The following is a 57,671-nucleotide window of genomic DNA, read 5'->3' as shown; positions in this document are numbered from 1 at the left end:
CGCTTCGGGTTGGTCGAGCCCATAAAAACGCCCTGGATCCGGCGCTGGGTCCCGATGGTCTGGATGGTGTTCACCGTGAATTCGCCGGTCAGGCTGGACGCGCCGATCAGGTACAGGCCGCCGCCCGGGGCTGTCATCTGCAGGCCCTGGCCGGTCACCTCCGGGGCGCCGACGAAGTCGAACACGGCGTCGGCACCGGTACCTGTGATCTCCAAGACCGCGGCGACCGGGTCCTGGACCGAGGAGTTGATAACGTCTGTCGCCCCGAATTCCCGGGCCTTCTTCAGCTTCTCGTCGGTGAGGTCGACGGCGATGATCGTGGTGGCACCGGCCAGCACGGCCCCGGTGACCGCGTTCAGGCCGACGCCGCCGGCACCGATGACGACGACGGCGTCGCCCGGCTGTACGCCAGCCGTGTTCAGCACGGCACCGGCCCCGGTGACTGCCCCGCAGCCAAGCAGCGCGGCCTGAGGGAACGGCACCGTGTCAGGGACCTTCACCAGTTGGTTCTCGTGGATCAGTGCACGTTCCGCGAATCCGCCGAGTCCGAAGCCCTGCGCGACGGCTTCGCCGCTCCTTGAGATGCGCGGCGGCTGGCTCTCGGCCCGCAGCGTAGCCTCGCGGTTCAGGCACTGGTACGGCCTGCCGGACAGGCACTTGCGGCACGCGCCGCAGTACTGGACCAGGCAGCCGACCACGTGGTCGCCGATAGCCAGTCCGGTGGCCTCCGGGCCGGCTGCCACGACCACGCCGGCCACTTCGTGGCCGAGTACGCAAGGTGCCGGATAGCCCAGCCCGGTCTTCGCATAAGTCAGGTCGGTGTGGCACAACCCCGAGGCCTTGACCTCGATCAGCACTTCCCGTCCGGCGGGATTGGCCAGTTCAACTTCGTCCAGTTCAAATCCACCGCCGATGGCGTTGACAACTGCTGCTTTCAAGATGCACTCCGATCTGCGGCCGCACCGGCCGGTGTAAAGGCAACGGGAACGGCCCGGGGGCCGCGGTTGGTCAGGGAGTTATCGCCAATGGCCACATCCGCCGCGATGCCATAGTCGGGGATGCGGTTCAGCACCTCTTCGATGACGATGGACATTTCCAGCCGGGCCAGATGTTCGCCGATGCACCGGTGGACGCCGTGTCCGAAGGCCAGGTGGGCCGCACCGCTGCGGTTTAGCTGGAATGCGTCCGGCTCGTCGAAAGTGTCCTCGTCATGGTTGCCAGCGCCGAACATCAAGGCCACCCTGTCGCCGGCCTTCAACTGTGCACCACCGAACTCGGTGTCTTGGGCGACCGTGCGGGCCATCATGGATACGGGTGATTCGATCCGGAGCGTCTCCTCCACGGCAGCCGGGATCAGGCCCGGATCAGCCAGCAGCTGGTCCTTGACCTGTGGATGCTTCCCAATCATCCACAGGGCGCTGGCGATGCCGTTGACCGTTGTTTCATGGCCGGCCACGACCAGCACCAGGACCATGCCCATGGCCGCTTCGCGGCTGATCGGCTCCCCATCGATTACCGCATTGGCGACCACCGAGAGCAGGCTGTCATCTGCCGTGGCACGGCACCTGGCCACCTGTTCCTCGATGTACTTCATCAAGGCGCCGGCCGCTGCCATATTGGCTTCCCGGTCGCCCCTCGCCGCGGCCATCAGCATGGTACGCGTCCAGCCCACGAACTTCCCGACGTCGTCTGCCGGCAGCCCGAGGATCCGGGCAATAATGCTCGGCGGGACGATGGCGGCCAGTTCTGCCTTGAGGTCGGCAGTCCCCCTGTCTGCAAACCGGTCAATGCATTCGGTAGTAACGGCCCGGATATCACCGGCCCACTGATTGACCTGATCCGGCCGCAATGCCGGAACCAGGACTTTCCGGTAGGCCCGATGTGCCGGCGGGTCCAGTTCCAGTGGGTAGGCCGGAAGCGGATTGCCGAAGACCGGGATAGTGACTCCCTGTGCGGAGGAGAACTTTTCGGTGTCGGTGGCCGCCTCCCTGACGGCGTCGTAGCTGAGCAGTGTCCAGAATCCGCCGTACTCCTCGCTTCGGGCGAGAGACCCGTTCCGCTGTATCTGCCGGTACCGGGCCCAGCCATTGAGGTCGGCGTTCAACGCGCCGACGGTGATGGCTGGACTCTGAGTTGTTTCGGTCATGGGTCTCCTTCGACTCAGTGACCTGCGCGACCGCGCAGTCATGGCAAACTTGCCAGTGTGTCGCTAATCTTTACGAAAAATCGAATGATCGTCAATGCTTGTGTTATGCATTCTCGGATCTATGGCAGCCAGACGTCCATACGGCAGTTTTTACTATCAACGTTTTTTCGCGATTAATTCCGAAAATACGTTGTGAGTTGTCTCATCTGCAACTAGGTTTGGGTTACCCGGGCTCCCAAGCCAAAGCTGCACGGGCCCGGAGTCATTCCATCCGGCAGACTGGAGTTACAACGTGGTGATATCCGAGAACAGCCTTTTCATCGGAGGAAAATGGGTGGCCCCGCAGGACGGGGAAGAATTGGTGGTCCGTTCCCCAGCGACCGAAGAAGTCATCGGGACCGTGGCCACAGCAGGCATTGCGGACATGCAGGCTGCCATCCGCACCGGCCGGGAGTTCTTCGACAGCGGCTCTTGGCAGGCGCTGACCCCGGTGGCCCGGGCCGAAAAAATCCGTCCGCTGGCCGCGGAGTTCCTGGCCCGCACAGGAGAGCTGGCCGAACTCATGACGCGGGAGATGGGCTGTCCCATCACGTATTCCCGAGGCGCGCAGGTGCCCGGGGCGGCCCTGATGACCGACTTCTTTGTCTCCCAGGCCGAAAAGATTGTCTGGACGGATGAGCGTTCCGGGCCGCTGGGCACCACCCTTGTGGTCCGGGAGCCTGTGGGCCTGGTGGCTGCAGTGGTGCCGTGGAACATCCCGTACATGTCGATTCTGGTCAAGCTCATTCCGGCCCTGATCTCGGGGTGCTCCGTTATTGTCAAGGCAGCGCCGGAGATCGCCCTGACCGCCATGGAGACGGCCCGCATGATCGAACGCCTCGGGCTGCCCGAGGGACTGGTGAGCGTCGTCGTCGCCGACCGGCAGGCCAGCGAGTACCTGGTGAGCCAGCCGGAGATCGACAAGGTGGCCTTCACCGGCAGCACCGCCACCGGTAAGCGGATCCAGGAGATCTGCGGCCCCGCCCTGCGGCGCACCACGCTGGAACTGGGCGGCAAGTCCGCGGCCATCGTCTTGGACGACGTGGACGTCGACACCACGGCGCAGGGCGTGATCAACGGCGCTTTGACCATGAACGGCCAAATGTGCATCGCCCAGCAGCGGGTCCTGGTGCCCGAAGCGCTCTACCCCCGTCTCAGGGACGCCATTACCGACCGGGTCAAGGCGCTGCGGACGGGTGACCCCCTCGACGAGGCTACGTACATCGGCCCGTTGGTGGCGCAGCGCCAGCGGGACAGGGTCGAGAAGATGCTGCTGACGGCACAGGAACAGGGCGCTAAGGTCCTGACCGGCGGCGGCCGACCTGCCGGCCTCGACAAGGGCTGGTTTATCGAACCGACGGTGTTCGAGAACGTCACCCCCGAAATGCAGATTGCCCGCGATGAGGTGTTCGGCCCGGTCATCTGCCTGATGCCCGTCAGGGACGAAACGGAGGCCCTCCGGATCGCCAATGACACCGAATACGGCCTCTCCGGAGCTGTCTGGAGTGCTGACACCGGCCGTGCCCTCAAGGTGGCGCGGGGAATCCGGTCCGGGATCCTGGCCATCAACGGCGCCGGAACAAACTTTTCCGCGCCCTTCGGGGGATTCAAGCAGTCGGGGCTGGGCCGCGAGCTCGGCTCCGAAGGCTTTGATGCTTTCACCGAATACAAGTCCATCGGGATGCCTGCTCAGCCCTGACCCTGACCCTGACCCATGGCGTTGCACGGGAGTCCCCGGCGGAGTACCTCCGCCGGGGACTCGCGTGCTCCGTCCAGTCCCTAAGTGCTGCGTTCCTCAAAGGAGATATGGAGTATCAGGGCCTGGAGGCGCTTCGCGACCGGTCGATCCCCGGGCGGCCACCCCGGCTGCGCGCCGGGACGGCCGGTCGGCGTAGCCGCCGGAGAACCGGGGACCACCGACAAGGACGGGCCGCCCGAGTGGACCTTGGACTTCCGCACCGAGGTGGCCCGCGCCCAGGGCATCGACATCCACCGCAGGCAGGTCCGCCAGGTCCTGCTGCAGGAAGGGGTGCGCTGGCGGCGGACTCGGCCCGATGGTTCCGCGCACCGTGTGCCCGCGCCGGGCGGGTCCCCGGACGGGCACCGGGGCAAAAGCGAGCTTGACTACGGCCGCGGCCCGGAGAAGACCCGGGTCTGTGGCGTACTGCGGCCGGCCGGGAGGACACCATGACCACTGCCTTCCGTGACAGCGTCAATTACTAGCAGTTCCGGCAGACCGTGGAGGCGGCCAATCCGCATTGGAACATCGTGGTCATCACCGACAACCTCTCATCCCATACCAGGTTCAGAGTCACCCCGGATCCGCCACGCATTCATCCACGTCGGCGCCCACCGGCCGAACCTGCAGGAAGGCTGATGACGCCTGCTCCGCAAGGCCGCCTTGGCAGGCCGATCCTTCGCCGGCCCCGGCGAAATCGAACCTGCGTCGCCGCTTTGCGTACCTCCTTACCAGCGGTAGGGCAATGTGACCATTGACACAGATTGACGACACGCCGTAGCATCTCATGAAATGTCGCAAGCGTCGGCCCGAACGACCCCTCTGCGTTACGTCCTCTTCTTTTGAGCCTCTTTTGAGCCAATGCAACCCGAATCGGCGAGGGCAGTCGCCCCTCGCCCGTCAACATCACGTACGGACCCGAACGTCAAATGCCCGCCCATCGCCGTTCCGCATGCACTGTCGCACAGGAACAGTCAGACCGCACAGGAGAGACCATGAAAACCATACCGACTGCTCCATCCGCATCGGAGACCGGGGTCGCCGCCGCCGTCGCCTCGACCCTGCAGCAGCAGCTGGGAGCCTTGGCCCCAGCCATCCCTGATCCGGCACTAGCTGGCCCCCTGGCGTACTTCGCGGCGGCTTCGGGGTGGGCCGCGAGCGCCCTCGAAGCACCTCAGCGCGCCATCAACCTTGGACCCGTCCTCGACAGCCTGCGCGCCGATGCCCGCGCACTGCTGCGCGCCAGCGATCCCGATGCTGCGACGAGCTCCGACGACGCCGCTCTGATCGGCGAACTCGCGGCCGCGGCTGCGCACGGTGTACCCGAGGCTCAGAACCTGCTGGCCGAGTTTGTCGCCGCGCTCCGCGTGCTTGAGGACGGCCCGCTGGACGCACCGGACCTTGACGCCGGAGGCGTCCAGGTCGGCGTCGACGCTGTCTCGGCCTATCTGCGCCAATACCACGCGGATCCCAATGCAACCGCTCACGAAGTCAACTACTTGCCTGGCGGGTTCTCCAAGACCACTATCCTGGTCTCAGCCACGATCCGTGGCGAGCGCCGGGAATTGGTCCTGCGCCAGGTACCCGATGGACTGGGCGAGCACACACTCGCCCAGGAGTATGCAGTGCTGTCGGCGGTCGCCCACACCGATCTCCCGATTCCCAAGCCACTGTGGATCGAGGAAACTCCCAACAGCCTCGGCGGATCTTTCTTCGCCTGCACGCGTGTCCCGGGAGCGGCACTGGGCAATGTCTTCGGCGTCGAGGACAACATTCCGCAGTCCTTCGCACAGGACCTGGCCGAGGCGCTGGCACGGTTACACACCGTCGCCCCCTCCACTATCACCGCCGCGCCGCGCTCGCCGATGCGGAACCCCGCCGAGATCCAAGCGGCAATCGACGCTCTGGAAACCCTGGCCATTCGGGCTGCAGGCCCGCTCAGCCCACGTGTCGCCGCGCTGCTGGAATGGCTGCGAGCAAATATCCCCACCGGTGACCGTCCTACCGCTCTCCTGCACGGCGACATGTCGCTTCACAATGTCCTGGCTCACGAGGGTCGACTCACCGCGCTGCTTGACTGGGAACTTAGCCATCTCGGCGATCCCGCCGAAGACCTGGCCTTTCTGCGCCAGTCCCTGGAGCCGGCGTTTCCGTGGGAGGACTTCGTCGATCGATACGTCACGGCTGGCGGCGTGCGGCCCGACCCCGCCGCAGAACACTTCTACACCGTCTGGCAGGAGACGTGGCGGCACATCTATTGCCTCAACCATCGACACATCTTTCTCGGGAACCGCAGCGTTCCCTACATGGTTGCCGGCGTCGTCTTCAGCTCCCGGTTCCTCGACTCCGCGATCGCCGCGGCATTCGGCGTGCGCTCCGGGCACTCGGAACCCAAGTCCCTGATACCTGCCCCCGCGGCCGAAACACGATGAGCAACGATACGAAAGAAGGAAACCATGAGCAACGACACCCGGCTTGAGTGGACCACGTCCGGACAGTTCAAGGGATTCGGTACATTCAGCGACGCGGACGAGTTCCTCCACGGCACCGGGCCGGAGGGCGACTCTCTGACCGAAACGTGGTACTGGGGTTTCAGCATCCCCGAAGCGAACCTGAATTTCTTCGCGTACTGCTGGCTGCATCCAAACCTGAACGTCGCGTCCGGAGGGCTGGCGATCTGGAAGGGCATCAAACGCCAGCATCTTGCCAGCGAGCTCTTCGACTGGCACACATTCATCTCGGGTGACGTGATCGGCGACGGCAGCGACATACGCCTGCCCAACGGGTTTCGCGCAGAAGTTATTGAACCGCTCAAGCACATCCACCTGACCTTCAGCGATCCCGCGCGTGACACCCAGGTCGACGTCCATTACAAGGCCGCGCAAGAGCCAGCCATGCGGGCCAACGGCCAGCACTTCGAGCAACTCATGCATGCAACAGGCTATGTCGTACTGCGCGGAGAGCACCTTACCGTGGACTCGTTTCATCTGCGCGACCGCTCGTGGGGCCAGCTCCGCCCCGAAGTCGCTAACCCAGGTCCGCCCTACACCTGGGTGACCGGGGCGGCCGAAGATGGCTCGTGGGCGTTCAACGTCGGTTCTCTCGATGATCCGGAACGTGATCCGCTGTGGAGCCAGGACTACCCCGGCCTGGCTTCGGAAGCGGCCTACAAGGACGGCTGGATCCTGCGCGACGGCCGGACTATCCACATCAAACACGCTTCGAGGCACACCGAGTACGATCCCGAGAGCCTGCGGCCTACCCGGTTCTTCATCGAGATCGAGGACGAGGAGGGCGAACACATGAGTGTCACCGGCGATGTCATCGCAAGCATGCCGTTCTCCACCTGGTACAACATGATCGCCCACGTAGCGTTGGTGCGTTGGGAGGTCGAGGGCCGCCCGACGGCGTACGGCGACAGCACCGAAGTCCACTGGAACGACTTCGTCTGGCGCCACGGACAGCTTGAGGCGACCCCCGCCCACAACGCGTGATCACTCCATCGATTTCCGATCCGGACGCCGAGTGGATCCGGCACGGTCCATCGATTTACGCGACAGGAAAACCGTCGGAGGTGAACTGCAAACCTCCACGGTATCGATGATCAGCGGTACACGCTGCCCACCGACGCGGCACTGCCCTAAAACAGGTCGGCCTCGGCACTCGCGAAGCTGTTTCCCAGACTCAGGTGGGTGGAGCGGATGATGCTCCACGACTTCCCGCCCTGGTCCACCGTGTACTGGTACTTCCAGGACTGGAATGCCGACGGCACCACCGAGGTGATCCACGACGGGCGGCGGACCGCCGCCCGGCAGGCTGTCGGGCGGGACCCGGCGGTGCCGGCCGGAATCATCGACGCACAGACCGTCCGGGGAGCCGACAGGGTCGGCAGGAAAACCCGCGGGTATGACGCGGGCAGGAACAGCAACGACCGCAGGCGGCACGTTGTGACCGAAACATCGGCCTGCCGGTCGTGGTGCCGGTGACCGCGGCCAGCCTGCAGGACCGCGACGGCGGAGGCCTGATTCTGGGCCGGGCCCGGAGCACGATATCCTCGCTCGGACGGATCCGGGCCGGCGGCAGCTACCGGTGGAGACCGGCCGAAGGCTGCACGGGCCCACCCTGCGGATCGTGGCCAAACCCGCAGGCCAACACACCGTCGAGGTCCTGCCAAGACGCCGGATCGTCGAAGACAGCCTGTCCTGGCTTCTCCGCTGCCGCCGTCCGGGACGCGAATACGAACGCCTGCCGCAGGACTTACTTAGTCCCTAACCGGCTGCGGCCGTTTCTCGTCAGCCGTGTCCGGGGGAGCCGACGGCGCCTGCCGGGCCGTGAGGAGCGAATAGACCAGAAGGCCGGCTGCCAGCACCAGGGTGAACCCGGTAGCGGCAGTTGCCAGGACGAAGGACCATTCGAAAGCCCCCAGAGGGACGAGGAAGCCGTTGCTTCCCTGCTGGACGGGCACCAGCAGGGAAGCAGCGACGGCGGTGGCCGCGGCACTGCCCAGATTCCGTGTCACCGCGTTAAGGCTGTTGGCTACCCCTGTGGTCGCCGCATCCACGTGGCCGTTCAGCACCGGCGGAATGGCCGTGAAAACCAGGCTGGCCGCTACGTTGGCCGCGGCGATGGACAGGATCAGATGCCAGGGTTCGGTGTGTGCCAACAGGAGCAGGCCGCTGCCGGCCAAACCGATCAGGGCAGCGGCGAGCAGGATGGCAGGACCGCCGAACCTGTCGATCAGCGCACCGCCGGCCAGAGCCGCGACGGCACCCGCGACTGCTCCCGGCAACAGGTAGACCATACTCGCGTCGAAGACCGAAGCTCCCAGTCCGTAGCCGGCGCTGTCCGCCGGGACCTGCACGAACGCAATTCCGGTCATGTAGACCAGGTAAATCGCGAACCCGGTGCACACTGTCGCCACGTTGAGCAGCAGCACCGCAGGGCTGGCGAGCACCCTGACCGAAATCAGCGGAAATTTGACCTTCGACTCCAACAGCAGCCACAGGTACAGCGCAAGAACCGAACCTGCCATGCATGACCATGTGGCTGTGCTGTGCCACCCCCATTCGCCACTGCGCGAGAGTCCCAGCAGCAACAGTCCCGAAGCCACTGCCAGGACCAGTGCACCGGCCCAGTCGACGCGCACCTCCGAGCGCTTCCGTTGGGCGGGAATCACGAAGCACAGCGGGATGGCCGCCAGGTTCAGAGCCAGCCCGAACCAGAAAATCTTCTGATAACCGGCGCCGTCCGGGACCAGGACCCCGGCGACCACCAGGCCAAGCATGCCGCCGGCCGCCAGCCCTGCCGACAGCACGCCGAACGCCCTGCCCTGCCGCGGCTCCGGGACCTGCTCGCGCACAATCGCCACCGCCACCGGATAAAGCGCGTAGTGCAGCCCTTGCAGGACGCGGGCCGCCACGAGCACACCCAACATCGGCACCAGGGCCGCCACTGCCGATCCGATGACCACCAGGCACGTCACCACGAGGACGACCAGACGCTTGTCGTACCTGTCCGCCAGCCTGCCGACCAGCGGAGTGAAGATGGTCGCCGACATGAGGTTGGCCGTTACCACCCACGCCGCCTCGGAGTCAGGGACCCGCAGTTCCTTGCCGATCGAGGGCAGCACCGGGATCACCAGGGTCTGCATAATGGTCAGCGTTGTCGCCATAAACGCCAGCGCCGGAACCAGCAATGCAGGCGCCCGGCGTGCGGTGCTCACCGCAGGGGCTTCGGCAGGCCAAGCCCGAGCATGCCGATCAGCTCCCGCTGGATCTCGTTGGCCCCGCCGCCGACGGTGAGCTTCATTTCGGTCTTCAAGTCGAAATCCACGTCGTCCAGCAGGGCCGCAGTGCCCGGGTCCGCCGGGTCGCCGACCCGCTCCACGGTATCGGCCACCAGCCGTGCCGCGTGCAGCAACCGCTCGGAGGTGTAGACCTTGGTCACGGACGCATCCGCGGGACTGACCACTCCTTCACCTGTTGCCGCTGCCACCTTCCAATTCAGCAGCTCATTGGCGCGCAGGAACGATTCCAACCTCCCCAGGGTCCGCCGGACCTCGGGCAGCTGCAGCATCGTGTCCTCACCGCGCGGCCCCGGAGTGGCCGATGCCCAGGCGCGGAACCGGTCCACGTGGGCTGCCATCCGGCCCGCGGGGCCGACGATAGCGCGCTCGGAGTTGAGTTGGCCGGTAATAAGCCGCCAGCCTTCGTGCTCCCTGCCCACCAGCATGTTTGCCGGCACACGGACATCGTCGAAGTACGTCACGTTCACGGCCCGGTTGCCGCTCATGATCTCAATCGGCGTCCAACTGACGCCGGGCAGCTTGGTGTCGACGATGAGGATCGTGATGCCGCGGTGCTTCTTTTCCCCGTTCTCCGTCCGGCAGGCCAGCCAGATGTAGTTCGCATTGTGGACCCCGGAGGTGAAGATCTTCTGTCCATTCAGTACATACTCGTTCTCCTCCCGGCGGGCCGAGAGCTGCAAGGCGGCCAGGTCCGTGCCCGCGTCCGGCTCGGTATAGCCAATGCAGAAGTGCACGTTGCCGGTACGGATCGGTTCCAGGAACCTGGCCTTCTGCTCGTCGGTCCCGACCTGCTGGATGGCGGGACCAATCGAGTGGACCGTGATCAGCGGGAAGGGGACCTTGTATCGGAAGGCTGCATTGACCACTACTTGGTCGGCCACCGTGCCCAGGCCCTTGCCCCCGTACTCCACCGGCCAGCCCAGACCCAGCCAGCCGTCCGCACCCATGCGGGCGGCCAGTCGGTGGTTGACGTCGCCGAACTCATCCAAGCGGCAGGCGCTGCGGTCCTCATCTGTCATCAACCGGGAGAAATACTCCTCGGCCTTGGCCCGCAGTTCCTCCTCTTCCGGCGTCAGAGCGATGCGCATTGTGCCTCCCCGGTCCGTGTGTCAACAAGGTCGCCCAGAAGTTCAAGGGCTCCGTCAGGGCCACCGATCCAGCGGCTGAAATGCAGACCTGCGCTGAAGTGCCGATGCAGCGGATAGGTGGCGTCGAAGCCGAGGGATCCGTGCACCTGCTGGCAGGCCAGCAGTGCCTTGGCCACCTCCTCGGTAATGACCAGCAAGGCCGATGCCAAGGTCTCGGCTGCCTCGTCCGGGTCGCCTGCCTCGAAGCGCCATGCCCCGCCCCAAGTGAGGTTGGTCAGCAGCAGGTTGGCGATGTAGACGTCGCTGACGGTCATGGCAACCGCCTGGAACTCCGCCAGCGCCCGGCCGAACTGCCGCCTGGTCTTGACGTGCTCGGCGGTGAGCTTCAGTGCTGCTTCGAGGTGGCCGGAGGCCTGGGCGGCGATTCCGGCCCAGGTCGACAGCTCCAAGGTTCTGGCCACCGCCGATTCCGTGTCACCGCCGACCAGTGCGGAGTGCGCGACGCGTACGCTGTTCAGTGCGATGGCAGCGGCGGGGATATGGGAACCGGTAGGCTGCGGTGCAACCTCCAGCCCCTCCACGTCGGAGGAGACCAGGAACACGCCCACTCCCCCGTCCCCCAGCCGGGCCGGCACGAGGATCCACTCCGCTTCGGCACCGAAGGGCACCATCGTCTTGGTCCCCTGCAGCACGTAGCCGCCGGCCACCGCAGCCGCCGTCGTCGCCGGCTGGGTGGCCCGGGCGCCGCCGGGCTCCCGCACGGCGGCGGTCAGGATGGCGCCGCCGGCCACCCGCTCGAGGACGGAAGCCAGATCCGGTCCGGCATGCCGGACCAGCGGCAGGACGCCCATCGCGAGCACGGGCAGGGCCGGCACCGGGGCAGCGCGCAGGCCCACTTCGCGGAGCACTGCCGCCAAGGACACAGCATCGGCTGCGGTACCGCCAAGTTCCTCGGGCAGGAACGCCTCGATGAGTCCGGCTTCGGCGAACTTCGCCCACACTTCCCCGGGGTCGGGGTTGGCGCCCACCTCCCCGGAGGCGCCCGTTTTGTCCAGAATCTCCGCGGTCAGCAACCGCAGGTCCTCCGCTGCTTCATCCAGTTGGAAATCCATAGCTTCTGGGTCCTCTCACAGGCGGTCATGAGGCGGTACTGTGTCCGGATGCGGCGGCCCCGCCGCCACTGACGCGCACCGGAAAACGTGAGTACGTCAGGCCGTCAACGGCGGCAAAGAGTCCGCGGCTGGCGGCATAATCCGTGTTGGGCAGATCCAGGGGACTGACGACGGCGTTGGCCGGGACGTCCGCGGCCTGCAGCAGGCCGAGTGCCTCCTGCAGGGTCAGCTTCCCCAACGACGCGGAAATAGCCCCGTTGATCCGAGCCACATTCGCGGCGCGGAAGGCGAAATCTGCCTCCTCGAGCTCGGATTCGAGGGCCAGTGCGCGGGCCAGCCGCTGCCAGAAATGGTCCTCGAGGGCACCGAGGGCTATCGACCGGCTGTCAGCCGTCTGGAAGACGCCGTAGGCGGGCTTGCCCAGGACCGAAGCGCGCTGCTCGTCCAGCGTCTGCAGCCCCTTGTACTGGAACTGGGCGAGTGAGGAGTTCATCCAATGAATCAGGGAATCCGTCACGGAGACATCCAGGTGCTGGCCCTGGCCCATCGACCGGCTCACCAGAAGCGCCGCCAGTGTTGAGGACAGTGCGTAAATGGAACTGCAGAAGTCCCCGATGGGCACGCCCATGGCATGGGCAGGCGGCGCGCCGACGGTGCCGGCCAACGCGAGCACGCCCGAGGCGGCCAGGTAATTAATATCGTGTCCGGGCATGTCGGCCAGCGGGCTTTCCTGTCCGAATCCGCTCAACGAGACGTACACGAGGGCGGGCCTGAGCTGGGAGACGTCCTTGAAGCCGAAACCCAGGCGTTCCATCACACCGGGGCGGAACCCCTCGACGAGCACATCCGCGTCCGCGAGCAGGGCACGGGCCTCGACGGCGCCGGCAGCGGTCTTCAGGTCGAGGCTTCGAATGGACTTCTGGCTGTTGAGCACCGCATACCCGCCCGGGGACAGATAGCGTGCCGGGTCACCGCGCGGCGGCTCGACCTTGAGCACGTCCGCGCCCAGTTCCAGCAGGCACTGGGTGAAGAAGGGGCCGGGGCCCAGCAGGGAGAAATCCACGACCTTGAGCCCCGCCAGCGGACCCGGGACCGCCGACTGGCCGTCTGCTGTATAGGTCTTTTGGCTTTGATCCGTCATTTCCTGGTCCTCGCTTCGCGGTTCGACATTTTCCTCAATTGCGCGGCTTCTCCCATGGGGTAAGCCGCTGCCCGATCCATTTCACCGTTGTCTGGAAAACGACACCTACCAGGGCCACCGACACGATTCCGACATACATTCTGTCCGCGAGGAAAAGCTGCCAGGAGTTCCAGATCATGTAGCCCAGGCCTTCGTCGCCTTGGACAAATTCGATACCGATCATCAAGAGCACGGCTTGTCCGGCAGCAAGACGCAGCGCGACAAAAATGTCCGGCATGATTGCAGGAACAATGATGTGCCTGAATGTCTGGACCCTGTTGGCCCCGAAGGACCTCGCCGGCTCGAGGTAGCCCTCTGGAATGGAGGTGACAGCCGCGATTGTGCTGATGATCGTGACAAAGAAGACCCCGAGGGCGATGAGGATGATCTTCGGAACGTCTCCCAGCCCGAAAAGGAGAAGCAACAAGGGCAGGATAGCGAGCTTCGGAACGGTATAGACGGCGCTGATAATGGGTTCCAGGGCAATTCTCAGCGGCCTGAACACTCCCAGCGCGATGCCTCCGAGTATCCCTGCGACCGACCCGATGAGGTATCCGAGCAGGATACGGGTCATGCTGCTGACAAGTGCCTCGGCCAACCGTCCTGTTGCCACGTTCTCCTGGAACGACAGGAGAACGTCGGTCGGGGCTGGCCAAAATCTTCTGTCGAGCAGGCCTGTGCTGACCACCAGTTGCCAGGCCACGATCAGCAGGATGGGCGCACCGATCCTCAGCAGGTTGTCGATGATTCGGCGCCGGCGCATGAACGCGCGGGGGTTTCGCTCCACCGGCCCTGGCTTGCGCTCGATTCGACGGCTAGTGGTGTTCCTCTGCAGGTCTACCGCGGTCATGCCGGCACCTTCGTTCCTCCAGTGGCGGGTATTCCCGCTGCAACCTCCGACCGCAGCAAATCCCAGATCTCGCTCTCCATGGCGGCGAATTCCGGGCTGCGTCGGATATCGCCCGATCGCGGCCGTTCAAACGGAACCTTGAACTCCCCCACGATGCGGCCTGGGCGGGCGCTCATGACAAGAACGCGGTCACCCAGCAGCAATGCCTCGTCGAGGTTGTGGGTGATGAACAGGACTGTCCTGCGGTCCTCTTGCCACAGTTCCAGCAATTCGTCCTGCAGCAGGTGTCGCAGTTGCGCATCCAGCGCAGCAAACGGCTCGTCCATCAGCAGCACCTGAGGTTCTGTCACCAGTGCCCTGGCAATGGAGACCCGCTGACGCATCCCACCTGAGAGCGTGCCCGGATAGGCCTTGCGGAACTCCGTGAGGCCTAGCCTGGAGAGCGAACGCTCCACTCGCGTATCGGCTTCATGCCGGGGAACCCTCAGGAGATCCAGTCCAAAGCGGACGTTGGCCTCAACTGTTTTCCAGGGAAAAATGCTGTAGTCCTGGAAGACAACCGCCGCCAGTGGAGCCTGTCCGCCGTCCGATCCCAAGCTCAGCACGCCCTCACTGGGCGGAATAAGTCCCGCCACAATCCGCAGGAATGTGGATTTGCCGCAGCCGGAGGGACCGACAATGCAGACGAACTCGCCCGACTCGATCTCTGCGTCCAAGGGACCCAGTGCATGGACGAGGCCCGCTCCCGCCCCGAATGTCCGGGTTATGCCCCGCGCGGCTATCTTCGCCTCATCTGACATCATGAACTCCTTGCCCGGCGAAAACCGCCTGCCGTATCCGTTACTTCGTCAGCGCTTCGGTGAAGCGGGAGTCATACACCTCGTCAACTGCCAAGGGATCTTCGTATTGCAGGGCGTTCAGTTCGTCGTAATAGCCCTCATACACCTCGAGGTTCTTCACGGTGAGGTCCAATTCGGGGTCGAACACACTCGGTTCAAGCCGGGCCAGGTCCTCTACCGGGGTCTCGAGTCCCTCGGACAGTGCTGCGAGGACGGTCCTGTCCTTCCGATAGTCCCCTTGCAGGTCTTCCATCGTGGTCCGTGCCATGGCTCGGACAAACGCCAGTCCGGCCTCGGGGCTGTCCTCACGCAACTTCTTGCCAAACCAGGTGTAGACAGTCGTCGTGGTGGGAATGGCGTTGGGGATAAATTCGCAGCAGTCGTCATCCTGCAATGCGACGTTGAATGGAGCCGAGGCATAGGCTACATCCAGCGCCCCCCGCTGCAAGGCAGCAACGGCATCGGGAACCGCGAGGTTCTCGAACTTGATATCATCCAGCTTCAAGTCCGTGCCCTTTTCCCGCATGGCGTTGAAGAAGTAGCCCATGGCACCTGTACTACTTCCTCCGGGCGCGCCCAAGGTGGCCCCTTTCAGGTCCTCCGGATCGAACTTGCCATCGGACCCGAAAATCTGCCGGTTGACGTACCAGCCTTGGGTGGACTCCGCCAGTCGTTGTCCACCCGGGAAGACCGCTTTGACATCGCCCCCGGAGTCGATCAGGTTGAGAACACCAGGCGAAAACCCTGTCAGTGCGACATCAACACGGCCTTGGTTCAGGAGTACCTGGGCGTCCTGAACCGGGACAATCTGCACTTCGACGTCGAGGTTTTCCTTGTTAAACTCACCCAACTCGTTCGCCGCAAGGAACGCCCCGTAGGAACTGATCAGCGTTGTCACAGCAACCTTGAGCGTCTGCTTCTCCTTCAAGGGCACCGGAGCCAGCGGATCTTCTGAATTGACCGCCGCGAAGATATCGGCAGCGGCCTTGTTCTCAGTAGCGCCGCTGCCTCCGGCCACACCGCAGCCGGCCAGCCCAATAGCCGCGGCCGTCATCAGCGCCACGCTGCCAACCCGGATGTACCGCCGGTTTAGCCTGGATTCCCCCTCGGCCTGTGGAACCTTGGACCGCTTCCTGGACATCGCTCATTCTCCTCAAAAATTTCGTGTCTTCTGCGCCCGGGCCGTTCATCGTTGCCCGGCGGGTGCATCGTGCTGCCAACTGCCGGGTGTCACGGACATCCGGCCCGTCGAACTAGCTGGTCTCGTCGAGCGACTCGCCGATCGCCGGGACGCTCCGGTAGGCCACCCAGCGGGTGATCTCCCCCTGTGCGTTGAAGGTTCCGGCACCGGCAAAGGAGGACCGCAGGGGCCCGCCCTCGGATTCACGGACCACGCCCTCGATCAGGCAGCGGTCGTCGGCGACGTGGAATGACTGGATCTCATGGAACCAGGTCCGCGAGCCGCGCTTGCCCTTGAGCAGGGCGCGCAGGGCCTCGCGTCCGCGCACCTCCGCCCGCTTCGGGCTGTTCGGGTCGTACGGCGGGTGGGAGTAGAACGCGTCCTCGGAGAACAGATCGGCGACGGCGTCGAAATCGCCGCGTTCCAGCCCGTTGACGTAGCCCAGCACCGCCTCGCGGATGGCTTCGCGGGACGGGAAGGTGGTCGTTGCTTCTGCACTCATAGTTTGGCCTTTTCCTGGTTGGCTTCCTGATGGGTTTTCGGGTCCCGCACTACCGCCACGGCGCCCCCCTCAAGCAGGTCTTCGATGTCCGACGGCGAGTAACCCAGCTCGGTGAGCAGCCCGGCCGTGTCCTCGCCCAGCCGCGGGGCCGAGGCCTGCCGTGCCGCGGCGGCGGAACGGGAGAATCCGATGAGGTTGTCCACCGAACGGATCATCCCGTACTGGGGGTCCTGGACGTTCTGGAGCAGGCTGGCGTTGACGCCGGCGGAATTCAGCTCCCGCCAGCCGTCCCGGACACATTCCTCCGCCCAGATATCTTCCGCAGCCAGTCCGGCCAGGGCCTCGTCCGTGCCCATCCGGCCGAAGTACTCCTGCAGCAAGTCCTCTTCGGGCTGGTGCCACGATGCGCGGGGCCCCAGATCCAGCCCGGCCCACTGGACCAGGCGTGCGGCCATCGCCTCGGACCTGGCCGCCACCGCGATCCAGCCGTCCCGGGTTTGGTACAGAGCCTCGGCCGGGTGGTAGCCGGTGCGGTTCCTGTTGGTCGACGGGGCTCCTTCGAAGCCGCCTTCAGCTGTCTGGATGAGTTCGGAGAGCAGGAAGACGCCGGTGTCGAGCAGGCTGCACTCGATCTCCACGGCCCTTCCAGCCTGTTGCTGTTCGTAGACGCCCAGAAGCAGCCCGATCGCGCCCAGCAGGCCCGCCGAGTAGTCCACGATCAGCAGCCGGTACCAGAGCGGGTCGTTGCCGGCCCCGCCGGCGCGGACTTCGTGGCCGCAGTAGGCCTGGATGATCGGGTCGAAGCCCGAATCGTACATCCGCGGCCCGGAGGTACCGTAGGCCGAAGCGTGCATGGTGACCAGATCGGGGCGCACTTCCCGCAGGCTGGCGGGGTCGAGCGCCAGGCGCTCCGCCACGCCGGGCCGGAAGTTGTGGTGGGCGACGTTCGCCGTCGCGCACAGCAGCCGCACGATTTCCGCCCCCCGCGGGTTCTTGGCATCCACCGCGAGGCTGCGCTTGCCCCGGTTGGACGAATAGACAGCCTGAAAGCTGGCCTTGCGCATCAGGTCGCCACCGAGCGATTCGACCTTGACGACGTCGGCGCCTAGGTCGGCGAGCACCCGGGAGGCGTAGGGCCCGGCCACGAAGTGGCCGAAATCGACCACCCGCACACCCTGCAGGGGCGGCTGGGCCTCCTGGCGGGTGGCCGACGACGGCGGTGCTTCCGCCGCTGCCTGGCCGCCGGTGTCCCCGGGCGTGCGGAACTTCAGCGGCAGGCCGACACCGCGGCTGCCATCGGGCAGCGGACGGATGATCTGGTTCGCCAGCACCTGCGGTTCGTCCCAGCACTGTCCGGGAGCAAGCACGACCTCCGCGGCCAGGCCTGCCTCGGACATCCGCTTCAGCAGCTCGCCGGAATGGTAGCTGGCCACGGCCTGGCCAATGCGTTCGGTGTCGCCGAACCAGTTGGGGTGCGGGGTTTCCGGCCTCGGAATCCCCAGCAGATCATAGGCCTTGTCCGGGCTGCCGCCGGTGGAGAAGTGGATGTACCTGCCGTCGGCGCACCGGAAGAGCAGCGGCGCGGCGTCCTTGGGAATGTTGCGGTTGAAGGTGCGGTCCGCCCGCTCGGCGTCCATCCAGAACGGGACGAACGGCAGGCCGCCCTGCTGCAGCGAGGTGGTGACCACTTGGCCCTTGCCGCTGCGTCCTCGTTCGATGAGCGCGGCCAGGATTCCCACCAGCCCGTGCAGGGCCGCCCCGTAGGTCGGGGCGGGAAACGTCAGGTGCATGGGGCGCTCGTCGGAGACCTCGTAGCTCAGGCCGGTGCGGGCCTGCACCAGCAGGTCGACGGCGGGCCGTCCCTGCGCGCTGTGCCCGCCCGGGTAGCCGGTCAGGTCCAGAACCACCGCCCGCCCGTTGGCCGCGACGATGGACTCCGGGTCGAAGGACCAGTCCAGGTCCGGGAAGTCCTCGCCGCCGACCAGACAGACGTCCGCCCGGGCCAGCCAGTCCTCGCGTTCGGCCGCAGGGGGCCGGCTGCTGCCGGCATGCCAGCTGGCGTAGGCAGGATAGACCGTATAGAAGGGATCCCCGGCCGACGGCTCAAAGCGGACCACCTGCGCTCCGGCCTCGGCAAGCATCTTCGCCACCAGCGCCGCGGCCATGCCACTGCCCAGGTCCACCACCAGCAGGCCGGCCATGCTTTCCAATCGATTCACAACTACAGCTCCTTCGGTTGCCCTACCGGCCACGGTGATCCGCCTGTCCGCCCGGCGCCTTGGGGTGGGCGTAGGCGTGGGTGACCTCCGGGTCCCGCTTCAACGGAGCCACGTCGTCGGCCAGCTTCGTGAGCGCCGCGAAGACCTGGTCCTCCAGCACATAGTCGAAGGGATCGACTCCTTTCGACGGCGGGTTCTGCGCCACCCATGCCACGGTTTGCGCCAGGGCATCGCGGGCACTGACCTTGTCCCGGTAGCCCAGCACGTGGCGGGCCTTGGAAGAATCCACCAGCATGTGGGTCGAGGTGGTGCCGCCCATGGTCAGCAGGTGGCCGGCGGCCCAGTTCAGTGTCTGCGGAAGGCCCACCAGTTCGGCCCGCTCCCCCAGCACGTCCATGATCATTTCCGCCCACTGGGAGTGCGAGTACTGGTCGTCATCGGCCACATTGAAGATTTCCCCGGCGGAGGCGGGGGTGTCCAAGGCCAGCAGCACCGCATGGGCGGCGTTGACGGCAGCGCAGCGGGTAACGCAGGCCAGTCCGCCGTGGGGCAGCAGGATGATTGGACGCCGGTCCTGCAGTCGCTTGATGTAGGACCACTCGCTGGTGGCCGGAATGGGCACGGCGTGCGGGCCGTAGATGGTGGGATACCGGAACAGGGTGGCGGAGTAGGAGCCGCGCCCGTGTTCCTCGAGCACCGCGCGTTCGGCCGCGACGACTTTCCGGCCGAAGGCCGCCGCCTTCTCGTTGACCACCGGGCCCTCACCGGCCGGGAGGGAGGATTCCGCCGCCAGCAGGCGGGTCCCCGCGGGGACGGCGGCCGCCGGGTCCAGGAATCCGGCGTAGGCCGCCACGGCACCGACTGCCAGCAGGCGCTGGCAGCGTCCGGCGAAAACGCGGGCCAGCTGTTCGAGACGCCCGTAGGTGAGCATCACCAGGTCGAAGGTCTCCGAGCCGATGGCCTCGCGGACCTGGTCCGCGAAGTGCGGGTCCGCGTGGATATGCCGGTAGTGCTGGATTTCGGCCGTTTCGTGGACCCCGCGGTGCAGGATGGTTACTTCGTAGCCCCGGTCGGTCAGCCCCCGGGCCAGGTGCATGCCGGTTCCGCCGCTGCCACCGACCAACAGGGCCTTCACGGCAGGTCCGTCAGGGCCGTGGCGGTGGCTCCCGCCGTGACCAGGCTGGCTTCGCGCTCACTGACCAGCTGCGATGCCAGGTCCGCGACGGAAACCCCGCTGTCGAGCGCGTCCAGCAGCTCGAGCGCGGCGTCGATCCGGGTCCCGCTCAGGACACCGGAGCAGAAGGTGCGGAACTTCCGGTCGGCGTCGGCGTCGGTGAACCGGGTGTCCTCCGAGTACGGGTCGCCATAGGCGAAATTCCGGGAATCGCTGTACACCGCGCCCCCGGCCGTAATCGAGACGCTGCTGGGCATCCGCACGTTGTGCCCGTACTTGGCCAGGTCCTCGGAGGCCGCCGCGGCGGCCCGCGGTTCCAGCCCGACCTTGACCTTGCGTGCGAAGGCCTTCATGGCTTCGTTGCTCCGGGCCTCCTCGGTGTGCCAGTTCGGCCCGGGCTCGCCGCAGAAGGCTGCGGCGGAGAGCAGGTACGGCAGGCTGAAGAAGGCGTCCACCGCCGTCTCCACTACGGGGTTGTCCATGTGCTTGGACAGGGCCGCGCCGTGCAGACCCACCTCGATGCCCTCGATGTCTTCGATGTCCAGGTTGTGGCGGCGGCGCAGGTCGCGAAACATGTCGATTGCGGCGTTCAGGAACCGGCAGGCCGGGTAGGGCTTATAGGTCACTTCCTCCACCAGCCAGCGTTCGCCCAGCCGGCCGGTGAGCGCCTCCCAGTTGCAGTCCACGGAACCGACGACCCGCCAGAAGCCGCGGTCGCCGTCGAGCACCGATTGCTCGGCGGTGAAGCCCTCGCGGGCCAGCAGCGCGGCGGTGACCCCGGCCTCGCCCAGCGCGCCGTAAAGGGCGTACTTGGTCATCGGCCGGGGCAGCTCGCGGCCGAACTGCGACGAGGACGGCAGCGGGGCACTGGCCGCCGCGATGCCAAAAGCGTGACGCATCTGGTCCGGGTCCAGGCCCAGCAGCCTCCCGGCGGCGACAGTGGCGCCGAAGACCACGCTGCTGTAGCCGCTCACCTGCGCGAACTGCAGCTCACCCTGCTCGTTGACCACCAGCGAGCGCAGCGACATCGCAATCCGCCCGGCGACGTCGTAGCCAAGGATCACGGCGGCCAGCAGGTCCTGGCTGGAGCTGCCCTCGCGTTCGGCCACGGCCAGTGCCGGGGCCACGACGCCGGCAGCCACGTGCGCCTTGTAGTGGATGGTGTCGTCGGCGTCGATGGCGTTGCTCAGGTGCGAGTTGATGTGTGCGGCCAGGGCGGCGGGCAGCTTCTGGCCGGTGACCAGGACGGTTGCCTCGGGCGTCCCGCCGTAGCTGCCCACCACGCGGTTGATCAGCGTGCTGGAGGGCACTTCGTGGCCGGCGACGGCGCAGGCGAGTGTGTCCTTGATCAGCAGCTTGCCGGCGCGCCGTGCCGCGTCCGGCAGGTCCTCGAAGCGCGTCGCGGCGGCAAAACGCGCAAGAGTCTGGGTGTAGCTCATCGCATTAGGTTCCGTTCATTTGTAGGAAATCCGGATGGCCGGGACACCGCTAGGGTGCCGCCGTATTGCTCGCCAGCCACAGCACAGCATCGGGGAAGGCGATCATCAGGCCGATCAGGATCAGCGGCACCGGGACAATCACGGCCACGGACTTGAAGACATCGCCCAGGGTGATCCTGGTCCCCAGATTGACTTCCTTGTCTTGGACAATCGCGTGGACCACGAAGGCTAGGATGCCCACCGGCGGGGTGATCACCGCCAGCTCGCACATGATGACGATGAAGACGCCGAACCAGATCGGGTCGACTCCCAGTGTCTCCAGCACCGGCAGCAGGATCGGCACCGTCACCAGCATCATGGCCAGAGAGTCCATGAACATGCCGAGCACCAGGTAGACGACGATGAGCAGCAGGAGGAATTCCACCCGGCCCAGGCCCAGGGCTGCGACGACGTCGACCAGATCGGTGATCAGGCCGCTGACGGAGAGGAAGCGGCTGAGCACGTGTGCGCCGACCAGCAGCAGCGCGAGCGCGCCCATGGTGGAGACGGTGGAGATCAGGGCCTCCCGCACCGCCTTGCCCGCATTATCCTTGCGGCGCACCCAGAGGGTGATAAGCAGGGCGCCCAAGGCACCAACGGCACCCACCTCGGTGGCGGTGAAGAACCCGGTGAACAGGCCGCCGACCACCACCAGCATCAGCGCCGGTGCCGGCCAGATTTTGACGAGGCTCTGGAGACGCTCTGCCCAGGTGGCCGTGATCTTGGCCTGGCCCGATCCGACCGCTGAGGGGCGTACCACGGCAATGGCGATAACGACCACGCAGCACATGCCCATCAGCACGATGCCCGGAACCAATCCGGCCATCAGCTGCGGTCCGACGGGGACTTCGGCAATGCCCGCGTAGATCACCATAAAAAGGCTCGGCGGAATCAGGTGGGCCAGCGTGCCCGCGGCCAGTACGGAGCCGACAGCCAGCCGTCGGTCATAGCCTGCCTTGAGCATTTCCGGAACACCGGCACGGGTGAGGGCATAGGCAGTGCCGAACGTGGAGCCGGAGATTGATGCCAGACCGGCACCGGCAATGTTGGTACCTACGGCCAGGCCGCCGGGCAGCCAGCCCACCCACTGGCGGGCTGCGGTGTAGAGGTTTTCGGTGATTCCGGAGCGGGCCAGCAACATGCCCATCATGACGAACATCGGCAGCACGGTCAGCGACCAGGAAGCGACGTTGTCGAAGGCCATCCGGCTCAGCACGCCTTCGGTGGAGCGCCAGCCAAGAATCGCCCAGACCCCCAGGATGCCCGGCACGGCCATGGCCACCCCGACCGGGAGCTTAATCATCATCAGGGCCAGCATCATTACCAGGCCAAGGACGCCGACAGTCTGCGGCGTAACGTCCAGCCACATGCCGATGCCGGTGCCCAGGATTAGGGCCCCCGGAATGACCCGCCACAGCAACCGGCTGCGGGATGTGCCATCCGGATGGGACTTTGCCCCACGCGCCGATGGCTGGATCGGGAACGCGCCGTCGCGCTCGAGCAGGTCGGTTTCAGCTGAGGACATCGTGTACAAGCCCTTCTTCAGACCGGTCGGCTGCGGCGTTGGCCCCGGACCGGGTACGGAGAAGTCGGAGGAAGTTCAGTACGATCTGGATGGCAATAAGGGCGAAGCCGAACGGGACGAAGAAGACGGCAGGCCAGATAATCACACCCGAGACCCCGGCGGTGGCTCCGATTTCCATCTTGTCCAGTGCCTCGAACCAGCCGAAGACTGCGAACGCGGCGCACAGGGCGAAGGTCACGGCATGGGAGAACAACTCGAATTCGCGCTGCACCGGCCGGGGCACGCGGTCGAAGACAAGCCTGGCGTCGATATGCTCGCCCTTTTGCTGCGCCCAGACCAGGCCGAGCATGCAGATCATGGTCATGTACCAATAACCGCCGTATTCGAGGGTGCCGTGCAGGGACCCTGCGGGTGTTTTGCGCATCAGCGCGTTCAGCACTGTATGCAGCATCAGGATGATCACGGCCAGGATGCCGGGAACCCCGAACCAGCCGATGATCCGTTCCAGCACCGTAGGACCGGTGCCCGTATTTGCGTCCTGCTCCGTGGGAAGTGCGTCCACTGATGTCTCAACCCCTTCCGGCTGAAGGACGGCGCCGCTCACGACACCGGCCTGTTGGGTGCAATGACTTCTGTGACGAGCTTGTCGGCCAACGGGCCTGCGTCCAGGGCATTGTCGGTGAGCCACTGGCCGAATTCGTCCCAGGTTGCCTCGTCCTTGAGCCCGAGGTCCTGGGTGAGAATGCTCCGCCAGCGCGCGCTGGTTTCCTTCGCGGCCGCCACGAAGGCCTGCCCGTCCACGCCATCCGGGGCAAGGTCCGAAGCCTCGTCCAGCACCTGGTCCTGATGGGCCTTGAGCGCTTCGCGGGCGTCCGGGGCCCACTTGTGGATCCGGACGCCGTGCTTGGCTGCCCCGGCCAAGGCCTCCCCGATTTGGGCGAACGTGGCGTCGGAGAGCTGCTTCTCGACGAAGACATCGAGACGGTCCCAGAGCAGTTGCCTGGCCGCCAGCGGCAGACCGTCCCACGTGGGCTTGCTGATGCCAAACGCCATCGGCGAGGCCGGCAGCTGGACTTCCGGGTCGAGTGTCCAGTCACTGGTCACTTCGAACAGTCCCATCGGGTTGATGGCAGACGGGGTGGTGCTCGCGCAATCCACCACGCCGCGCTGCATGCCTTGATAGACCTCGGCAATCGGCAGGCTGACCACCGTAGCGCCAAGCGCCTCGAGGGCCGGGCCGTTTGAGGGCGCGCTCGCCCTGATCTGCTTGCCTTTCGTCTCGGACAGCGAGGTGACCGGTTCCTTGGCGCAGAGCAGCGAGACACCACTGGTGGGCAGCAGCGGCAGCAGCGGCTGGATGCCATGGTCCAGGACCTCCCGGGTAATCTCCTTCTGCTCCACGCCGAATTCCATCCAGGAGGAGACAAGCTGCATCGACCCCAGCAGCGGGGTCGGTTCCTGCAGGAACATCAGGTCCCCGGCCAGAGTGCTGGCTGGAAAGGCCTCCGGCGCCGAAACCGGCATGTGCATGCCGATATCGACCAGGCCGTCCGCCAGGGCCTCATTCATTTCGTTCGTCGGCACCCGGGATCCGGAATACAGGATGTCGAAACCGATCTTCCCGCCCGACCACTTCTCCACGGCCGCCGCATAGGCCTCTGCGGGTGCGGACGTCACTGTACCGGGACCGGCCGGCAACTGCATGGTCAGGGTGACCGGATCCAGCCCGGCCAGCGCGGCCTGGTACTCCGTCTGGGAGGCGTTCGCGGACACGGACTCCTGGCTGGCCGCACTGCTGCTTCCCGCCGCGCAGCTGGCCAGAACCATGCCCGCCACGGTAACGCCGCCAGCCAGGAACATGGATCGCGAGGAGAGCCTGCCTGTCATGCTGATACCTCTTTCATCGATTCCCCCTGCCAGGCTGACGGGTGCGGCAGCACCCGCCAGCGGCTTCCGTAATGCTTCGTACGGGATGGGCTGCTCTAGGCGGCAGGCCGGTGCGGTTCCAGCACGTCCTTGACCATCCGGTCCACAAACGGCTGCAGATCCAGCTCGTTGCCTGCCAGCCAGGTGTCGAATTCGGACCAGGGAACTTCGTCGCCGTAGCCGAGTTCCCCGGTGATGATCTCCTTCCAGGCGGCGTGGCCGTCGACGGCGGCACCCACCAGGGCCTGTCCGTCGATACCTGCAGGTGCCTTGCCCGGGGCCTGGGCCAGGAAGTCGTCAAAGTAGCCCCGCAGTGCCTCACGTGTGTCGGCATCCCACTCGTGGAACTCCACGTTGTGCTTGCGGGCCTCGCTCAGGGCTGCCTCGTAGGTGCCGAACATTGTCGACTTCACATGGTTCTCGACATAGACGTCGAGGCGGTCCCACATCAGCTGCCGGGCGGCCAGGGGCAGTTCGTTCCACACAGCGAGGCTCAGCCCGAAGCCCACCGGAGTGCCGGAGAACTGGACTTGCGGGTCAAGGGTCCAGTGCTTGGTCACTTCTGCCAGGCCCTGGGTGTCCGCAACGGCCAGCGAGCTGGCCGCACAGTCGACCACGCCGCGCTGCATGGCCTGGTAGACCTCGGCGGTGGGCACGTTGACCGGGTTGGCGCCGATGGCTTCCAGCTGCGACCCATGGGCGGCCGAGCTGTTGCGGACCTGCTTGCCCTTGAGGCTGGCCAGGGAGGTCCCCGGCTCCTCGGCGCACATCAGGGCGGCACTGCCGGTCGGCATCAGGGGAATCAACGGCTGGACGCCGGCCTCGGTCAGTTCATCCCGGATGGCGTTCTGGGTGATTCCGAACTCCATCCAGGCGGCCGCCATTTCCAGCGATCCGACGACGGGGGTCGGTTCGTGCAGGTAGAGCAGATCCGAGGCGAAGGAGTTGATCGGGAACTCGTCCGGGGTGAAGGCCGGAACGTGCTGCCCCATGTCCACCAGGCCCTCGGCCAGGGCCCGGTCCATCTCGTTGACCGGCACCCGGGATCCGCTGTACAGGATCTCGAACTTGAGCTTGCCTCCGGACCATTCCTCCAGGGCCTTGGTGTAAGCCTCCGGCGCGGCCGAGTAGGCGGAACCGGGACCCGAGGTCAGCTGCACCGTGAGGTTGACCGGCTCCATGTCCCCGAGTGCGGCAATGTACTCCTCTTTGGAGGCGCCGACAGGAACGGACTCCCCCGTCGAGGCATTCCCTGCGCCGGCTCCGCCTGCACAGGCGGACAGCGACACCATGGCGGCCCCAAGCAAAGCGGCCACCCCTGCCCGGCGGTACCGGGCCTGCGAGCTTCCCTTTTTCATTGCAGGGTTCTCCTATCAAAAGTTATCCAGCCACTACGATGTGAGCAGCGCCGCAGCGTCATGTGAATCAATTCACAGTGCGCTATTTCGTAGAAGACTACGAAGTATCGTCAAAGGCGTCAATAGTTTTTTGCTGCGTTACGTCGCGTTCGGCGGATCCACCACAAGGCGCGAGGAAGCGGCGGCAGTGGGCGGCAGGCATCCGGCCCCTGTCCAAGGCGGGCAGGGGCCAGGCCGTCACATGGTCCGGATCCGGGAAGGCGTCAGGCCACGGCAATGTCCAGAGGCGTGAGCATTTCCACTGGCAGCGGCTGCCAAAGCACCGAGCGGTCGGGCCGGCCTACGGTCCCGCCGCCGGCCGAGAAATGCCGTTCCAGGACTGCGGCCAGCTCGATGACGGCGTCGGCCATGCTCTCGCCTTCAGTGCAGATGTCCGGGATTCCCAGGCAGCGTGCGCTGTAGTGGCCAGCCTCCCAGGTGATCGCGACGACCACCTCGACCGAGACCTCGTCCTCGGGGTTGTGCTGCCGCTGGCGGGCGGGTTCGCCAGGCTGTACTTGTGGTGCTTCAAAGCTCATGGGAGCTCCTCTCGTCAGATTCAGCGGACCGCGCTGGCCCGGTAGAGGTCGTCGATCTCGCCGTCGGTATAGCCCAGGTATTTAAGGATCGGTGCGGTGTGTGCGCCGGATTCCGGAGTGCCGCCAAGGCCTTCCGCTGAGAGGCTGGTGCGGGAGAAGGACACGAGCGGACCCACCGGTCCCATGATCCGCCCGTAGCGCCCGTCCGGCCGGCTGGTGTACAGCAGCGCCTCGCGTGCTGCCGGTGAATCGCGCAGTTCGACGAGTCCGTCGAACCGGCACTCCTCGACCCAGACGCCGTCGCCGGAGAGCTCATGTACTGCCTGTTCGGTCGTCCAGCCGACAATGATTCCCGCCAGCCGGCTGGCCACCGGATCGCCCCACTCCTGGCGGGGCGGGGCCACCGGATCCCCGGTGGCGCGCCACCACAGTTCCCCGGCGCTTTGCTCGTTCCGGGCCACGACGGCGATCCAGCCATCGGCGGTGCGGTACAGGCGTTCGGCGGGATGGGTTCCCAGCCGTTCGGCGTCGAGTTCCGGGATCCCCCGGAAGCCGCCGTCAAGGCCGCGTTCCAGGTCCGACATCAGGAACATGCCGGCATTGAGCAGACTGACCCAAACGTCGCTGGCGCTACCGGTTGCCTTCTGTTCGTAGATGGCCATCAGCACCCCGACGGCCCCCAGGGTCCCGGTCACGTAGTCCAGGTAGGGCGTCCGGTACCACAGCGGATCGTTGCCCGGCCCGCCGGCCCGGCGTTCCAGGCCCACCATGGCCTGGATGACCATGTCGAACCCCGGATCCTTGGCACGGGGACCCTCGGGCCCGAAGGACATGGTGTGCAGGGTCAGGGCCTGCGGCTGCCGGCGGCGGATGTCCTCCGGCGCCAGCCCGAGACGCTCGGCCACGCCGAGCCGGAAGTTATGGGTCACGACGTCGGTGCTCGCCAGCAGCCGCTGCATGACTCCGGCCCCGGCCGCGGATTTAAGGTCGATGACCATATCCTGCTTGCCTGCCTGGCAGGCCAGGAAGTGCCGCTGCAGGCCGCGGTTGGGATCGCCGCCCAGGCCTTCGACCTTGATCACGGTGGCGCCCAGGTCCGCGAGCAACCGCGAGGTGAAGGGCCCGGCCACGTAGGAGCCCAGGTCCAGCACCCGGATGCCGCTCAAGGGTGCCGGGCCCGTCGGCTGCCCCTGCCGCGGGCCGTTGCCCGGAATCAGGCCGGAGATCCCGAAGGGGCTGCCGACGCCGACGGCGTCCTCGCGCTCGTCGAGAATGCCGTTGGCCGCCAGCTGCTCGTCCGTCCAGAACTCCCCCGGTTCCAGCACCGGCCCGGCGGGCAATCCGACGGCCAGTGCGGCCGCCAGAATCTCCGCCCGGTTCTTCCTGGCCACGTACTGGGCAATCAGGGGCCGGTCACCGAAGAATTTCTCCACCGGAGTCCCCACCTTGGGGATACCGCGGTCGGCCGGGTCGGCCTCGACGGGGATGTCCAGGATCCGGTAGAGCTTCTGGACTGCCGAGGGCACTCCCATGACGAACTGGATGAACGTGCCGTCCTTGCAGCGGAAGATCAGATGCTGCACGTCCTTGGGGGTGACCTTGGCGAATTCGGCGTCCGGGCGTTCGGCGCCGACCCAGAAGGGCAGCATGAGCAGTGCCGCCCCCTGCTGCAGCGACGCGGTCACCACCTGGCCGCGAGCGCTCTGCAGCCGCTCGATCAGGGCAGTCCAGGCACCCAGCACCGCGAGCATCGCCTGGCCGTAGGTCGGAAACGGCACGGCGAAGCACAACGGCCGGTCACTGTACTGCTCGGCCACCATTCCCGACCGGGCCTGGACCAGCAGGTCCACGGCCGGGGCATCCGGGGCAAAGCCGGGCACGTAGCCGGCCAGGTCCAGGACCACCAGATGGGGATGGCGCCGGGAAATCTCGGCCGCATCCCGGCGGGTGGCCGCCTCGGGGTGGTCCTCGCCGCCGACAATGCAGATGTCGGCGGCGGCCAGCCGGTCTTCAAGGTCTTCCGGGTTCCCCCTGATGGCGCCGGAGCGCCAGCCACGGTGGGCCGGATAGATGGCGTCGAAGACCTCGTCGCCCTGGGGGGCAAAGCGGTGCACCGTCATGCCGGCCTCGGCCAGCATTTTGGCGCACAGCGCGGCGCCCATGCCGGTACCAAGGTCGACGACGGTCAATTCCGCGGGGGACGAGAATCCCCGGCGGCTCTGCGTTGCCATACCGGGGCCGATCAGTTGGCCTGGAAGTTCGGCGTGCGCTTTTCCGCGAAGGCGCGGTTGGCCTCGCGGAAATCGTTGGTCAGGTCCAGCCGTGAGAGCTGCATCTGCTCGTCCAGCTCGGTGGCCAGCGGAACCCACTGCTTGCGGGTGACGCGGACGGCGTCGCGGGTGGCCAGCGGCGGGGCCTGGAGCACCTCGCGGGCCAGTTCCTCGGCAGCTTTCAGGTGCTGTCCTTCGGGCACCAGGCGGTTGACCAGGCCCAGGCGGTAGAGTTCGGCTGCCTCCATCCGGCGGCCGGTGATCAGCATCTCGGAGGCCACCTTCGAGGGCATGAAGGTCTTGATCTTGGCCCAGGTGCGGGAGCCGGACATGCCGGTCATGGTCTCGGCGATGGCGAAGCGGGCATCCTCTGCGGCCACGATGAGGTCGCACTCGGCGGCCAGATGCGCGCCGCCGCCCAGCGCATAGCCGTGGACCGCGGCGATGACCGGCTTGTAGTTGGCGGTGCGGCCCAGCCAGCCTTCGCCGCCGGTGCCGCGCAGGTGCTGCGCCCCGCCCAGATGGCCGGCGCGCAGTGCCGCGAGGGCCTTTTCGGAACGGGTCTGGTCGTCCGAGCCGAAGGAGAAGGAGCTGTGCTCCTTGACGTCCAGGCCGGCGCAAAAGGCCTTGCCCTCGCCGTGGATGATGAGCACCCACAGCCGGTCGTCGAGGTCGAATTCCATCAGGGCGGTGCGGATCTCGGATTCCAGTTGGTCGCTGAGCGCATTCAGCCGCTCGGGACGGTTCAGCTTCAGGTAGGCGATCCTGCCGTCGTTGGTGAATTCGATGGTCTGGTAATTGGTCGTGGTCATCTCGTATTTCCTTTGGTCAGTGGGACGTTGCTGGAGTCGTGGTATTGAGCAGGCCGGCTGCAGGGCCGGAGCCAAGGCCCAGTTCGGCCAGGATCTCCGCGGCGTGTTCGTCCGGCAGCGGTGCCGAGCGGAACCCGCGGGGATCGGGGGTCCAGCCGGAGAAGCTGATCAGCGGCCCGAAGCAGCCGGTAATGTGCCCATACCGGCCGTCCGGGGCGGTGATGACCAGGTTCGCCTGCCTGTTGGCTTCCCCGGCCAGCAGTTCGATGAAGGCATCTTCTGCACATTTCACTGCCCAGATGCCGGCGGCGGCCAGGACGGCCAGGACGTCGCCGGAGCTGCGCGGCCGGACGGCGGCAGCGATGGTTTCCTGTTCCCGGGGCCCCCACCCGGCGTCGTCGGCAGGCAGCCGGATGTCCAGGGCTTCGCCGAGCCTGCGGCGCATCGTGGTGCCGCGGGCGGCAACGGCAATCCACCCGTCCCGTGCCTGGTAGAGGCACTCGGCCGGATGCAGGCCGCACAGGTCGCGCGACAGCAGTGGAGCTCCGGCGACCGAGCCGTCGGGCCGCCGGGCCAGTTCCCCGCGCAGGAAGACCGCCGCCGCCAGCAGGCTGGTGTGGACCGTAACAGCCCGGCCGGTGGCGGCCCGTTCATACAACCCGGCCAGCAGTCCCACGGCGCCGAGGGCCCCGGCCCCGTAGTCGATGAACGGCGAGCGGTACCACAGCGGTTCGTTGCCTTCACCGCCGGCACGGACTTCGTGACCGCACAGGGCCTGCATAACCATGTCGAATCCGCTGTCCGCGGCCTTGGGACCGGAGCGGCCGTAGGCGCTGGTGTGCAGGTAGACCAAGTCGGGGCGCAGGCGGCAAAGATCATCCTCCCCCAGCCCCAGCCCCTCGGCAACGCCGACCCGGAAATTGTGGTGGACGGCGTCGGCGGTGCGGACAAGTTCCCGGATGGTCCGCTGCCCGTCCTCACTCTTAAGGTCGACGACGATGCTGCGCTTGCCGCGGTTGGCCGCCCAGGCGTTGCGGATTCCGGTCAGGTTCGACAGTCCGGCGGGCGGCTCCACGGAGATGACGTCGGCGCCCAGGTCTGCCAGCAGCTTCGAGGCGAACGGGCCGGCCACCCAGTTGCCGAGGTCGACGATCCTGATCCCTGCCAGCGGGGCGGTCTCCGCGGCGTCCGCGGCGGCTCCGATGTCCGTGACGCGGTCCGGTTCACCGGTGCTGCGGCCGGAAGATGCGGGATCCGTGAATCCCAGGTTGATGGGGTTCCCACCGTATTCCCAGCCTGCGGCGCTGCGTTCCACCAGCCCTGCCGCGACGACCTGCGGGTCGTCAAAGCATTCACCCGGCGGGAGGACAGGTTCGGCGGCCAGTCCGGCGTCCTTCAGCGCCCGGATCAGTTCCGGGCGCCGGCGCCGGGCCACGTAGCGTGCCAGCAGGCCGCGGTCGGCGAAGTAGTTCTCCACCCCCCGGGAGAGGCTGGGTACGCCGCGGTCCTGCGGATCCACCTCGCCTGGGATGCCGAGCACGCGGTGGACCTTGCCCAACGCCCCGGGAACCCCCAGGACCAGCTGCACGTAGTCCCCGTCCTGGCAGCGGAAGATCAGGTGCCGCACGTCCCGGGGCGCGAACATGTCGAAGTCGCGGTCAGGTTGTCCGGCCTTGAGCCAGATCTGCTGCCAGAACAGCGCCAGCGCCTGCTGGAAGCTGACCCTGACCAGCTGCCCGCTGCCGGTCCGGAGCCGCTGCAGCAGGGCGGCCCAAACACCCATGGCCCCCAGCAGCCCGGAACCGTAAAGCGCAGGGGCGAAGGCGATGTGCACCGGCCTGTTGTTGAACTGTTCGAACACGAATCCGGTCCTGGCCTGGACCAGCAGGTCCGTCGCCGGGGTGGTGTCCGGAGTCCCGGGGACGTAGCCGCCGATCTCCAGCACCACCAGCCGCGGATGCCGGTGGCTGAGCTCGGCTGCATCCAGTTGCAGCGCGGCCACGGCGTCGGGGTGGTCTTCGCCGCCGAGCAGGCAGACGTCCACCGTCTCCAGCAGCGCCGCGACCTCGGCGGCCTGGACGAGCCGCGTTCCCCGGTTCCACCAGTCGAGTGCAGGGTACAGCTGCCCGAACACCTCGCGGCCGGGATGGTCCACGCGGAAAACCTGCGCTCCCGCCCCCGCCAGCAGCCGGACCGTGACCGCCGTCGGCAATCCGGTACCCAGGTCGAGGACGCGCAGGCCGTTGATACCGGCAGGCCCGGCGTCAACGGACCCGCGCAGCCCTGGGGTGCTCATGCCGTCGGGGCCGGAGCTTGCGCCGCGAAGTGGTCCTGCCAGGACTCGCCCTCGGCGAGGGTCACGAATCCCGCCCGAATGGGCTCTTTCGGAGCCAGGCCGTGGACGTCCTCGCCGCGCTCGAGCCGCGTGGCGTTATCGATCATCCGCCGGCGGAAGCGGGCGATGGCCAGGTCGGAGGGCACCAGATGCTCCATCGGAAAGCGGTCCGTGGCTCCCATGGACCCGCTGACACCGAAGTCCTCCGGAATGAAGCGGTACATGCCGGTGAAGCTTTCGCCGCGGCGCATGGCCTCCCGGTCCTGGCCCCAGTTGTTCTGTGTATTGGGGCGGTCGGGGAGGTCGTGGAACTCACGGCCCAGGCCCCACTTGTCCATCGCGGTCTGGTCGATGCCGTAGTATTCCAGCACCTCCTGGCGGGCCGCCCCGACGCCGATCTCCCGGGTGGGGTCCCAAAAGACCATAAAGAAGTGGGAACGGTCATTCTCCACCGGCAGGGTGATCTGCATCAGGTTGTCCGGCGGCACGCAGATCGTCGTCGGGAAGGCGAAGGTGGTGATGCGCGCCGCACGCGCCTTCTTGCCCTCGGCATCCTTGTACTCGCGTACGGCAGCGTACCGGAGGCCGAAGTCGGTTTCCTGGACTTCGATGTCCGGGGACAGGTCCTTGGCGAGGACGGCGCCGGTGGATACCCGGCGGCGGCCGCCAAAGGACGGGGCCGGACCCTCCCCCTTGGCCAGCTGGGCCAGGGCGTCCTGGTGCAGCACCCCGGTGTGGGAAGAATCGAGCAGGCCTTCGACCACACGTGTGTAGTTCGCCGACGCCACCACCAGTTCCACGACCCGGTTTTCTTCCGGGAGGTCGAAGAACGGGTAGTGCGGAAACGGCGGCTCGTGCTCGGCCGGGCCGAAATAGCCCCAGACGATGCTGCCGGCTTCCCGGACCGCGAACGCCGGCTGGCGGACGCGTTCCTTGAAGCGGGGGTCCTTCACGTTCGGGGCGTCGACGATGGTGCCATCGACGGCGAACTTCCAGCCGTGGTAGAGGCAGCGCAGGCCGCCCTGCTCGTTCCGGCCCAGGCACAGCGACGCGCTGCGGTGCGTGCACAACTCGTCCAGGATGCCCACACGGCCCTCGGAATCCCGGAAGACGACATAGTCCGTCCCCAGGACCCGCACGCGGATCGGATCGCAGTCCGGCTCGGCCACATCCCGCGTCAAACACACCGGCAGCCAGTACCGCTGGATGGCGCGGTTCATTGGCGTACCGGGCTGGATGTCCATCAGCAGCTGCTTCTGTTCCTCCGGCTTCATGCTCTACCCCTCACCCCTTTGCTCGTGATGTCAAGAATTCGGTATTTCGTAGTATTTCACGTGATTTCGTTATATTCAATGATATTTCCGAACTCCCGCCGCATGCCTCCGCGCCGCCGCGTCAGTGGCGGTCCAGGACCGCCTCCAGCTCGCGGGCCAGGCGCAACCGCATGTTCGGTAGCAGCACCATGTAGGAGTTGGCGTATTCGATGTGCCGCGCGTTGGACTCGAAGCGCAGGCGGCCGGTGCGGCTCAGGTGCTGGTAAAGCCAGACGCTGGAGAACAGCATGTAGAAGTCCACCGCCAGCGCATCGCATTCAACGCCGCCGGCCTCGTGGTAGACCTCCAGGAAGAGCGGCCACGTGGTCATCATCTCGATGGTGCTGCGCAGGTAGCCCAGGTCGCGGGCGGGGTGGCCCAAATGGGCCAGCTCCCAGTCCAGCACGCCGGTCAGCTCGTTCCCGTCTGCCAGGACGTTGTGGAAGCCCAAGTCACCGTGGACCAGGACCTGCCGGGCCTCGATGCCGTCCACATGCGCCTCGAGCCAGTCCAGCGCGCCCAGCACGCTGGCATACGGTGCGCTGTACTGTTCCACGGTTTGCCGGAATTCCGCCAGCTGGGCCTTCAGCTGTTCCGAGGTCAGGTCCTTACCGGCCAGGAACGGATCGTCGGCGACGTCCTCCACCCCGATCGCGTGCAGCAGGCCCACCTGCTCGGCCAGCTGCAGGGCCAGGCCTTCATTGGCGGGGGGTTCGAAAACGTCCCCGGCCGTAGTGCCGCGCAGCCGCTCCATGATCAGGAACGCCGAGCCAAGGCGGCCCGGATCGGTCTCCAAGCGCAGCGGCTTGGGAACCTTCAGTCCGGCCCGGTGGAGCCGTTCCAGCAGCCCTGCTTCGGCCACCACGGAGGTGCCGTTCATCTTGGTTTCCTGGTCCTTGCGCATAATGACCTCGCGCGGGTAGCCGGCAGCGTCGTGAAGGGTCAGGGCCAGGGTGGTTTTGGACCGGCCGCCGGGCAGCTGCACCACGTCGCCGAGGCATACATCGGGGCCGGCCAAGGGGTCGGAGCGCAGGTAGGCTTCGAGGCCGGCGACGTCGATCGCGGCCCGGGACACGGTGTCCGGGCTTGGCGGGTTGAGCAGTTCCAAGACCCGGTCGGCGCTGGCCCCCATCTGGGCGATTTCCCCGGCCAGGTCGTGCACGCCCGCATAGGCCTCGGGGTCCGCGGACAGGTTTCCAAGCCGTTCGGACAGCCAGGCCAGGATGTGGGCGCTGCGTGAGGCATGGGCCGCGGGCAGCCGCTGCCCCGCGCTCTCTAGGGCGGGCACCACGGAGCACTGCAGGGTCTCCACCGCGTTGGTCAGAAGCCAGTTGGCGACCTTGAGTTCATCGGACAGGGACGCCGGGGCGACGCGGTGGTCGTTGTCGACGGTCATGGTTCCTCCTCGGCTTCCCCTCAGGCTTCCGGCACCAGCGGACAGCTGCGCTCGATATGCCCGTAGGCTTCCTCGCCGTCCCAGGTGTAGCGGGCCCGGCCTTCGTATAGCCGGTTGCCCCGCCCGTCCCCGGCGGCTTCCTTGCCCAGCACCAGGTCATTGGGAATGCGCATGGCCATGGGCAGCACGCGCAGGACCTCGATGCCGATCTCAAATGTCGATTCCGCGTTGGATAGCTTCAGGTTCTCGATCTCGAACGGCTTGTCGGGATCCTTCAGGAAGGACGGCTCCATGGCGAAATCATGGAAAGTCGTGCCGTCGCTGACGAAGCCGCGGGCGATCGAGTTGCCGGTCTTGCGTTCATAGTTCGCCAGTACGTTAAAGGACTTGCCGCTGGGGAAGACGGCGTTGAACCAGATGTGGCTGTTGAGCTTGGAGAAGTCGCGGGGACCGCGCGAGTGGTCCCGCATGGCACCGGCCTTCTCCATGATGAAGGTCTCCCCCCGGGCATGGATGGTGCCCGTGGCCAGGCAGGTCTGCTCATGGTGCATGGTGGCGAAGTGCTGGTTCTTCAAATGCGCGCTCATGTCCCACAGCGGCGCGGCGGCGTCGAACTGCAGGTCCAGCTGGAACGGCTGGGCCAGTCCGTCGCGCAGGGCGCCGTCCTCGACGTCGGCCTGGGTCACGTACCGGCCGACGCCGTCGAACTGCAGCCGGAAGCGGCGGAAAGGCTCGATGCAGCTGAGCTTGATGCCGGCGGAGCCGGGACCGGCCTCGTGGGCCCCGCGGGCGAAGGCCCGGGACAGGAAGTAGCGGTTGTCCGGCAGGAAGACGATGACCGTTTCCCGCCAGATCGACTTGTCGTAGGGCATGCGGGCGATGTGGACCCAGACGCCGAGGTCCTGTTCCCGGTCCCAGGCCTGATAGCAGAAGTTCTCCGCCCACAGGTCCTCTTCCGGCGGCTGCGCCAGCGGGAGTTCGTCGATGGGGTCGATTCCGGTGGGGTTGAAATTGGTTTCCTTGGTCAGCACGGGGGCTCCTTACGGGTTGAAGGTCAGCACGGGCTTGATGACTTTGCCGCTGGAGGCATCAGCCATGGCCTGTTCGATCTGCTCGAACGGATAGGTACGGATCAGCTTGTCCACCGGGAACCGGCCCTGCCGGTACAGTTCCATCAGCGCCTGCAGGAACGCCGGGGTGCCGTCACCCATGACCACGCCGCGCAGGTTCTTGGCCCCGGAGATGAAGGGGACCACCGGCAGGGTGGCGGCCTCGCCGCCGCCGGGTGCCCCCACCAGGCCCATGGACCCGCCGCGGGACAGGGCCGCGAGCGCTGCCTCGAGGACCTTGATGTTCGCTGTGGTCTCCACGATGTGGTCGGCTCCGCCGCCGGCGGCTTCCTTGATGGCAGCCGTCAGATCCCCGGTTTCGGCCCCGTTGATGGTGTCCGTGGCTCCCAGTTCGCGGGCCAGGGCCAGCCGCTCAGGCACCATGTCCACGGCGATGACCTTGGTTGCCGGGGTTAGTGCCGCCGCTATGACCGCCGAGAGGCCGACGGCGCCCGCCCCGAGGACCACCACGGACTGGTTGGATCTGGGCTGCAGCACGTTCAGTACCGCACCGGCCCCGGTGACCACGCCGCAGCCGAACGGGGCCAAGGTCTCGGCCGGGATGTCCTCCGGCGCGGCCAGCACGGTGCGCTCCTCGACCAGGGCATGGGTGCTGAACGAGGACTGGCCCAGGAAGCGCATGCCCAGGGCCTGTCCCTGCAGGGTGGCCACGGGCGAGCCGTCGTTGCGGACCCCGGACCAGCGCAGCGCCGGTTTCTCGCACAGTGCCGGGTGGCCGGTGGTGCACGGACCGCAGCCGCCGCAGGAGGGGGAGATCAACAGGACTTTGTCGCCGGGGCGGACACTGGTCACCCCTCTGCCCACGGCCTCGACGATGCCGGCGCCTTCGTGGCCGACGACGCCGGGCAGGGAGAACGGGATCTTGCCTTGCTGCACGGAGATGTCCGTATGGCAGATGCCCGAGGCTGTGATCCGCACCAGCACCTCGGTGCCCTGCGGCTCGGCAAGCTCGATGTCCTCGAACTTGAAGGACTGGTGCGGCGCGTGGCACACCGCGGCGGTGGTAAGCATGGCTTCCCCTTCTTAAAGGTAGGCGTCGGTAAACCTTGGATGGACGGGACGGTGGAGGGATTAGGCAGGCTGCGGGCCGGCTTCAACGGCTGCCAGCGAGTTCCGGAAGGCCCGGAGGTCGTCGATGAAGAGCCGAGGCTGTTCCAGCGCCGCAAAGTGCCCGCCGGCTGGCGCTTCGTGCCAGTGCCGCACCGGCAGTCGGCGTTCCATCCAGGCCCGCGGCGACCTCACAATTTCCGCCGGGTAGATCCCGACGCCGGCCGGCACGGTGATCGGCCCCGGCGTGCCTTCGCCGCGCTGCTCGGCCAGGAACTGCTCACGGTAGAGCCGGATCGAGGACCCGATGGTGCCGGTGAACCAGTACAGCGAGAGGTTGGTCAGGAAGGCATCCCAGGAGACGGCGTTGCGCAGGTCCCGGACGCCGCCGCGCTCGCAGTCGGTCCAGGTATGGAATTTGTCCAGCACCCAGGCGCACCAGCCCACCGGCGAGTCGGTCAGCGCGTAGGCCAGGGTCTGCGGGCGTGTCTTCTGGATGGCGTAGTAGCCCAGCCCCTCGGCCGCGTGCACTGCGTTGGCCGCCAGCCATGGCTTCTCGTGCTCGGCGACCACCGCGAGCGGGTCCGCCAGGTCCGCCGGCGGGACCGGCTGGGCGATGCTCAGGTGCAGGCCGATGACCCGGTCCGGATGCAGGGCCGCCAGGTGCGAGCCGACCAGGCTCCCCCAGTCCCCGCCCTGCACCACGTAGCGGTCGTACCCCAGTTCCTCCATCAGCCGCGCCAGCCGCCCGGCGATAGTTCTGGGAGACATCCCGGGCCTGGAAGCGCCCGGCGAACCGGCATAGCCCTGCAGTGAGGGGGCGACGACGTGGAACGCCGCGGCTTCTTCGCCTGCTTCCCGGGGCCGGGCCAGACGCGGAATGACGTCCAGGAACTCGACTACCGAACCGGGCCAGCCGTGCAGCAGCAGGACGGGCACGGCGTCCGCATCCTCCGCCCGCAGGTGGATGTGGTGGACCGGCAACCTGTCAATTTCGGTGCGGAAGTTCGGCAACGCGTTCAACCGCTCTTCGGCGGCGGCGAAGTCGAAGCCGTCCCGCCAGTACGCGACCAGTTCCCTCAGGTAGTCCGGGTCGGTGCCGTAGGACCAGTCCGGCGCCTCAAAGGGCTCGGGCCAGCGCGTCAGGTCGATGCGCTGCCGGAGCCGTTGAACCTCTCCGGGGGCGAAAACAAAACGGAATGGCGTTGTCGTCATTGACATCGTCCCTTCTGGTCAGCCGTGGTGTCCGGCTAGTGTCCTGCGGAAATCAGGGCATCGAGGTGCTGGGACAGCATCGCTTCGAAGCGGGCATGGGTGTCGATCGCGGTCACGAGCATGTCGATGTTGTTGATCTTGCCCGCCGCGACATCGCGCAGGACTCCGGCGGCCAGTGCCGAGTTCTTCAACTGGCACCAGACACCGAAGAAGGCCAGGCGGTCCGCGGAGATTTCCGGTCCGCCGCTGTCGCGGTAGCGCTCCATGAACTGCTCCCAGGGCACTAACCGCTCCACAGCGGGCCGGCAGTACGCCAGGTCCTCGGCCGGGTCGCCCACATGCGCGAACTCCCAATCCAGCATTCCGGTCAGCTGCCCTTCATCGAGCAGGATGTTGTGCAGGCCCGCGTCCCCATGCACCAGACAGGGCTTCGCGGTGAGCTTGTGCACGTTCTCGCGGATCCACACATGTCCCAACTCGACGGCGACCGAGGGCGGCAGCGAGGAGCTGCGCCAGGACTGCTCATAGTTGGCGCGGGCGGCTTCGACGATCTCCGGCAGGTCGGCAGGCGGCGAATCGACCAGGTCCGCCACGGGCACCGAATGCAGCCGTCCGAGTGCCTCGGCCAGGGCCAGCGCGGCCTCCGGCGTCGCACCGGCGGTGTCGATGAGCATGCCCGGGGCCGCGCCGGCGAGTCGGCGGGTGATCAGGAATGGCTGCCCGAAAACATCTCCCCGAGGTTCGAGGAGCAGTGGTTCGGGCACACTGATGCCTGCCTCAAACAACCGCTCCAGCAGCGGGTACTCCTCCGTCACGGAAAAGTCGAAATTACCCGTGTCCATACGGACAACGACCCCATCGCGCCATCCCGCCGGCCCGCTCCCGGGTTCAATGTCGACAAGGAACGTTGATTTGGATTGTCCGCCCACAAGAGCTTCGACTCCGGCAACCTTTGGCCGGGGTCCGTCCCAGACCCATGTGCCGAGATAGGCGTCGAGGGCAGCCGCATCCAGCGGAGTTCCAGCCGGAGTGTTGGCGGCACCAGGGTGCGGGGCATCCCGGGTCTCGGCGATGGCCTGCTCGAGGGCCTGGCGTCCGGCCTTGTCCGTGGCGGCGATATCGCGCAGCAGGTTCCAAATTCCTGCGGACTCGGTCTCCGGACAGTCCCGAAGACTTTCGCCGAGGGACCGCACGGCGTTGCTGACCGCTTCGCCTGCCGTGGGAGCGTCCGGCCCGTCCACCCCGCCAAGCAGGTTGCGGGCACGGCCAAGGTTGGCCTCATGCCGGGCCGAGAACTCGGCTTCGATCTGCGGCAGCCGGCTCTCGGTGGTAATCAGCCGCACCAAGGCCTGGTCCAGCCGCATCGCCATCCGCCTGCGCTCGGCGTTGGCGGTATCCGGGTCGTACACTCCGGTGGCCGCCTGCCGCACCAGCTGGAGTGCGCGCCCCTTGGGCAGGGCACGGGTCTTGGCCCAGGCGGAGCGGTCCGCCGCCAGGCTCACCGCTCCTCCAGCCCGTAGACGCGGTTCGGGCCGACGACGAACAGCGGCGAGTGCCCGTTGCCTTCCTCGCCGCGTACCCGCACGCGCACCGGCTGCTCGCGGTGGATGGGCCGGATCCGGCCGCCGTCGGGCATGACGGTCTCCTCGACGTCGCCCACACCGTAGACATCCGTCTCCACCGTCAGCTCGTCGCCGCGCCAGGCTCCCAGACCCTTGGTGTCGTTCCAGCCGTGGTCGTAGCCGGTGCCGCGGTAGACCCAGGCCCTGCCGATGGCCTCCACGTCCAGGTCCCAGACCTGCCCGTCGGCGGTCTTGGCCTGGATGCTCATGGTGCTGTACAGACGGGTGCCGGGGATGAACTTGATCTCATGGGAGCCATCGACAATCTCCGAGGGTTCCTCGCCATTGACCTGCATGGCGCCGTCGAGGTAGATGCGCTTGCCGTTCTCGTCCTCGATGGTGAAGAAGAATCCGGAGTAGCTGTCGGTCGCGAACGCCACGTACACCAGCAGGATGCCCAGGCCGCCGCCCCGGCTGGCCGACGGAATACCGCCGCGGTTGCGCGTGCCGGTAAACGGTTCGAAGCCGCCGACGCCCGGACGCACGCCCCAGGAGTGGTCGCGCCAGCCGAACCACTTGTCGAGGGTGTGCTCCTGGCCGTCCACCACCAGGGTGCCGCTGGTCCAGCCGACCTGGCTGAAGCGGCGGTAGTCCTGGGTCACACGGCCGTCAGTTTCGCCGTAATGCGGGTTCTCCAGCCTGGTGAAGACCGGGCGGAAGGTCAGGTCAAACGCGTCACCGTACTCGTTCGGCTCGCAGATCATCCGGGTTTCCTGGAACGCTACCGGGAACTCGGTGCGCATCGGGCCCAGCGTCAGAGGTTCCACGATGGGACGCAGCGGACGGGAGATGCGGATATTCCGCTGCACGGACTGGCCTGCCTGGGTAGTGACGAAGCCGTCCATCACATTGAGGTTCTTGTAGACCCCCATGCCGGTGAGCAGGGCAGCCGAACCGTCCGGAGCCATGGTGGTGTACGCGTAGCGATCGTAGAAGCGGTGGTCGGTGACGGCTGCCTGCTGGAACAGCAGCGGGGACTGGTGGTACAGGGACTCATCAAGGCTGGTCAGCATGGATTTTCTCCAGATCGGATCGGCGTTCAGTTCTGGTATGCCCGGGCGCCCGGGGTAAAGGTGACGGGAACGGAGTGGGCGCCGCGGTTCATCGCGCCGCTGGTGCCCAGCTCGACCTCGCCGGCCAATCGGTAGTCAGGCATCCGGGCCAAGACCTGCTCAAGGGCGATGCGCATTTCGGCACGGGCCAAGTGCTCGCCGGCGCACCGGTGGATGCCGTGACCGAAGGCCACATGCGGGTTGTTTGGACGGTCGATGTTGAACTTTTCCGGGTCCTCGAACTTCGCCGGGTCAACGTTCGCCGCACCCCAGGCCAGGCCGACACGCTCGCCCTCCGTGATCCGGACGCCTTCGAGTTCAATGTCGGTGGTCGCGGTCCGGCCCATCATCTGCACCGGGGTCTCCAGCCGCAGGGATTCCTCCACCGCATTGGGGATCAACTCCGGGTTCTCGATCAGGCGCTGCTTGACTTCCTGGTGCGCTGCCACCAGCCACAGCGCGCTGGAGATGCCGTTGACGGTGGTTTCCTGGCCCGCGATCACCACCGTGACGGCCATGGCGACCGCCTTCATGTGCCCGATCGGCGCGCCGTCGATCTGTGCGTTGGCGATCATGCCCAGCATGTCATCGCGGTCGGTGCCCTCGGCGTCCGTCACGATCTGGTCCACGAACTGGAACAACGCCATATTGGCCGCCTTCTTGGCCTCGGGATCGCCGGCCGTGGCAGCGTTGTTCAGGTCCGCGGTGAGCTTGACCATGGTCGGGCCTTCGTCGGACACGCCAAGAATGAAGGCAATGACCGCCGGCGGGACGTAGCGTGCGATCTCCATCAGGTCGGCCGATCCGGCCTCGATGAAGCGGTCGATGGCGATGTCAGTTTCCCTGCGGATCAGGTCTTCCCATTCCGCGACCTTCTCCGGACGCAAGACGGGAACCAGCAGCTGCCGGTACTTGCGGTGGTCCGGCGGATCGACCTCAACCGGGATGGGCCGGAAGGCGGTGCCCAGAGCCGGGATGGTCGAGCCCTGGCCCGAGCACAAGTTGCCCACGTCGTTGGCTGCCCGCCGGATGGCGTCGTAGCTGACCACCGCCCAGTAGCCGCCGAAGGCCTCACCGCGAACCACCGGTCCGTGTTCGCGCAGCTCGGCGTAGGCCTGGGCGTGGCCATGGTCCGAATTGACCTTGACAATATCCAGTACCGGGCTCTTCGTGGCTTCCGTCATTGGAACTCCTTTGTATCGGACGAGGTTGGAACGTGCACGTGCTGGAAGTGCGCTCGGGGCTAGCCCTGGCGGTTGGCCGGCTGGGTGCTCGGCAGCGGGGTGACGACGCTGATCCCACCGTCGACCGGAATCTGGACGCCGGAGATGTAGCCGGCCAGGTCGGAGAGCAGGAAGAGTGTGGCGGAGGCGATGTCGTCCGGGTGTCCGCCACGGCCTAGCGGGACGGCCAGTTCGACCGGGCGCAGGGCATCGGGATTCGGGTTGGGGTCGCCGCCGGAGGCAAGGATGCGGCCGGGAACTACGGTGTTCACGCGCACGCCGGCCGGGCCGAACTCGTGGGCCGCGGCAGCGGAGAGTTGGTGGACGGCGGCTTTGGCCGCACCGTAGAGGCCCAGGCGCTTCGTGCTCGCCACCCCAGCCAACGAACCGATGTAAACCACGCTGCCGCGGCCGCGACGGGCCAGCTTGGGAATCCCGATCTGGGTCATCAACAGGGCATGCCGCAGAACCAGATCGAACTGGCGCTGGATGGAGTCTTCATCGGTATCGGCCAGCAGTTGCGGGACGGTAACGCCGACGACGTCGACGATGCCGTAAAAATCATCACCGAACCACTCTTCGGCGCGCTGGAAGACCGCTTCCATGGCGGCGCGGTCGGTCACGTCCGCCGCCAAGCCTTCCCCGCCGCTGCGTTCCGCGGTCCGGCGGGCCTGCTCGGCGTCAATGTCTACGCACAGCACCCGGCCGCCGGCCTGCGACACTGCATCGGCGACCGCACCGCCGATGCCTTGGCCGGCACCGAGCACCACGACGCCCCTGCCGCCCAGATCCAGTTTCTTGACGTAGTCAACGGAATCGTAGGCAGTACTGGCGTTGTTCGAAACCTCAGACATGCAGAGTCCTTCGCTGTCGGCAGGGTGCACTGCCCGGCCCCGGGACCGGGCGGCGCACCGTGTGGGTTGTGTACCCCCGGCCCGGCGCCGGGGGCAGGATGGATAGCATCACGCCCCGCGGACGCCCGAGCCGGGCATGATGACCGCATGGGCTTCGGTGAAGCCCTCCAGCCCGGCCCGGTTGGCGCCGCCGCGGCCGGTACCGCTGAGTTTCACGCCGCCCCAGGGTGCCCGGCCGTCAACGCCGGCCCCGCCGTGGGCGTTGATCCAAGTCATGCCAGCGTCGATCCGGCCGGCGACGCGTGCCGCGTACTCGACGTCTGCGGACCAGACCGAGCTGCCCAGTCCGTACTCGGAGTCGTTGGCCATGGCGATGGCCTCGTCCACCGAGTCGTAGCCGATCACCGGCAGCACGGGGCCGAACTGCTCCTCGGCCACCACAGAGGCAGAGTTCTCCAGGCCGCTGACTACGGCCGGCAGCATGAAATAGCCCTTGTCCGGGTCCGAGGCGAGCATGCCGTATTCCTGGACGGTGCCGCCGGCAGCGCGGGCCTCCTCGAGTAGACGCTTGACGTTGTCCCGGATGACGGCCGTGTGGAGCGGCCCCATGGTCGTGGCCGGGTCCAGTCCGTCGCCCACGACGGTGTTGGTTAGAGCTGCGCCCAGGCCTTCGACGACCTCGCCCACCCGCGCCTTCGGAACGTACAGGCGCTTCAGCGCGATGCAGGCCTGTCCGCCGAACGGGAACGCGGCGGCAATGAACCGGCCATAGATGGCGGCATCGTCCAAGGCGTCGTCCAGCACCACGGCGGGGTCGTTGCCGCCCAGTTCGAGGGTGACGGTGGTCATTGTGTCGGCGGCTTCCTTGGCCACCAGTGCCCCGATGGGGGTACTTCCGGTGAAGTGCACGTTCCGTACCAGGGGATGCTCCACCAGAGCCTGTGCCACGGCGGTGTCCGGCGAGGAGATCAGCGACAGCACGCCCTTTGGCAGGGCGGCGGCCAGCTGCCCGAAGATCCTCAGAACCGTCAGCGGAGCCGTGACCGGCACGTGTGCAATGACGGAGTTGCCGGCCAGCAGTGCCGGGGCGATAGTGATGATGCCCATGCCGATCGGCACATTCCACGGGGTGAGCAGGCCCACGACGCCGTACGGGGCACGGTAGACCTTCGTGTGGTGCATTCCGTTGTCGCCGAGGTCCTCCCCTTCGGCGAGCCACTGCAGGTGGGTCTGGAGGAACTTGACGGGATAGTCCAGATATTTCAGTTCCCGGGCCGCATCGGCCCGGACCTTGCCGTGTTCGCGGGTGAGCAGTTCATCGGCACCGGCCATGTCGATGGCAGCCAGGGCCTGGGCGATCCGCTCGTACCGTTCCACTGGAGACAGCGCCGCCCAGCCCGGCTGGGCGCGGTGGGCGGCCTGCACGACTTTATCGACGTCCCCGCCGGCCATGCGGGGAATGGTTCCGACGGCTTCGTCGATCCGGGCCGGATTATACACGTTGACGACGCCGGAGAAGGACAAATCAGCGCCGCTGACCAACTGGAAATCTGCTGAATTCAAGGGTGATCCTGCTTTCCGATCGCGGAGGTTGACATAGGGAAGTGCGGGTCGTTGCCAGGTGCGAACCGCCCTGGCTGTGCAATTACCGCTGGGCGCGGTAAAGGTCCTGAGTCTGAGGCAGGGCTTTAATGCTTGGAGACGAAAGGTCCTGTCAGGCAGGGTTTTTTCGTGGCAGTCATCAGAACCTCGTTGTCGTGACGATCTTATTTCGCCACAGCCTACGATATTTCGATGAGTGGGCACAACAGTTTTTCGCCAAGAATCTCCACGGTGGAGCCATTCCGGCGCCGCCACTGCTGTCCGCACGCTTGCTTTGGGTCGCCCATCGTTCGCCTGCCGGCCCCAAATGGCCCCCGCCACCCCATAGGATCAAAAACCCTTGCTCTCAATTACGAAGAACCGTAGGCTTATGCGATATCTCGTACAAATGAGCATGCGTGGATGACGCGAAAGGAAGCAATCACGTGGATCCGATCGAGCAGAAAAAAGTGCTGATGAAAGTCGGCCCCGGCAACCCGATGCACGACACCATGCGACGGTACTGGTTGCCCATCTGCCTGGTCAGCGATGTGGCCGAGCCGGACGGTGATCCGCACCGGGTGACAGTGCTGGGGCAGGACTACGTCGTCTTCCGGGATACGGAAGGCCGGCTGGGACTGCTGGATGAACTGTGCACGCACCGCAGTGCGTCGCTGTGCCTGGGCCGGAACGAGCAGGGCGGCCTGCGCTGCCTTTACCATGGCTGGAAGTTCGCCGTCGACGGGGCCATTGTGGATGCCCCGAACGTGAAGGACCCCCGCTTCAAGGAGCGGGTCCGCCAGCCGTCCTACTCCATACGCGAGGCCGGCAGCATTGTCTGGGGCTACTTCGGCCCGCCTGAGTTGGAACCGCCCATGCCCAACCACACCTTCTTCGACGTGCCGGAGGAAAACCGGGTGGTGGAGATCGTGGCTTCCTCCGCCAACTACACCCGCCTCGTGGAGGGGCTGATCGATACCACGCACACCGGCGTGCTCCACCAGGACGCCCTGAAACAGCTCAGGGAGGGCAAAGGACCGGCCCCGGTCTTCGGCACCACCCAGCGCAAGGTCACCACGGGCGTGATCGCCAAGGACCTGGCACCGACCATCGAGGTCCAGGAAACGGACTTTGGCTTCCGCTACGCGGCCATCAGCAGCTTCGAAGAGAACGGCCAGCTGAAGCGGCAGGCACGCATCACCAGCCTCGTCCACCCCACCACGGTCTACATCCAGCCGGACAACATCGTCCAGATCACTCTGCCGGTGGACGACAACCGTTCGCTGTTCTTTATGGTGTTCTGGTCCGAAGCCCGCCAAATCGGCGTCGGAACGGCCCGCCAGGAGGTACTGGAGTACTACGGCATTGACGAAACCGGCATGAACAAGTGGGGCCTGGGCCGCGAGTACCACGATCTCCCGGACAGGCCGAACCGCTCCAACAACTGGCTGCAGGACCGCGAGGCGATGCGCCGTGGAGAGAGCTTCACCGGCATGCAGCGGTTCATCCCTGAGGATTGGGGCGTGAATCAGTCCATGGGCCCCGTCGACCTGTATCCGATCGAGCATCTGGTGCCGGCGGACCTGGCCATCGCCCGGTACCGCCGCCAACTGGTGGACAACACCAAGCGGGTGGCCCAGGGCGAGGACCCGCTCGGCCTCAGCCCCAAGGATTCGCCCAAGCCGGCGAACATCATGCTCGACGAAGGCCAGGACTGGCGCAGCCACTTCGCCGCCAGCCAGCAAATGGGCTGACGCACGGGTGGCAGGCCGCCACCCAAGCCATCGAACTGCAGCAGATCCATCCAAACGAAACGGCCGCACTTGGTCTGCGGCCTTGCCGAGTCAGGAACCAGCCATGCCGGAAGCGCAGGCCACACTGGCCACTCCAAACAGCACGGAACCGCACCGTGACACCATCCACCAACTCGACCGCGTCGTCATCCGCTTCGCCGGTGACTCCGGGGACGGGATGCAGCTCACCGGGTCCCGGTTCACCCAGGAAAGCGCGGCCTTCGGCAACGACCTGTCGACGCTGCCGAACTTCCCGGCTGAAATCCGGGCACCCCAGGGCACCCTGCCCGGCGTCTCCTCCTTCCAGGTCCACTTCGCCGACCACAATGTGCTCACCCCCGGCGATGCCCCGGGCGTTCTGGTCGCCATGAACCCGGCAGCCCTGAAGGCCAACCTCGCGGATCTGGCTGCGGGCGCGACGATCATCGTCGACACCCACGACTTCACCAGCCGGGCCCTCAAACGGATCGGCTACGAGGAGAATCCGCTGGAGGACGGCACGCTGGACGCTTACTCCGTCCATGCCTTCGACCTCACCGGCCTGACCGTCGAGGCGGTCAAGGACTTCGGCCTGACCCGCAAGGACGCGGCCCGCGCCAAGAACATGTTCGCCCTCGGCCTGCTTTCCTGGATGTACAGCCGTCCCGTCGAATCGACCCTCACCTTCCTGGAACGCCGGTTTGCTTCCTCCCCGCAGATCCGCGACGCCAATATTGCCGCGCTGAAAACCGGGTGGAACTTCGGCGAGACCACCGAGGCCTTTGCCGTGAAGTTCGAGGTCAAGCCCGCACCGATGGCACCGGGCACCTATCGCAATATCACCGGCAACACGGCGTTGGCGTACGGCCTGATCGCCGGCTCCACACAGTCCGGCCTGCCGCTGTTCCTGGGTTCCTACCCCATTACGCCGGCCTCCGACATCCTGCACGAGCTGAGCAAGCACAAGCAGTTCGGCGTCACCACCTTCCAGGCCGAGGACGAGATTGCCGGCGTCGGCGCCGCCCTCGGCGCCTCCTTCGGCGGCGCCCTGGGCGTGACGACGACGTCGGGGCCGGGCATTGCGCTCAAGGCGGAGACCATCGGGCTTGCCGTCATGCTGGAACTGCCCATGGTCGTCGTCAATGTCCAGCGCGGCGGCCCGTCGACAGGGCTGCCGACCAAGACCGAGCAGGCAGACCTGCTGCAGGCCATGTTCGGCCGAAATGGGGAATCCCCCCTGCCGATCATTGCCCCGCAATCGCCTGCCGACTGCTTCGACGCCGCTGTGGAGGCGGCCCGGATCGCCGTCACCTACCGCACGCCCGTCATGCTGCTCTCGGACGGCATGCTGGCGAACGGGTCCGAGCCCTGGCGGATCCCCGAACTGGCGGACCTGCCCCGGATCGACCCGGATTTCGCCACCAGTCCGAACCACGTCAACGCCGACGGCGGGCCGGAGTTCTGGCCCTACCTGCGCGACGAACAGACCCTGGCACGGCCGTGGGCCCTGCCAGGAACCGCAGGCCTGGAACACCGGATCGGTGGCCTCGAGAAGGCGGACGGACACGGCAACATCTCCTACGACCCTGCCAACCACGACCATATGGTGCGCATCCGGCAGGCCAAGGTCGAGCGGGTCGCCGAGTCGCTCCCGCCGCTGCAGGTCGACGATCCACATGGCGACGCGAAGTTGCTGGTCCTGGGCTGGGGGTCCACCTACGGCCCGATCGGAGCCGCTGTCCGCGAGGTGCGCGACCAGGGCTATGCCGTCGCCCAGGCACACCTGCGCCATTTGAACCCGTTCCCCAAGGACCTCGGGACGCTGCTGAAGCGCTATGAAAAGGTCCTGGTGCCGGAGATGAACCTCGGGCAGCTGTCCCTGCTGCTGCGCGCCAAGTACCTGGTGGACGTTGCCGGCTACAACCAGGTGCGCGGCCTGCCGCTGCGGGCCTCCGAACTGGCCGACGCCATCCTGCAGCTGGTTGAACCTGCCGGTAGCGGCCAAAACTTGACGAAGGAGTCAATCGGATGACCTCCACCAGGCTTCCCTTCCCGGGCCTGCGCGATGTTCCCGCCAGCGAGGCACCACAGAGCCGGAAGGATTACACCAGCGACCAGGAAGTGCGCTGGTGTCCGGGTTGCGGCGACTACGCCGTGCTCGCTGCCGTCCAAGGGTTCCTGCCGGAGCTGGGACTGAAGCGGGAAAACATTGTCTTCATCTCCGGCATCGGCTGCAGCTCCCGCTTCCCGTACTACCTGGACACCTTCGGGATGCACTCGATCCACGGACGGGCGCCGGCCATTGCCACCGGCCTGGCCACCAGCCGTCCCGACCTGTCCGTATGGGTGGTCACCGGAGACGGCGACGCCCTCTCCATCGGCGGAAACCATCTGATCCATGCCCTGCGCCGGAACGTGAACATGACCATCCTGCTGTTCAACAACCGGATCTACGGCCTGACCAAGGGTCAGTACTCCCCCACCTCGGAATCCGGCAAGATCACCAAGTCCTCTCCGAAGGGCTCCCCCGACAGCCCGCTCAACCCGGTGTCCCTGGCTCTGGGCGCCGAAGCGAGCTTCGTGGCGCGCACCATCGACTCCGACCGCCAGCACCTGACCTCGGTGCTCTCCGCGGCGACGGCCCACCGCGGCACGTCCCTGGTGGAGATCTACCAGAACTGCCCGATCTTCAACGACGGCGCGTTCGACGCGGTCAAGAACCCGGAGACCAAGGCGGATGCCGTCATTCCGCTCGTCCATGGCGAGCCCATCCGGTTCGGCCCGAAGGGCGAGGACGGGCTGGGCATCCGGGGCATCGTCAGGGACCCGCTGTCCGGCTCGCTGCGGGTGGTCGACGTCGCAGATGTGGGCGCGGACCGGATCCTCGTCCATGACGCCCATGCAGCCGATCCCACTACCGCCTTCGCGCTCTCGCGGCTGACCGGCTCCGGACACCTCACCCAGGCCCCCATCGGCATCTTCCGCTCGGTAGAGCGCCAGACGTACGACGACGTCGCCCGGGAACAGGTACGCAGCGCCAGCGAAGGCATCACCGACCGCTCGACAGCCCTGGACAACTTGCTGCACAGCGGCGACACCTGGACCGTCGTCTGAGCTGAGGGGCCGCGCCAGCGGCGACAAAGGGACCTTCGGCAGGGTGTTACGCCCTGTCCGGAGGTCCCTTTGTCTTGCCCTGCCAGGGCCTAACTTCACCGGGCGCACGCCGCCGGCGCTGCCGGCAAACCTGATCGGCCATGCCGCAGGCCCTCCCCGGGATTCCCGGGGAGGGCCTGCGGCTGCCGGTGCGGCGTTTCCTAGCCGGGCTGGCCCTGGGGCTCCAGCACGGCCACCGCCGGGTGATCCTTGCCGATGGGGCCTACATTGCGGGAACCGCCGGGCGTCCCCAACTCCTCGAAGAACTCCACGTTGATCCGGGCATAGTCCTCCCATTCCTCAGGAGTCTCCGACTCGTAGTAGATGGCTTCAACCGGGCAGACCGGCGCGCAGGCGCCGCAGTCCACGCACTCATCCGGATGGATGTACATGGCCCGCTCGCCCTCGTAGATGCAGTCGACGGGGCATTCCTCGATGCAAGCCTTGTCCATGACGTCGACACAGGGTTGTGCAATGACGTAGGTCACGATTCCTCTTCCTCCGTATAGATACTGCCTGCCAGTTCCGGCAGCCGCTTAGGCCGCAGGCCGGTGCGGGAGGAGCGCTTCCTCCATCAGCCTGTCTGAGAGCGGACTGACGTCCAGTTCGTTCTCCGAAATCCAGCTATCCAGCTCGGACCAGGCGGTGTCGTCCTTGAAGCCGAGGTCCTCGGTGATGATGGTCTTCCACCGGTCGTTGGCCGTCTTGGCCGCTTCCACGAAGGCAGCGCCGTCCACGTCCTTCGGGGCCTGTCCTGGTGCTTCCTCGAGGAAACTGTTCAGGTGGGCCTTGATCGCGTCCCGGGCGTCCGGGGCCCACTCGTGGAACTTGACCCCGGCCTTGTTCGCCACCCCGATGGCCTCACCGGTCTGCTTGATCACTGTGGTGGCGAGGTGCTGCTCGATGTAGCCGTCCAGCCGGTCCCACAGCAGCTGTCGGGCAGCCAGCGGCAGGCTGTCCCACCGGTCCTTGTTGAACCCGAAGGACATCGAGGTACCGGCCAACTGGACTTCGGGATCGAGGGTCCAGTCCGTGGTGACCTCAAACAGGCCCACGGTGTTGGCTAGCACGGCATTCCCGGCGGCGCAGTCCACGACCCCGCGTTGCAGGCCCTGGTAGACCTCCGCGACGGGCAGGCTGACGGCGGTTGCACCGAGCACCTCGATGGCCGGCACGTTCGACGGCGCGCCAGCCCGGATCTGCTTGCCTTTGGCCTCCCCAAGGGATGTCACGGCTTGGCCATTGCATAGCAGCGAGGTTCCGCTGGTCGGCAGCAGCGGCAGCAGCGGCTGGATGCCGTACTCCTCCAACTCGTTGCTGATGGCTTCCTGCTGCGCACCGAACTCAATCCAGGAAGAGACCAGCTGCATCGACCCGGCCAGCGGGGTCGACTCCTGCAGGAACATAAGATCACCCGCCAGGGTGTTGGCAGGGAAGGACTCGGGTTCGGTGACCGGCATGTGCATCCCGGAGTCGACCAGCCCATCCGCCAACGCGGCATTCATCTCATTGATGGTTACCCGGGAATTGGCATAAAGGATATCGAATTTAATCTTGCCCCCGGACCACTCCTCCACGGCGGCGGCATACGCTTCGTTGGGAGCCGACGTCGTGGACTTGGGTGCGGAGGGCAGCTGCATGGTCAGCGTCACCGGCTCCATCCCGGCCAGCGCGGCCGCATACTCCTCCTTGGATGAACCCGGCTCGACGGATTCCTGGCTTGCTGCAGTACCGGAGGAGGCGCTGCAGCCTCCCAGAAACAGTGCCAGCAGCGTCAGTCCGGCAGCAGCCGGGCGGAACGAACGTTTACGGTTCAATCTGGTGCCTCTCGTAGTGGTGCCGTGATGGCCCGCTGAAGGCATCCGTGCACTTGCCGGAATCAGCCGGCAGGCCGGCAACCGGGCCACCACGTCACAGTAGAAGTCGAACAACAGTGCATGACCGCGAAGTGCCGTCGCTTCGCCTTCCCAAATTCCCCTTATTTCGGTTGAGACTACGAGACTTCGTCATGGTGGTCAAGGATAAATTTGACTACAATGGTCGGCCATGAAGGAACATAGGCCTGATTTTACAAGGCAGAACCGCCACCTGATGCGCAAGCAGCTTCGCAAGGAATTCAGTCTATTGACGTTGTCTGCGACATACCGTAAATTCCAATCTGCTTCAGGCAAGGGTGCCTGGCCCCGCTGGCCAGCTGCCGCGAATGCGACAACATGTGGAGGAATCGCGTGGGACAATTCTGGGAAACAAGCAACCGCAGCCGGTTCGAATCAAGCCAGACCAAGGGCTTGGCAGCCTTAGCCGGAGCAGCACTGCTCCTGACCGCCTGCGGTGGCGGAGCCCAAGGTACTTCCAGCCAGCAGTCGGTCCCGGCCGGGGCATCGCAGGAGGACTTCAAGGAGGCCCTGGCAGGCATGGAGCCGGTGACGCTGACCATGCAGCTGGCCTCCGCACCGGATACGGCAACATCATCGCCCAACGAAGCCTATGCCGAGGCCGTAGCGGAATGGTCCGGCGGAAAGATCACGTTCGACATCCTGTATGCCGGCTCCCGGGTGCCAGTTAACGAGATGAACTCCGCCCTGGCCGATGGGATGGTGGACATCGGCTACCACCTGCCCTATGCGGAACCCGAAAAGTTCCCTGCCAACGCCCTGGCCACCGACCTGATGTTCATCCACACGCCCACCCCCGTGGCAGGGTCGCTGCAGATCGCCTCATCCTGGATGGCTGTCGGCGCTGGACAGGAGGATATCAAGAGCGAGTTGACCGACAACGGCATCCAGCCCCTGCTCCCGCTGCTGCCGATCAGCGGCTCGCCGCTGCTGTGCTCGGGAGAGCCGGTCAGCTCGGCAGCCGAGGCCAATGGCAAGCAGATCCGCGCCGGCTCCCCGGCCCACGGCCCCGCGATCGAAATGCTCGGAGCCACCAGCGTCAGCCTGCCCACCACCGAGGTCTACCAAGGCCTGCAGCGCGGCGTCATCGACTGCGTCGCCGCCCCGGTGGTGCTGGCCAATACCGTCGGCCTGCTGGAAGTCGGCAATTCCTGGACCATGGACCCCGAAATCCAGCTCACCGGCTCCGGCGGAGCCTTCGGCATCAACAAGGCGGTCTGGGACGGCCTTCCGCTGGCGGCCCGCCAGCTGATGTGGGACCGGTTGGACGTGTACATCGAGCACCAGTTCGCCGACATGATGTTCGGCAACCTGCAGGAGGGAATCGCCGCGTCGCACAAGCAGGGGATCGAATTCAAGGAATGGGACCCGCAGACCCGCGAGGCGCTGCACCGCCACTTCGAGCAGGTGCTGCAGCAGGCACGGACACAGGCACCGGCCGGCATCGACGGCTCCGGCTTCGTTGCTGCGGCACTCGAGGCCAACGACGAGTGGGGCCGGATCATCACCGAGGAGCTCGACTACAGCGACACCACCGCGTGGGCAGATGTCGATAAGTGGCTGGCCGAGAATGACCTCGACCTCAAGCCGTTGGTCGACAGGCTCGTTTCCGACGTCCTGGCCCCTCAGCGGCCGTCCGCCTGAGCGACGGCCCCAGTCCACCAGGCAAGTGCGTAAACCTATTGCAGGCGATTACGACATCTCGTAGGATTACACGAAATACCAGCGATGATGAAGGCTGGGCGTCCCGGCTGGACAACCTTCGGCCCGACAGTCGGCACAGACGCAGCAGAAGGAGTGAATTAATGAAGATCGTAGTCCTCGTCAAGCAGGTACCGGATACGTATGAGGACCGGAAGCTGGACACGGCCGCCGGCCTGGTGGACCGGGGGGCCTGCGAGCCGGTCCTGGATGAAATCAACGAGCGCGCCCTCGAGGTGGCCCTGCGGTACCGGGACGGGAACAAGGGCACCGAGGTGGTGCTACTGTCCATGGGCCCGGAGGGAACCGCGTCCGCGCTGCGCAAGGGGCTGTCCATGGGTGCGGACGTGGCCGTGCATGTGCTGGACTCCGCCCTGTCCGGGGCCGATCTGGGCCGGACCGCGGCGGTGCTGGCAGCGGCCCTGCGCGCCACCGGGTTCGATCTGGTCATTGCCGGCAACGCCTCCACGGACGGAGGCGGCGGCGTGGTGCCGGCGATGGTGGCCGAGCACCTGGGCCTGCCGCACCTGACCTTCCTGGATGCGGTGGAAATCTCGGCCGGCACGGTGGCCGGGGTGCGGGCCACCGAACACGGCAGCCTCGGCGTGCATGCCCTGCTGCCGGCCGTCATCTCGGTCACCGAGCGCTCGGCCGAGGCCCGCTTCCCGAACTTCAAGGGCATCCTGAAGGCCAAGAAGAAGCCGCTTCAGGTCCTGTCCCTGGCCGAGATCGGCCTGGATCCGGCCTTTGCCGGCGCCGGCCGGTCGGCCGTGGTCACCGCCGCCGAGCGTCCCGCGCGCACCGGCGGCACCAGGATCACCGACGAGGGTACCGCGGGCGAGCAGCTCGCGGACTTCCTCGCATCCGCCCGCCTGATCTGACCCCGCCCCGTCCCACGGAGGAAACCTGTCATGTCGAACGTCCTTGCACTCATCGAAACCACCGCCGACGGGCGCATCAGAAACACGGCCGCTTCCGTACTGGCCGCTGCGGCGAAACTGGGCACCCCGATCGCCGTCGTGGCCACTGCCCCCGGCGCCGGTGCCGGGCTGGCCGCCGAACTGGGATCCCTGGGCGCCAGGCAGGTCTGCATTGTGGAGAACGGGCAGGCCGGCAGCCTGCTCGCCACCCCGCAGGTGGACGCCCTGGCCGCCGCCGCCGAACGGTTCGTGCCCTCCGCCATTCTGGCCGTCAACTCAGTCGAGTCCCGCGAGGCCGCCGCCCGGTCGGCCGTCCGGCTGCGCGCCGGCTTGCTGACCGACGCGGTGAGCGTGCGCAGCGACGGCGGAAAGATTGTGGCCACGCATTCGGTCTTCGGCGGCGCCTACACCGTCGAATCCGCCGTCGAGGGCAGCCCGGCGGTAATCACCGTACGCCAGGGAGCCGTCGAGGGCCAGGCCACACCGACCGATGCCGCCGTGACCATACTCTCGGCCGTCTCGGCGGCCGCCGCCTCGGCCGCCATCAACCGGATCGATGACGCACCGGCAGCCTCCAGCCGCCCCGAACTGCGCACCGCGGCCAAGGTCGTCTCCGGCGGCCGCGGCCTGGGCTCGCAGGAAAACTTCGTGCTGGTCGAACAGCTCGCCGACGCCCTCGGCGCCGCCGTGGGCGCCTCCCGCGCCGCCGTCGACTCCGGCTACGTGCCCCAGAGCCACCAGGTCGGCCAGACCGGCACCACGGTCTCACCGGACCTCTACATCGCACTGGGCATCTCCGGAGCCATCCAGCACCGCGCCGGCATGCAGACCGCCAAAACGATCGTGGCGATCAACAAGGACACCGACGCCCCGATCTTCGACGTGGCGGACTTCGGCGTCGTCGGCGACGTGTTCGCCGTCGTCCCCCAGCTGATCAAGGCCCTCGAGGCCCGCGCCGGCTAAGGCCTCGCACCAGCACCCCGGACCACCCGGGCCGGCCGCAGGCAGAAACCCCGCGGCCGGTCCGGGGCAAAACCTTTCCAGTTCGGCCACGCCACCGGCTCCGCCCGTCCGCTCCAGAGAGACATAGCGCCCATGACCGCACCGACATCGACAAAACCCGCGCCCGCCAGAAACAGGTGGTCTAGGCTCGTCTGGCTCGTGCCCGCCGCCATCCTGGTGCTGGCCGCCGTCGTCCTCGCCGCCAAGGGCCTGCGCGAACTGCCCGCCGTGCAGTCCTTCCTGACCGCCTACCCCGGCGAGTCGGAGCTACCGCACGGCGCCCCCGTGGGCTTCCCCGCCTGGCTGGGCTGGCAGCACTTCCTGAACTCGCTGCTGATCCTGCTGATCATCCGCTCCGGCTGGCAGGTGCGCACCACCACACGCCCGCCCGCGTACTTCACCCGTAACAACACCGGTCCGATCAAAACCCGCGGCAAGCCGGCCAAGATCAGCCTGCATCTGTGGTTCCACCTCAGCCTGGATGCCCTCTGGGTCCTGAACGGGGCGGTGTTCTACGTCCTGCTCTTCGCCACCGGCCAGTGGATGCGCATCGTGCCCACCAACTGGGACGTCTTCCCCCACGCCGCCTCGGCCGCCCTGCAGTACGCCTCGCTCAACTGGCCGGTCGAGAACGGCTGGGCCAACTACAACAGCCTGCAGGTGCTGGCCTACTTCACCACCGTGTTCATCGCCGCCCCGCTGGCCATCATTACCGGACTGCGCATGTCCGGGGCCTGGCCCAAGGACGCCGGAAGACTCAACCGGGCCTACCCGATCGAACTGGCCCGGGCCATACACCTGCCCGTCATGTTCTACTTCACCGCCTTCATCATCGTGCACATCACCCTGGTCCTGGCCACCGGCGCCCTGCGCAACCTCAACCACATGTATGCCGCACGCGACGACACCGGCTGGGCCGGCTTCGCCATCTTCGCCGCCTCCCTGGCCGTCATGACCGCCGCCTGGATCCTCGCCAAACCGATCTTCCTGCGCCCCATCGCCTCCCTCACGGGAAAGGTCACCCGCTAATGAGCGCCCACTCCAACACGGCCAGCACAGACATGTCCCTCAGCACGCTGGTCAATTTGCGGGACCTGGGCGGAATTCCCGCGGCCGGCCGCCGGATCCGGGCAGGGCTGCTGCAGCGCAGCGACGACTTTGCCCGCACGACCCGGACCCAGGTGTCCCAGATGGTGAGCCAGGGACTAGGAACGATAATTGATCTGCGCTCCGCCGAGGAAGCCCAGCGCACCGGACGCGGACCCGCCGGCGACTTCGACATTGCCTACCATCTGCTACCCCTGAGCGCCACTTCTGCCAATCCCGCGGACATGGCGGCACGTGAGTCCCTGACGCCCGATGAGGTCGGACACTGGTACGCCGAGATGCTCCTGGACCGCAGTGCGCAGATAGCATATGGGCTGGCAACCATCGCTGCTGCCAAGGGGGCGGTGCTGGTCCATTGCGCAGCGGGGAAGGACCGCACCGGCGTGTTCACGGCATGCTTGCTGAGCGCATTGGGCGCCGACCAGGCACAGATCGTCGCCGAGTATGCTCTGACCGATCCTGCCATGCCGTCCATTCTTCAGCGACTGGGCCGGCAGGTAAGCCTGAAGGATCCCGCCCGTCCAATGAACGCCCTGTTGACGGCCGTGCCGGAAAACTTGGAATCCATGTTCAGGGTGCTCAACGACAGCCACGGCAGCACCATTCTAGGGATCCTGTACGCCGCCGGGCTCGGCGACGACACAGTGAACCGGCTGCAGGAGCGCCTGCTGGAACCGGCCGCTACCGTCCGCCACGACACGATGGGAACAATCCAGTGACTGACTATCTTGAGGACTTCGCATCGACCGCAGGACCGGCCGCCCTGCCTCCACTCGGGCTGACTTGGGGGCTCAAGCGCAGCTTTATCAGCTATCTGTCCCGGCTGCCCGACCGCGCTGTATCGGCAACCCGGGGCGCCTCCGTCATCGAGTCGAGCTTATTCAATTTCAGTCCTGACGGCGGCACCTTCGATCCACAAACGGGTCTGGGTACTATGCGGTTCCGCGGAGATGTGCGCCTCAGCGGCCACTACGGCATGATGTTCGTCCACATTGCGGACCCGTGGATCGAGTTTGCCGCAGACCACGCCACCTTCTCGATAGCGAAAACCCAGGGTCTCGGGTCGGAAAACCCTCGCCTGCCGCTGGCGATGCTTGATGTTGCCGCTCCGACGCCGGCCGGAGGATCCTATGTCTGGGACGGGCTCCCCATCGCACTGGCACCCGAAGGCACCAGTATCTTCGACGATCAGTACCCTGCCGGCCAGCCGATGGATCCGCTCTTCATCCGCTATCCAGACCCGGCTCGCGGCTAGGGCAGGAGGCTCTCGGTCAGCGGTGGTGCAAGGGCGTGCGCAGGAAGCGGCTGTCACCCCGGTGCCGGGGCGGCCGGGGCCCGATGAAAGGCTCCCCGTCCCCGGCACGGGCGATGTGGACGGTATAGGCGGTCAGGGCGATCAGGACCAGGAAGGTCAAGAGTCCGATGAATTCCATACGTCGATCATCGGCCGATACCGGCACGGCCAACAGTGGCAGAAATGACCACTTTCGCAAATATTCCGCCAAACCGGGCAGTCCGCCTCCGGACTACCCG

48 protein-coding genes (1 of these 48 running past the window's edge) are annotated in these 57,671 nt (G+C 66.5%); 14 read left to right on the top strand and 34 right to left on the bottom strand.

What is annotated here, in order from left to right; all coding sequences use genetic code 11:
• On the bottom strand, positions 1-938 hold the 5' portion of the coding sequence (locus LVY72_RS05275) for a zinc-binding dehydrogenase (protein WP_237818428.1). 151 nt of this gene lie to the left of the window's left edge; only the first 938 of its 1,089 coding nucleotides appear in the window; the start codon lies at positions 936-938; the stop codon falls past the left edge of the window.
• A complete protein-coding gene (locus tag LVY72_RS05270) occupies positions 935-2,146 on the bottom strand; it encodes a cytochrome P450 (RefSeq protein WP_237818427.1) in 1,212 nt (403 codons plus the stop codon). Before LVY72_RS05270 ends, LVY72_RS05275 begins: the two co-directional genes overlap by 4 nt.
• Before the next feature lie 334 nt (positions 2,147-2,480).
• On the opposite strand from LVY72_RS05270, the gene LVY72_RS05265 reads away from it, so the two are divergent.
• The 5 genes from LVY72_RS05265 (at position 2,481) to LVY72_RS05245 (ending at position 7,909) form a co-directional block, all read left to right on the top strand.
• On the top strand, positions 2,481-3,884 hold the full coding sequence (locus LVY72_RS05265; protein WP_237818426.1) for an aldehyde dehydrogenase: 1,404 nt from the start codon (positions 2,481-2,483) through the stop codon (positions 3,882-3,884).
• Between the two features lie 246 nt (positions 3,885-4,130).
• Positions 4,131-4,376, top strand: a complete 246-nt coding sequence (locus LVY72_RS05260; protein ID WP_237818425.1) for a hypothetical protein — start codon at positions 4,131-4,133, stop codon at positions 4,374-4,376.
• A gap of 542 nt (positions 4,377-4,918) precedes the next feature.
• Entirely contained in the window at positions 4,919-6,355 is a 1,437-nt protein-coding gene (locus tag LVY72_RS05255; RefSeq protein WP_237818424.1) for a phosphotransferase family protein, read from the top strand.
• 24 nt (positions 6,356-6,379) lie between these two features.
• Positions 6,380-7,417: a DUF7064 domain-containing protein gene (locus tag LVY72_RS05250; protein WP_237818423.1), complete on the top strand. Its 1,038-nt coding sequence runs from the start codon at positions 6,380-6,382 to the stop codon at positions 7,415-7,417.
• Between the two features lie 207 nt (positions 7,418-7,624).
• On the top strand, positions 7,625-7,909 hold the full coding sequence (locus LVY72_RS05245) for a hypothetical protein (RefSeq protein WP_237818422.1): 285 nt from the start codon (positions 7,625-7,627) through the stop codon (positions 7,907-7,909).
• Between the two features lie 275 nt (positions 7,910-8,184).
• Here the strand turns inward: LVY72_RS05245 and LVY72_RS05240 are convergent, their stop codons facing one another.
• The 29 genes from LVY72_RS05240 to LVY72_RS05100 form a co-directional block, all read right to left on the bottom strand.
• A complete protein-coding gene (locus LVY72_RS05240) occupies positions 8,185-9,645 on the bottom strand; it encodes an MFS transporter (RefSeq protein WP_237818421.1) in 1,461 nt (486 codons plus the stop codon).
• Positions 9,642-10,817: an acyl-CoA dehydrogenase family protein gene (locus tag LVY72_RS05235; RefSeq protein WP_237818420.1), complete on the bottom strand. Its 1,176-nt coding sequence runs from the start codon at positions 10,815-10,817 to the stop codon at positions 9,642-9,644. The genes LVY72_RS05240 and LVY72_RS05235 overlap by 4 nt, the downstream gene beginning before the upstream one ends.
• On the bottom strand, positions 10,802-11,929 hold the full coding sequence (locus tag LVY72_RS05230; RefSeq protein WP_237818419.1) for an acyl-CoA dehydrogenase family protein: 1,128 nt from the start codon (positions 11,927-11,929) through the stop codon (positions 10,802-10,804). The genes LVY72_RS05235 and LVY72_RS05230 overlap by 16 nt, the downstream gene beginning before the upstream one ends.
• A 25-nt stretch (positions 11,930-11,954) precedes the next feature.
• Complete coding sequence (locus LVY72_RS05225; RefSeq protein WP_237818418.1) at positions 11,955-13,070, bottom strand: CaiB/BaiF CoA transferase family protein; 1,116 nt, start codon at positions 13,068-13,070, stop codon at positions 11,955-11,957.
• Positions 13,071-13,104: 34 nt separating this feature from the next.
• A complete protein-coding gene (locus tag LVY72_RS05220) occupies positions 13,105-13,959 on the bottom strand; it encodes an ABC transporter permease (RefSeq protein WP_237818417.1) in 855 nt (284 codons plus the stop codon).
• Positions 13,956-14,675 (bottom strand): ABC transporter ATP-binding protein, encoded by a 720-nt coding sequence (locus LVY72_RS05215; protein ID WP_237818416.1) that lies wholly within the window; start codon positions 14,673-14,675, stop codon positions 13,956-13,958. Before LVY72_RS05215 ends, LVY72_RS05220 begins: the two co-directional genes overlap by 4 nt.
• Before the next feature lie 124 nt (positions 14,676-14,799).
• A complete protein-coding gene (locus LVY72_RS05210) occupies positions 14,800-15,852 on the bottom strand; it encodes an ABC transporter substrate-binding protein (protein WP_237818746.1) in 1,053 nt (350 codons plus the stop codon).
• A gap of 199 nt (positions 15,853-16,051) precedes the next feature.
• Positions 16,052-16,480: a nuclear transport factor 2 family protein gene (locus LVY72_RS05205; RefSeq protein WP_237818415.1), complete on the bottom strand. Its 429-nt coding sequence runs from the start codon at positions 16,478-16,480 to the stop codon at positions 16,052-16,054.
• Complete coding sequence (locus tag LVY72_RS05200) at positions 16,477-18,699, bottom strand: CoA transferase (RefSeq protein WP_237818414.1); 2,223 nt, start codon at positions 18,697-18,699, stop codon at positions 16,477-16,479. The genes LVY72_RS05205 and LVY72_RS05200 overlap by 4 nt, the downstream gene beginning before the upstream one ends.
• Before the next feature lie 22 nt (positions 18,700-18,721).
• A complete protein-coding gene (locus LVY72_RS05195) occupies positions 18,722-19,834 on the bottom strand; it encodes an NAD-dependent epimerase/dehydratase family protein (protein ID WP_237818413.1) in 1,113 nt (370 codons plus the stop codon).
• A complete protein-coding gene (locus LVY72_RS05190; protein WP_237818412.1) occupies positions 19,831-21,312 on the bottom strand; it encodes an MmgE/PrpD family protein in 1,482 nt (493 codons plus the stop codon). The genes LVY72_RS05195 and LVY72_RS05190 overlap by 4 nt, the downstream gene beginning before the upstream one ends.
• Positions 21,313-21,361: 49 nt before the next feature.
• A complete protein-coding gene (locus LVY72_RS05185; RefSeq protein ID WP_237818411.1) occupies positions 21,362-22,876 on the bottom strand; it encodes a TRAP transporter large permease in 1,515 nt (504 codons plus the stop codon).
• Positions 22,863-23,438, bottom strand: a complete 576-nt coding sequence (locus tag LVY72_RS05180) for a TRAP transporter small permease (RefSeq protein ID WP_237818410.1) — start codon at positions 23,436-23,438, stop codon at positions 22,863-22,865. The genes LVY72_RS05185 and LVY72_RS05180 overlap by 14 nt, the downstream gene beginning before the upstream one ends.
• Positions 23,439-23,476: 38 nt before the next feature.
• Positions 23,477-24,763 carry a TRAP transporter substrate-binding protein DctP gene (gene dctP, locus LVY72_RS05175; RefSeq protein WP_237818409.1) on the bottom strand — a complete coding sequence of 429 codons (1,287 nt, stop codon included), beginning with the start codon at positions 24,761-24,763 and terminating at the stop codon, positions 23,477-23,479.
• Between the two features lie 95 nt (positions 24,764-24,858).
• Positions 24,859-26,160: a TRAP transporter substrate-binding protein DctP gene (gene dctP, locus LVY72_RS05170; RefSeq protein WP_237818408.1), complete on the bottom strand. Its 1,302-nt coding sequence runs from the start codon at positions 26,158-26,160 to the stop codon at positions 24,859-24,861.
• 263 nt (positions 26,161-26,423) lie between these two features.
• A complete protein-coding gene (locus LVY72_RS05165; protein WP_237818407.1) occupies positions 26,424-26,738 on the bottom strand; it encodes a type II toxin-antitoxin system HicB family antitoxin in 315 nt (104 codons plus the stop codon).
• Between the two features lie 20 nt (positions 26,739-26,758).
• Positions 26,759-28,969, bottom strand: a complete 2,211-nt coding sequence (locus tag LVY72_RS05160; protein WP_237818406.1) for a CoA transferase — start codon at positions 28,967-28,969, stop codon at positions 26,759-26,761.
• An 11-nt stretch (positions 28,970-28,980) separates the two neighbouring features.
• On the bottom strand, positions 28,981-29,820 hold the full coding sequence (locus LVY72_RS05155; RefSeq protein WP_237818405.1) for an enoyl-CoA hydratase/isomerase family protein: 840 nt from the start codon (positions 29,818-29,820) through the stop codon (positions 28,981-28,983).
• Positions 29,821-29,836: 16 nt separating this feature from the next.
• Positions 29,837-32,116, bottom strand: a complete 2,280-nt coding sequence (locus LVY72_RS05150) for a CoA transferase (protein ID WP_237818404.1) — start codon at positions 32,114-32,116, stop codon at positions 29,837-29,839.
• Positions 32,113-33,429, bottom strand: coding sequence for a Rieske 2Fe-2S domain-containing protein (locus tag LVY72_RS05145; protein ID WP_237818403.1), 1,317 nt, complete (start codon positions 33,427-33,429; stop codon positions 32,113-32,115). Before LVY72_RS05145 ends, LVY72_RS05150 begins: the two co-directional genes overlap by 4 nt.
• A gap of 121 nt (positions 33,430-33,550) precedes the next feature.
• Entirely contained in the window at positions 33,551-34,864 is a 1,314-nt protein-coding gene (locus LVY72_RS05140) for a phosphotransferase family protein (RefSeq protein WP_237818402.1), read from the bottom strand.
• A 20-nt stretch (positions 34,865-34,884) separates the two neighbouring features.
• Positions 34,885-35,895, bottom strand: coding sequence for a DUF7064 domain-containing protein (locus LVY72_RS05135; protein WP_237818401.1), 1,011 nt, complete (start codon positions 35,893-35,895; stop codon positions 34,885-34,887).
• 9 nt (positions 35,896-35,904) lie between these two features.
• A complete protein-coding gene (locus LVY72_RS05130) occupies positions 35,905-37,005 on the bottom strand; it encodes an NAD(P)-dependent alcohol dehydrogenase (protein ID WP_237818400.1) in 1,101 nt (366 codons plus the stop codon).
• Positions 37,006-37,065: 60 nt separating this feature from the next.
• Positions 37,066-38,256: an epoxide hydrolase family protein gene (locus LVY72_RS05125; protein WP_237818399.1), complete on the bottom strand. Its 1,191-nt coding sequence runs from the start codon at positions 38,254-38,256 to the stop codon at positions 37,066-37,068.
• Between the two features lie 35 nt (positions 38,257-38,291).
• Positions 38,292-39,758 carry a phosphotransferase family protein gene (locus LVY72_RS05120; protein ID WP_237818398.1) on the bottom strand — a complete coding sequence of 489 codons (1,467 nt, stop codon included), beginning with the start codon at positions 39,756-39,758 and terminating at the stop codon, positions 38,292-38,294.
• Positions 39,755-40,891 carry an Rv3169 family protein gene (locus tag LVY72_RS05115; RefSeq protein WP_237818397.1) on the bottom strand — a complete coding sequence of 379 codons (1,137 nt, stop codon included), beginning with the start codon at positions 40,889-40,891 and terminating at the stop codon, positions 39,755-39,757. The genes LVY72_RS05120 and LVY72_RS05115 overlap by 4 nt, the downstream gene beginning before the upstream one ends.
• A 26-nt stretch (positions 40,892-40,917) precedes the next feature.
• The gene (locus LVY72_RS05110; RefSeq protein WP_237818396.1) at positions 40,918-42,114 is read right to left on the bottom strand and encodes a cytochrome P450; all 1,197 of its coding nucleotides are present in this window, start codon (positions 42,112-42,114) and stop codon (positions 40,918-40,920) included.
• A gap of 59 nt (positions 42,115-42,173) precedes the next feature.
• Positions 42,174-43,007 (bottom strand): SDR family NAD(P)-dependent oxidoreductase, encoded by an 834-nt coding sequence (locus tag LVY72_RS05105; protein WP_237818395.1) that lies wholly within the window; start codon positions 43,005-43,007, stop codon positions 42,174-42,176.
• 108 nt (positions 43,008-43,115) lie between these two features.
• A complete protein-coding gene (locus LVY72_RS05100) occupies positions 43,116-44,570 on the bottom strand; it encodes an aldehyde dehydrogenase family protein (RefSeq protein ID WP_237818394.1) in 1,455 nt (484 codons plus the stop codon).
• A 464-nt stretch (positions 44,571-45,034) separates the two neighbouring features.
• Here LVY72_RS05100 and LVY72_RS05095 point away from each other — a divergent pair, with 464 nt between their 5' ends.
• The 3 genes from LVY72_RS05095 to LVY72_RS05085 all read left to right on the top strand — a co-directional run bounded on the left by LVY72_RS05095 (position 45,035) and on the right by LVY72_RS05085 (position 49,474).
• On the top strand, positions 45,035-46,342 hold the full coding sequence (locus LVY72_RS05095) for a Rieske 2Fe-2S domain-containing protein (protein ID WP_237818393.1): 1,308 nt from the start codon (positions 45,035-45,037) through the stop codon (positions 46,340-46,342).
• A gap of 103 nt (positions 46,343-46,445) precedes the next feature.
• A complete protein-coding gene (locus LVY72_RS05090; protein WP_237818392.1) occupies positions 46,446-48,392 on the top strand; it encodes a 2-oxoacid:acceptor oxidoreductase subunit alpha in 1,947 nt (648 codons plus the stop codon).
• Positions 48,389-49,474: a 2-oxoacid:ferredoxin oxidoreductase subunit beta gene (locus tag LVY72_RS05085; protein ID WP_237818391.1), complete on the top strand. Its 1,086-nt coding sequence runs from the start codon at positions 48,389-48,391 to the stop codon at positions 49,472-49,474. Before LVY72_RS05090 ends, LVY72_RS05085 begins: the two co-directional genes overlap by 4 nt.
• Positions 49,475-49,674: 200 nt before the next feature.
• Here LVY72_RS05085 and fdxA read toward each other — a convergent pair whose 3' ends face one another.
• Positions 49,675-50,001, bottom strand: a complete 327-nt coding sequence (fdxA, locus tag LVY72_RS05080) for a ferredoxin (protein WP_237818390.1) — start codon at positions 49,999-50,001, stop codon at positions 49,675-49,677.
• A 48-nt stretch (positions 50,002-50,049) separates the two neighbouring features.
• The gene (gene dctP / locus LVY72_RS05075; protein WP_237818389.1) at positions 50,050-51,330 is read right to left on the bottom strand and encodes a TRAP transporter substrate-binding protein DctP; all 1,281 of its coding nucleotides are present in this window, start codon (positions 51,328-51,330) and stop codon (positions 50,050-50,052) included.
• A gap of 411 nt (positions 51,331-51,741) precedes the next feature.
• Between dctP (LVY72_RS05075) and dctP (LVY72_RS05070) the strand changes: the two genes are divergently transcribed.
• The 6 genes from dctP (LVY72_RS05070) to LVY72_RS05045 all read left to right on the top strand — a co-directional run bounded on the left by dctP (LVY72_RS05070) (position 51,742) and on the right by LVY72_RS05045 (position 57,393).
• Positions 51,742-53,052, top strand: a complete 1,311-nt coding sequence (gene dctP, locus LVY72_RS05070) for a TRAP transporter substrate-binding protein DctP (protein ID WP_237818388.1) — start codon at positions 51,742-51,744, stop codon at positions 53,050-53,052.
• 161 nt (positions 53,053-53,213) lie between these two features.
• Positions 53,214-53,990, top strand: coding sequence for an electron transfer flavoprotein subunit beta/FixA family protein (locus LVY72_RS05065; RefSeq protein WP_237818387.1), 777 nt, complete (start codon positions 53,214-53,216; stop codon positions 53,988-53,990).
• 30 nt (positions 53,991-54,020) lie between these two features.
• Complete coding sequence (locus LVY72_RS05060) at positions 54,021-54,992, top strand: electron transfer flavoprotein subunit alpha/FixB family protein (protein WP_237818386.1); 972 nt, start codon at positions 54,021-54,023, stop codon at positions 54,990-54,992.
• Positions 54,993-55,124: 132 nt separating this feature from the next.
• Positions 55,125-56,060 carry a cytochrome b/b6 domain-containing protein gene (locus LVY72_RS05055; RefSeq protein WP_237818385.1) on the top strand — a complete coding sequence of 312 codons (936 nt, stop codon included), beginning with the start codon at positions 55,125-55,127 and terminating at the stop codon, positions 56,058-56,060.
• Positions 56,060-56,857 (top strand): tyrosine-protein phosphatase, encoded by a 798-nt coding sequence (locus tag LVY72_RS05050; RefSeq protein WP_237818384.1) that lies wholly within the window; start codon positions 56,060-56,062, stop codon positions 56,855-56,857. Before LVY72_RS05055 ends, LVY72_RS05050 begins: the two co-directional genes overlap by 1 nt.
• Positions 56,854-57,393, top strand: coding sequence for an HtaA domain-containing protein (locus tag LVY72_RS05045; protein ID WP_237818383.1), 540 nt, complete (start codon positions 56,854-56,856; stop codon positions 57,391-57,393). Before LVY72_RS05050 ends, LVY72_RS05045 begins: the two co-directional genes overlap by 4 nt.
• 16 nt (positions 57,394-57,409) lie before the next feature.
• Here LVY72_RS05045 and LVY72_RS05040 read toward each other — a convergent pair whose 3' ends face one another.
• The gene (locus LVY72_RS05040) at positions 57,410-57,571 is read right to left on the bottom strand and encodes a hypothetical protein (RefSeq protein ID WP_237818382.1); all 162 of its coding nucleotides are present in this window, start codon (positions 57,569-57,571) and stop codon (positions 57,410-57,412) included.
• Positions 57,572-57,671 lie beyond the last annotated feature (100 nt).

It is taken from the genome of Arthrobacter hankyongi (assembly GCF_022012395.1).
Classification (GTDB): Bacteria; Actinomycetota; Actinomycetes; order Actinomycetales; family Micrococcaceae; genus Crystallibacter; species Crystallibacter hankyongi.
The sequence above is the reverse complement of the archived record's forward strand: the minus strand, read 5'-3'. Positions and strand labels throughout refer to the sequence as shown.

Bases quoted from the DNA above. Each gene is read 5' to 3' on its own strand.
- LVY72_RS05270 (WP_237818427.1), bottom strand. From the start codon at position 2,146: ATGACCGAAACAACTCAGAGTCCAGCCATCACCGTCGGCGCGTTGAAC.
- LVY72_RS05255 (WP_237818424.1), top strand. From the start codon at position 4,919: ATGAAAACCATACCGACTGCTCCATCCGCATCGGAGACCGGGGTCGCC.
- LVY72_RS05250 (WP_237818423.1), top strand. From the start codon at position 6,380: ATGAGCAACGACACCCGGCTTGAGTGGACCACGTCCGGACAGTTCAAG.
- LVY72_RS05245 (WP_237818422.1), top strand. From the start codon at position 7,625: ATGATGCTCCACGACTTCCCGCCCTGGTCCACCGTGTACTGGTACTTC.
- LVY72_RS05235 (WP_237818420.1), bottom strand. From the start codon at position 10,817: ATGCGCATCGCTCTGACGCCGGAAGAGGAGGAACTGCGGGCCAAGGCC.
- LVY72_RS05230 (WP_237818419.1), bottom strand. From the start codon at position 11,929: ATGGATTTCCAACTGGATGAAGCAGCGGAGGACCTGCGGTTGCTGACC.
- LVY72_RS05225 (WP_237818418.1), bottom strand. From the start codon at position 13,070: ATGACGGATCAAAGCCAAAAGACCTATACAGCAGACGGCCAGTCGGCG.
- LVY72_RS05220 (WP_237818417.1), bottom strand. From the start codon at position 13,959: ATGACCGCGGTAGACCTGCAGAGGAACACCACTAGCCGTCGAATCGAG.
- LVY72_RS05210 (WP_237818746.1), bottom strand. From the start codon at position 15,852: ATGACGGCCGCGGCTATTGGGCTGGCCGGCTGCGGTGTGGCCGGAGGC.
- LVY72_RS05205 (WP_237818415.1), bottom strand. From the start codon at position 16,480: ATGAGTGCAGAAGCAACGACCACCTTCCCGTCCCGCGAAGCCATCCGC.
- LVY72_RS05190 (WP_237818412.1), bottom strand. From the start codon at position 21,312: ATGAGCTACACCCAGACTCTTGCGCGTTTTGCCGCCGCGACGCGCTTC.
- LVY72_RS05185 (WP_237818411.1), bottom strand. From the start codon at position 22,876: ATGTCCTCAGCTGAAACCGACCTGCTCGAGCGCGACGGCGCGTTCCCG.
- dctP (WP_237818409.1), bottom strand. From the start codon at position 24,763: ATGACAGGCAGGCTCTCCTCGCGATCCATGTTCCTGGCTGGCGGCGTT.
- dctP (WP_237818408.1), bottom strand. From the start codon at position 26,160: ATGAAAAAGGGAAGCTCGCAGGCCCGGTACCGCCGGGCAGGGGTGGCC.
- LVY72_RS05165 (WP_237818407.1), bottom strand. From the start codon at position 26,738: ATGAGCTTTGAAGCACCACAAGTACAGCCTGGCGAACCCGCCCGCCAG.
- LVY72_RS05160 (WP_237818406.1), bottom strand. From the start codon at position 28,969: ATGGCAACGCAGAGCCGCCGGGGATTCTCGTCCCCCGCGGAATTGACC.
- LVY72_RS05155 (WP_237818405.1), bottom strand. From the start codon at position 29,820: ATGACCACGACCAATTACCAGACCATCGAATTCACCAACGACGGCAGG.
- LVY72_RS05150 (WP_237818404.1), bottom strand. From the start codon at position 32,116: ATGAGCACCCCAGGGCTGCGCGGGTCCGTTGACGCCGGGCCTGCCGGT.
- LVY72_RS05145 (WP_237818403.1), bottom strand. From the start codon at position 33,429: ATGAAGCCGGAGGAACAGAAGCAGCTGCTGATGGACATCCAGCCCGGT.
- LVY72_RS05140 (WP_237818402.1), bottom strand. From the start codon at position 34,864: ATGACCGTCGACAACGACCACCGCGTCGCCCCGGCGTCCCTGTCCGAT.
- LVY72_RS05130 (WP_237818400.1), bottom strand. From the start codon at position 37,005: ATGCTTACCACCGCCGCGGTGTGCCACGCGCCGCACCAGTCCTTCAAG.
- LVY72_RS05125 (WP_237818399.1), bottom strand. From the start codon at position 38,256: ATGACGACAACGCCATTCCGTTTTGTTTTCGCCCCCGGAGAGGTTCAA.
- LVY72_RS05115 (WP_237818397.1), bottom strand. From the start codon at position 40,891: ATGCTGACCAGCCTTGATGAGTCCCTGTACCACCAGTCCCCGCTGCTG.
- LVY72_RS05110 (WP_237818396.1), bottom strand. From the start codon at position 42,114: ATGACGGAAGCCACGAAGAGCCCGGTACTGGATATTGTCAAGGTCAAT.
- LVY72_RS05105 (WP_237818395.1), bottom strand. From the start codon at position 43,007: ATGTCTGAGGTTTCGAACAACGCCAGTACTGCCTACGATTCCGTTGAC.
- LVY72_RS05090 (WP_237818392.1), top strand. From the start codon at position 46,446: ATGCCGGAAGCGCAGGCCACACTGGCCACTCCAAACAGCACGGAACCG.
- LVY72_RS05085 (WP_237818391.1), top strand. From the start codon at position 48,389: ATGACCTCCACCAGGCTTCCCTTCCCGGGCCTGCGCGATGTTCCCGCC.
- LVY72_RS05065 (WP_237818387.1), top strand. From the start codon at position 53,214: ATGAAGATCGTAGTCCTCGTCAAGCAGGTACCGGATACGTATGAGGAC.
- LVY72_RS05060 (WP_237818386.1), top strand. From the start codon at position 54,021: ATGTCGAACGTCCTTGCACTCATCGAAACCACCGCCGACGGGCGCATC.
- LVY72_RS05055 (WP_237818385.1), top strand. From the start codon at position 55,125: ATGACCGCACCGACATCGACAAAACCCGCGCCCGCCAGAAACAGGTGG.
- LVY72_RS05050 (WP_237818384.1), top strand. From the start codon at position 56,060: ATGAGCGCCCACTCCAACACGGCCAGCACAGACATGTCCCTCAGCACG.
- LVY72_RS05040 (WP_237818382.1), bottom strand. From the start codon at position 57,571: ATGGAATTCATCGGACTCTTGACCTTCCTGGTCCTGATCGCCCTGACC.